We start from the raw sequence: 55309 nt of genomic DNA on the forward strand, positions 1-55309 counted from the left end.
GATTTTCACAGAAAAAAATCAGCAAATGCTTCCTTTAAGAAACATCTGCTGACCGCAAAACTTACAAACCGCTTAATTTCGGATCGTACGGTTGTTCATTTCCTTCAAGCGGCACATCCACTTTCTCATTCGGATCAAGGTATTCGTGCTCTCCGATCACCCCATTTGCCCGGTCTTGCTCTTCCAGCTCACGTGCTTTCGGTACGGACAGCCAGTAGGCAAGCGCGATAGCAATCACACCGCCCCCGATTTTACCCAGCATAATCGGCAGGATCATGGTCGGCTGAAAGTTGGCGGTAAAGGAAAGGTGATCGCCAAACAGGAACGCTGCACATACTGCAAAGGCAATATTGATAACTTTGTCCTTCGGCGGCATGGACTTTACCAAACGGAACATTGCCAGAATGTTCGCGACCGTAGCCAGCAAACCGGCGCTGCCAACTGCGCTCAACCCAAGTTTGCTACCCACGGCTTCCAGCGGTTTGCCCAGGTATTTACGGATAAGGTATACGAGCGGAAACGCCCCGGCCAGCATAATGCCGATATAACCGGCCACTTCCAGACCGCGCACCTGGTTTTCTTTATCCGCGATAATCGGATCAAAGCCCCAGCTGCCAAACAATGCACTGAACGCTCCGGTAAAATACTCAACAATGGAAAATACAAGAACAAGCTTAATAAATGCATCCATGATTCGGCCGAACCAGATAAAGCCCCGAATCATCATATCCGGCAGGAATCGCAAACCGACAGCAATTAAGACAACCAGAATCACAAGCGGTGTCAAATTCAGAAGAATACGCCCGAAACTAAAGGCAAGTGTGTACGTTGCCGCTCCATCCGTTGCAATCACTTCACGCACCTGCGTATTGGTGAGGAGAAGCAGTACGCTGGAAATGAACACGCCAATAGGTACGGTGAGAATACCGGACATGACGCCGAGCGCCATATATTTATGATCGCGCTTGTCAAGCATGGCCAGCCCCATTGGAATAGAAAACACGATGGTCGCCCCGGCCATGTAGCCTGTCACCATCGCCATAATCCAGCTTTCCTTTGTTTCCGCCAGCTTCTCCGCCAACTGATAACCACCCATATCGACTGCAATAATCGAGGTAGCAGCAATGGCCGGGTCCGCCCCCATCATATTGAACAAAGGTCCGAACACCGATTGAATCACCTGCGACAGATAGGGAATCGCCGCCATAATCCCGGCGGACGGAACGAAAATGTACCCGATGGAGTGTAAGCCTTCCATGAACTCGCGACCTAACCCTTTTTCACTGTCGCGAATCGCTGCAATAGCGCCGATCACCGCCGCCGCCATCAGGATGTAAATCACATATGTTCCGATTTGTGCCACACACAGCCCTCCTTATTTTAGATAACGGGATGTAAGAGATTGGAGACTCTATACATCCAACCTCTTGCGCCCAATAATGACTAATTATTTCGACTATTCTTCTTTCTCATATAACCTACACCGCTGGATTTATACTGAATGATGTCCTGAATCAAGTCTGCTAGATACGCACCTGCTTCCACCGGCGGAAATCCGCCTTTGTGAATGTTCGAAATGACTGTCCGGTCGGCCTCTACGGTATGTTTGCCCGGCCGGTACACCATATAAGCACTTAAGCTTTCCGATGTGGCAAGACCGGGACGTTCACCGATTAAAGAGATAACGACATCGCAGTCCACAATAGCCGCTACCTCATCCTGCACCCACACGCGGGCACGCTTCACGAACAGCGGACGGCCAACGCTAAGATTTTTTAGTTTCAACCCCTGCATGAGCGAAGGCAGCAAATCGCGGACATTCGCCTCCACGGCAGAAGAGCTGAGCCCGTCGCAGACAAGAATCTGCACGTTCTTCTTTTTGTCTCCGTGTTCCTTAAGCCAGCGGACCGATTCTTCAGAAAGTGTACGGCCTTTGTCCAAATTCATCAAATATGTTTCCATATCTTCCGCCTGGGTCGTTAGTATGGGCAGGTTGAGTGATTCGAGGAAGGAGTTGGAGACATCTTTCATTACCGCATCCTGCGCCGCTGCATGATCAATGCGGAACTGCAGGTAGCTGCGCGTCCGCATACGTGTACCCGCACGTCCGATGCCGATACGTGCCGGTGTAACCTGCTGCGCCCGCTCAATTACCTGCCGGTTATGCGGATGAACGACTCCGATCTCTTTTTCTTCTGAAAAGCGAATGGTCTCACCCGCTTCAGGTATGCTCGCCTTCTCCGTCTGGGACGCTTCAGAACGCGATGCTTCCAGTTTCCGGGTTATCTCGCGCAGCACCTGTTCCACTACTCGCTCGATTTTCTCCTGGTTCACATTATCACCTCGCCTAATCAAAGATTGACAGGTCGCCCGCACGTTCGGTCAGCCGCCCGTTTTCCATAATGCCCATCTTCTCCAGCCACTTCTCAAACTCCCGCAGCGGACGCAGACCAAGCATTTCACGCAAACTGGCATCGTCATGATAGCTCGTATCCTGGTAATTAAGCATCACATCATCGCCGGCCGGTACGCCCATATAGAAATTCGCGCCCGCCAGTGCGGTCAGCATACCGGCGATTTCCTGATCATTCTGGTCAGCATGCATGTGATTCGTATACGTCGGCGCGATGCCCATCGGCAAACCGTGGAGCTTGCCCATAAATAAGTCTTCCAGATCGGCACGAATCATCTGACGTCCGTCATAGAGCGTCTCAGGTCCAATAAAACCGGAGACATTATTGACCATGAACGGCTGCCAGTGACGCGCAAAACCGTACGTACGCGCCTCGAGTGTCTGCATATCCACACCGTGCGCTGCATCAAGCGACACTTCCGATCCCTGCCCGGTCTCGAAATACATCACATTGGGCCCTGCCGACGTTCCCTGGCGCCGCATCATAGCCAACGCCTCATCTAGCATTTCACGATTGACTCCGAAGGCGTCATTCGCCTTCTGCGTTCCCGCCAGACTCTGGAACATCAATGCGATCGGCGCTCCCCCCTCCAGCGCTTTCATTTGGGTTGTAATGTGCGCAAGCACACAGTTCTGCGTCGGAATCTTCCATTTCGTTATAAATTCATGCGACATGTGCAGAAGACGCGAGACCGACTCAACGGTGTCTACGTTCGGATTGATCCCGATGACCGCGTCTCCTGATCCGTACGACAGTCCTTCTTTAATCGAATATAAAATACCTTCCGGATCATCCGTCGGGTGGTTGGGCTGGCAGCGGAACGCAAGCCGGCCTGCTTCGCCGATCAGCGTGTTGCAGTGCGCGGTCGGACGAATCTTCTGCGAGGCCATGACCAAGTCAATGCTCGACATCAGTTTGGCCACCGCGGCAATCATTTCGCTGGTTAGTCCGCGGCTTATCCGGATGAGTTCATGTGTACCAGTTCCATGAGACAAAATATACTCCCGCAGCTCTCCGACACATAAGCTTTTTATCTCATTATAAATAGAAAGATTAAGTCCGTCATAGATAACCCGGGTCACTTCGTCCTCTTCATACGGAATGACCGGGTTCTCATATAAATCTTGTAGCGTTAGTTCGCTCAGCACCACTTTCGCCGCCATGCGCTCAAGCGAAGATTCAGCCGCGACGTGTGCCATCCGGTCGCCCGACTTTTCTTCACTCGCTTTTGCCAGCACGTCTTTCACTGACGTAAACGAATAGGTGCTGCCTTTCAGCACGCATGAAAGTTTCATCGTTTATCCCCCTTGGTTCACGGTGCCGGTTTACCGTTTGCGGCGTTTGTCCGTGCTCTGGTCTCCGTCCGACTCGCTATCGCCCTTATTTCCGCTCTCCGCTTCATCCGTGTCGATCTGCGGTGTGTCGTATGCCTGCTCCGCCAGCGGAACCTGCGTTTCCTTTGCTTCTTTCCGACGTTTGGTCTGGGTACCGGTACCTGCCTTCGCCTCGCCTGCGACAGGAGAAGACGAGACAGCCGGATCAGGCTTTTTTAATACGTTACGCACCTCGTCGTCCGGACGGGGAATAAAATGCCAGGAGACAAGCTCTCCGACGCGCTCGGCGGCTGCCCTTCCTGCCTCCAGCGCCGCCTGTACCGCACCTACATCCCCCTCAATAAAAACACTTACGAGTGCAGCGTCTACCTTTTCCTGTGAGAGCAGCCGGACATCGGCCGCTTTGACCATCGCGTCGGCCGCTTCGATAGAACCGATTAACCCTCTCGTTTCGATCATGCCAAGTGCTTGTGCCATGGTTGGTTCACCTGCTTTCCACATCGATTGAGTCTACTATGCCAATCACGATTGCATCTACCGGTACATCCCGCTCCGGGATGGCGAACCGGGCCGCGCTGCCCAGCGTCACCATTACGGTATCGCCTATGCCTGCGCCAATGCGATCGGCAGCAATCAGCGGTGCGCCGATCGGCGCACCGCTTGTATCTTCCAATTGCACAAAGAGAAATTTAAGGCCCGTAAGCCCGTCTTCTTTGCGTGTTGCCCATACGTTTCCGACTACCGTTCCGATGCGCATAGCGCGCTCACCTCTCGTCTATCAGAATGGTTACGCCGTTCGTGCGCGCCGCATCCCGTGCCAGCGGGGTAATGACGGTTGACGGAGAAACATAGAGCGTACACCCCCTCGCCTGCTGTACGTCGCTTTGCGTCAGCACCTTGCCCTCAAATACAGTGCTGCGTTCCCGGCGTACGACCGTTCCGTCTGCCGCCGTCTCTTCAGGCGAGCTTTCCGCTTCCCCATCAGCCAATGCCAGCACATCAGCCATGGACCCAAGAGAAGCGCCGAAGCTGGCCAGTTCCACCGCATGTGTGCGGATATGCTGCCGATAGCGCCTGGCCGCCGGAGGCAGCACCGCTTCTCCTGTTTTTGCATCCAGCAGCCACTTCAACTGCGGACACGGGACAAGCAGAGCCGGAATTCCTTTCATAAGTCCTTCTGCCAGCAGCTGACTCGCGACCGTGCCGGTCAAACCGAGCGCGCCGCGCATCAGCAAATCCTGATCCGCCTGTAGAAACACAAGCCGCTTTACATCGCCGCTAAGCGACACACTGTCCATCTCGTCCACCCGCGCATGGTACACCTTCCATCCTGCCTGCAATTCTTTTTCGACGACGGCTACCGCCTGCGCCTCAAATTCGCCGGGATAGACGAGCAAAAGACCGGGCCGGGCCGGGCTTCGCTCTGCCTGAGGCGTAAGCCGGCCAAGCACTTCCGCTACGATGCGCTCAATGAAGGCTGTATCGTACGACATTATTGCTGCGGTTCAAGCTTCGGCAGGATGCTCTCAAGCTCATTGTGTGGACGCGGGATGACATGCACGGAGAGAAGCTCTCCTACCCGCTGCGCCGCAGCTGCACCGGCATCGGTTGCCGCTTTTACCGCACCAACATCCCCGCGCACAAGCACGGTCACCAGTCCGCCACCGACATGCACTTTGCCCACGAGATGCACGTTCGCCGCCTTTACCATCGCATCGGCCGCCTCAACGGAAGCGACCAATCCTTTTGTTTCAATCATACCTAATGCCGTTAATTCTCTTGCCATTTTTTATTCCTCCTTAAAGTATTTGGATATAAGAGTAAAGAGAAAGCGGTTGGATGTAAGATTTGAAGAAAAAGACAATCGTCCATCCGCATTGATTCTAAGCAAATCCGCTGCGAAGAGCCTGCATTTAGATCTGTGCCAGCACTTCATCAACCAGCGCCGCAACCGTTTGTTTGTCCAGCCGTCCCACCGCACCGGCCCTGGCCAATACCTGGGCGACGACCTCTTGAATCTGTTCCTCTTCGGATTTCACCTGTGGTTTCGAATAGGATGGGTTCGGCGTTCCGCTGCCCGGTTTCGGTACAGTGACTTCCTTTGTTCCATAAGCAAGGCGTTTCATATTCATCAGGTGATGCGCAGTCAGATTGTCCGATGTGATATTGCCGCCGAACGTGCCGCAACCAAGCGTCATCGATGCGGCAAGACCTGTAGTTGCCCCGACCGCACCAAGCGAAGACGGCGTATTGACAAGGATGCGCGATACCGGGAGGCGAAGCGCCATCGTGCGGGCCACTTCTTCATCCTCCGTATGCAGCGACAGCGTATGGCCGCGTCCGCCAAGCGCCAGCAGACGTTCACACAGATCGCTTGCTTCCCGCCAGCCATTCACCGTATAGAAAGCGAGAATCGGCGACAGCTTCTCAATCGAGAACGGCGTCTCTTTGCTGACCTCCGTCTCTTCCGCCATCAAAAGCCTTGTTTCTTTCGGCACACGAATGCCGGCCATTTCGGCGATAACGGTCGCTTTCTTGCCGACAATCGCGGAGTTAAGCTTGCCGCGAACCGGTGAGATGACGTCCTCAACTTTCTTCTTCTCTTCCGCATTTAATAGATAAGTCCCACCCAGGCGGAATGCGCGCAGCACCTGCTCCCGCACGTTTCGGTCGACAATGACCGCCTGCTCGGATGCGCATATCGTGCCATTGTCAAACGTTTTGCTATCAATAATACGTTGTACGGCCTGTGCGACGGAAGCTGTTTTCTCGATATAGACGGGTACGTTGCCGGGACCAACCCCATAGGCCGGTTTGCCTGAACTGTACGCGGCACGTACAAGTCCGCTGCCGCCCGTCGATAGAATCAGGTTCACATCCTCGTGCTTCATCAACCCTTCAGTCGCTTCCATTGTCGGCTCTTCGATCCAGCCGATGATGCCCGTCGGCGCCCCGGCTTTTACCGCGGCATCATGACAGATGCGGGCTGCTTCCACCGTGCAGCGCGCCGCGGACGGATGCGGGCTGAATACGATGGCATTGCGTGCTTTCAAAGCGATCAAACTTTTGAAAATGGCAGTGGACGTCGGATTGGTTACCGGTACAATCCCGGCAATCACGCCGAACGGCGAGGCGATTTCCACCACTTTTTCTTCTGGAATCTCTCTTACGATTCCTACCGTCTTTACATCAGCGATTGATTGATAGACATCTCTTGAACCAACTTGATTTTTGATCGTTTTATGTTCCACGACGCCGAGCCCGGTTTCTTCGACCGCAAGCACGGCTAATTCGTGTGCTTTTTCATACGCTGCGTCGGCCATGGCCCTGACGATGCGATCCACCTGCTCCTGGGAATAACCCTTGAACTCTTGCTGGGCTTCTTTAGCGCGGCGTACCGCATGCCGCATCGCCTGCAGCGATTGCAAATCCCGATCCAGTTGCATCATCATTCACTCCTCTCCGCTTCGCCTACCAGGTGAGGGGCTGGCGGGCCACTCGGATAATACTATCGCGAAACGCGGCTGCCGCTGCCTGACAGGCGGATTGCGAACCTGTTAAAAGTCCGCCGCCGAAATTCGTCTCCGAAGGCGGCCCGTAAAATGCGGCCAGCCTTACATCCGCGGCTTTCAATGCCGCATCAAGCCCGTACATCGCTTCCAGCGGCGGGGCAATCAGATAAGCAAGCGGCTCCCCTTCGCCGATACCCGCAACCTTGGACAGATAACTGCCTGTTCGCGCAACGACGTGCGCATACAGGGCATGTGTTCCTTCCTCGTTCAATGCTTCAAAATAGGCATCATGCTCAATCGTATTCTGTGCGGCTTCAATTCCGCTCTCCACTTCATCCGGATTGGGTCCTGCGATAATGCCAATAAATTCTCCGGATAGCGGGCCGGATGCGTGTGCGGCTCCCGCGTAAAACGAACGTGCGTAGACAACGTCCACCTCCGCCCGTTTCGTCGCCTCATCCAGCGCCGTATAGCCGACATCGTCGATGGTTGTTGTAATCAGGCCGAGACTCCTATGTCCGGGTTTAAGCTGAAACTGCTCCGCCAGCGCCGCGTCCACATTGGGAATCATCCGCACCGCCAGCACTTTCGCTTTGATTGGATGAAGTTCCACCCCTCATCCCTCCTTCGCTATTGTTCTTTTTGGACAAGCGAGACTCCACTCGCCTCATATTTCAGAATTTTTTGAATTACGCTGCCCAAATACGCACCGGCTTCCACCGGGGGAATGCCGCCCGCATGAATGTTGGAGATGACCATCCGGTCGGCCTCCACCGTTCCCCGGCGCGGTTTGTAGCACAGGTATGCGCTGAGCGATTCGGCACTGACCAGTCCGGGGCGCTCACCGATGAGCAGAACGACGACATCGGGTTCCAGCACTTCTCCGATATCATCCATCACGGCGACACGTCCCCGCTCCACAAAGAACGGTGTGCCTGTCTCAATGCCAAGCGTTTTTAGCGATTGCACAAGTGCCAGATACGTATCTTCCGCATTTGCCTCTACCGCCTGTGAACTCAAGCCGTCGGATACGACAATCTGGACCTTCGGCTTACTTTTGCACCGCTCACGCAGTATTTGTTTGGATTTCTCGCTCAGGCGCCGCCCCAAATCCGGCCTGAGAATGTATTCTTCTTTGTTGTCCACCTGCGTGGTCACGCTGAACAAATTCATCCTTTTCAACACTTCTTCGTCCACCGTGCCATACACGGCATCCACCGCAGCCGCATGGTCAAAACGGAAAGTAAGCCATGCATCCGTCTTCGGACGAAGTCCGGCGCGGCCGGTTCCGATGCGGGCAGGCGTCTGCTTCATCAGGGTCGCCAATTGTTCCTTGTTTTTCGGCTTGGCGATGCCGGACTTTTTGCCCTCTGTCTCTCCTTTTACCGGTTGTGCGGCTGGTTTCGACACCGGCGCCGCCTGGGCACCTGCTGCTTCCCGCGGTGCAGTCGTCCGCTCCGCTGTCGGCTTCTGTTCTTCCACGACATGATTCCATACTTTCACGGAGCCATATTTTCTTGTCTCCTGTTTTGGCTTGGACCCGGCGGCAGGGGGCGTCTGTCCGTCTTCCGCGGCTTTCAGCTTCTCGATGACAAGCCGGGTCACGGTTTCAATTAACTGCTGATCCACGTGCACTCCTCCTATTCCGCAAAGATTGTCGGGTCGCCGGCCCGCTCCGTCAACCTGCCGTCTTCCGTAATGCCCATATGCTCGAGCCAGGCGGCAAACTTCGGCGCCGGCTTCCGATCCATTGTCTGACGCAGCGTTGCGATATCATGGTAGCTCATCGATTGGTAGTTCAGCATACAATCGTCGCCCATCGGTGTGGCGATAATGAAATTCACGCCGGCCGCGGTAAGCAGCACACCGAGCTCTTCCATATCGTTCTGGTCGGCTCGGATATGGTTGGTATAGCAAATGTCTACACCCATCGGGATGCCATGCATTTTGCCCATGAAATGATCTTCGAGTCCTGCCCGGATCACCTGTTTGTTGTCATACAAATACTCCGGACCGATAAAACCGACAACCGTGTTAAGAATATAGGGGTCGAATTTCCGAGCGAACCCGTAATTTCGCGCTTCGAGCGTCATCTGGTCAATGCCATGATGCGCTTCCGCCGATAACTCCGAGCCCTGTCCGGTTTCGAAATACAAACGCTGCGGGCCACAGCTCGTCCCTTTCTCCATAATCATCTGCTTCGCCTCTTCCAAAAGCGATGCGGTGATGCCGAAGGAACGATTGGCCGCCTCGGTTCCGGCAATGCTTTGGAACACCATGGCAGCAGGCGCTCCCTGCTCTATCGCTTTCATCTGAGTGGTCACATGCGCCAGCACACAGTTCTGCGTAGGAATGTTCCACATCTCGATGAAATCATGTGTAGCATGCAAAAGGCGTTTCACGCTTTCTACGGAATCATCCACCGGATTGATGCCAATGACCGCGTCGCCCACGCCGTACGACAGTCCTTCTTTCAGTGAAGCGAGAATGCCGTCTACGCTGTCGGTCGGATGATTTGGCTGTAGCCTAGAAGCCAGCGTTCCTTTCTGTCCGATCGCAATATTGCAGCGGGAGATAATCTCGATTTTGTTCGCCGCATGTATCAGATCCAAATTGGACATCAGCTTGGCCGTAGCTGCGATCATCTCGCTTGTCAGTCCCCGGCTGAGCCGCTTCAATTCCCGGTCGCCCACCCGGTCATCGAGGATGTATTCGCGAAGCTTGGCGACCGTCCATCCTTTGATGTCCGCAAAAATGGTGTCATTCACCTGCTCTTCAATGATGCGGGACACTTCATCTTCCTCCGGCGGAAGCAGCGGATGATTGCGGATATCTTCCAGGGTTAACCCGGCCAGCACCTGTTTCGCCGCAATCCGCTCCTGTACCGTCTCGGCGGCCAGTCCCGCCAACCGGTCGCCGGATTTTTCTTCGTTCGCTTTCGCAAATAGTTCTTTGAGGTCTTTGAATTCGTATGTTCGGCTTTGCAGCGTTGTTTTCAGCCTCATTCCCTACCCCTTCCTTTCTTACGAGTGAAACGCGAGCGTTTTAATAACCACCGGTACCACTCCGCTCGCAAGAACGCGACCGATGTCCAGGTAATCGCCGTTCTCGATTCGAATCTGGTCGATGCAGAGGACACCCCGTGCGGCTCCTCTAGCCTGCAGCGATTGACCGAGCACTTTGGCGATATCGTTCTCCGCCGCCACGACGATCGGCTGGCCTTGATCCGCCTGCTGATGCAGCGCTTCCAGGATCGAGGACGCAATCTGCTGTACGTCATGAAAACGAAGGTGCGGCACATCGGACAGATACAAGGCGAAGTTGCGTCCTTCGCGGTTCGGGTCGTACAATGCAAGCGCCTGCTCTACTCCTCGGAAAATTTTGTCCTGCACATCCACCGTCTCATGTCCGAGCGATAGCCGGTACACAGGCAAATTTTTCAGCGGCAGTGCCTCTCGCTCAACCTGGATGGTGGCTCCGCTGATCTCTGTCGTCTGCGTGCCTGCCCCAAGCACAGTAGCCCGCACAGTTTCATTGGGTTTTATCCAGTTCCAGCGCGCAAGCGACGGATGAGTGCGCAGCGTCTCCGCCAGCTGCATTCCCATATCATCGTAGACTGCCCCTCCATCCGCACCGGCCTCGTCTTGATTTAAGCCATATATGCATTCGCTTACGCCGCCGGAAAATATCACGTCCTCCACGGCCACATCCCAGTTTGGCGGATGGCCGAGCAGGAGCGGTGCATCCTCCGGTCCAGCGTACCCGGAAAGAATACGGCCCAGCGTCTCCGCCATCGCGTCTGTCACCTTCCCGACAACCTGACTATCTACTCTGTCACCGGGCGCAAGGTGCCATCCGCGCAGTGCGAGCAGTTCTTGTACCGGGCGGGAGATTTTCTTGACACGTCCGCCTTCGTATTCAATGAGCCGGCCTCCGATATGCAGCGTACATGTACCTTTGAACTGACCTGCCTGATACACCGCAATGTTGGCGGTACCGCCTCCGATGTCGATATTAGCGACGGTCCGCCCGGTCTTTTTCGAACGGTCGTACGCTCCGGACCCTTTGGCGGCAATCATACCTTCTAGATCTGGACCCGCAGTGGCGACAAGAAATTCGCCGCCCTCATCGGACAAACGGCGGACCATTTCTTCCGCATTTCGCTTCGTCGCCGTCTCGCCAGTAATAATAACCGCCCCGGTCTGAATCTCTTCTTCCCGGATGCCGGCTTTCTCGTATTCTCGTCGTACGAGCGCAAACACGGCCGGTATATCGATAGTTTCGCCGTCGGCAAGCGGCGTACGGTAGATCGGACTTTTATACAAAATTTCTGTATCAATGATTTCAATGCGCGGGACATGGCTGGCGCCCGCCGTATTCATTAGGGAAAACCGGCTTACGACCAGCTTGGTCGTGCTCGTTCCGATATCAATGCCCGCACTAATGATGTGTTCCATTTCACGGTCCACCCGGCGCATCCTCTTTCCTCCTTTCTCCCACACAAAAAGCGCCTTACATGATGAGAACACGTTGTATCCTCTCATCACATAAGGCGCCTTTGCCCCGGTTGTATTCTTTTTTTAAAAAGTCGTATGCATGCTTACATCAGCGACTGCATCCAGTTTGCGATTTTTAAGAATATCCTCGGCCACTTCACCCATCGTCTTGCGCTTATTCATGCAATAGGCGCGCATCATCTGATAGGCGCGTTCTTCATTCAACTTATACACATCCATTAGAATACCTTTTGCCCGCTCCACTCGCTTGCGCATTTCCATCTTTTGTTCCATTTCTTTGATGCTTCCTATCAGCGATTTAACGCGCTTGGCCTGACCAAGAGCGACTTCCACCGCCGGAATTAAATCTTTTTCGGTAATCGGCTTGACCAGATAGCCGAAGATGTACGCCTCTCTCGCCTCGGCGATAAGCTCTTCCTCTGTGTAAGCGGTCAGAAGCAGGGTCGGAATGTCAAACGAACGGTTGATGATGCGCGCCGCTTTCATGCCGTTCATCTTCGGCATCTTCACGTCCATAACAATTAGGTCAGGAATGTGCTTGGCCGCCAGTTCAATGGCGGTTTCTCCGTTATTTGCTTCCGCCACAACATCATAGCCGGCTTCCTGCAGCATTTCCTTGATGTCCATGCGCAGAATCGACTCATCGTCTACTACCATAATTCTGCCTTTGCTCACCGCATCATTCCCCCTGCTCTGCCGGAAAAGAAACGCAGGCGCGCGTCCCTCCTCCTTCGTTCTGCATAATCTCGAACGTACCTTCTAAGTCAAAGTGCGTTAAATTGCGGACGATTTCAAGCCCTAACTGGTCGGCGGCGGACTGTGCCTCAAAGCCTTTTCCGTCATCCTCCACACATAGGTAGATCTCGGTTCCGTCCATGCGGAACACAATGTCGATACGGCCGGACGTTCGTCCGGTAAAACCGTGCTTTAAGCTATTCTGAACCAGCTCGGTCAGAATCAGCGCCAGCGACACCGCCTGCTTAGACTGCAGCGCAATCTCTTCAATGCTCATCGTAACATCAACTTTGCATTCTTCGGATGCCATATTGTAAATTAACATGCGTGCAATTTTCTCTATGACCTGGTTCATGGCGACCCGCTCGATGCCATTGTATGATAGCACTTCATGAACGGTTGCAATGCTGACAATCCGGTTTAAACATTCCTGGTAAAGCCCTTTTGCATCGTCCGGAACCCCCCGTCTCATCTGCAGGCGTAAAAGGCCCGCAACCGTCTGCAAATTGTTCTTGACCCGGTGGTGAATCTCCTGGATGACCGCTGATTTAACCATTAGCTGGCGCTCCTTGTCTCTCAAATCGGTAATGTCCTGCAAATATACGAGCAGGCGCCGCTTCTTATCCTTCTGCTGCAGACAAATGCTGCGCAGAATGTAGACCGCCCCCTGAGCATGGACCTCCCGCTGGATCACTCCATCGTGCAAATAATCGGCTTCCTCTATAAACGGGAAAATACTGTCCACCTTCTCGTTCATATAATTCTCCCGCGTCCGTTCACCACGGGATTCGATTAGTCCGATGGCAGAATTGTTCGCATAAAGAATCGTTCCGTCTTCCCGCAGCAGTAGCAACGCTTCTTCAATCACGTCAGGAATTGATTGCTCCTTTGCGATCAAATCCCAGAATGTCCGACTGAACTCCTGCGTCGTCTCCGATAAGAGGGCCAATTCTTTTTCATGTTTAACCTGCAAGGTAATGTCCTGCTCAAGAATCAGCATGCCGATCGTTTGCTGTTTGTCATTCTTAATCGGTACAACGTTCTGTTTAACATGTTGTCCCTCCTGCGTGAGCGCCCGGTTCATCAGCGCAGGCCTTCCCGTGCGGTAGGCGCGAAATACCCCGGGCTCGTACGACTCGAAGACCTCCTTGCCTACTACGCTTTCTTTATATAGAGAATGCGTAGTTGTGGGGGCCGCTTCGGCGACGACGATAACAGCTTTGCTGTTCTTGGCCGGGCAGTCGATAAACACGTTCGCCTGGGACACATCTGCAATCATTTGCAGCGTTTTGCTTTTGTCCACGATAATCTGAATATCTTCTTCGCTAAGAGGAGTGTATTGCTGACATCGTTGATAGATAGAGTAGGTATCAAGAGCATCGATCATGTGAAAGACTCCTTTTGAACAAAAAAGGCTCCTTCAACATGCACACTTCCTCATTGTTGATAGGCGCCTTTGCCTGTTTGATATTCATTTTACCATTATCATACTAAAAAAAAGATTAAGAGTAAAGGTTTACATTGCAGAAATATTTTCTGATTTAGAACTTATCAAATATTCTTTTATTTTTTCGCGTGATGCGCATTCGACTAACTCGCGAATTTCATTTAAGCCTTCTTTTTTGTATGCTGAAACGTAGACAATCGGCCCTTCCGGCATGGCCCGTCTCAGCTGTCTGGCCGCTCGCTCGCGGTCTTCCCCCGGCGCATCCGTCTTGGTTACCACCCCAATCGAAAGCTTCGGAATCCCGGTGGTAAATCCCGGCGGGAAAATTGTCTTCGGATTTGTGGCATCCTGAATAAGCAGGACATGCGTTACTTCCAACACTGTAGCCATAATATTCTTGTAAAACAGTGGATTTTCCGTGTACTCGCCCGGTGTATCGACAATCCAATCGCGGTAGACAAGCGACTGGGTTTTCACCGCCGGTACATCGCGGCCAAGCAGCGCATTCGTCAATGTCGACTTGCCCGCTCCAATGGCGCCAATAAGCATGGCGCGGTGCTGTTTCGTCATTTCGTTCTCTCCTTCCATTATGATCGCGTGATACGAGAAGACGTGTAGCCAAGATTCCGCTCAAGGAACTCGTTAATGTGCTGCATGGCCGTCTCCACCTCGGACACGCTGCCCACCAGCACAAGACTGCCGGTAAACCTATCGAGAAACCCGATCGAAACATGAGCCGCTTTTGTCGCCAGATCTCCTGCAATGATCACGGTTTCGCTCGGCGTCAGCGTAAGAATGCCGATCGCGCCGCCGCGGGGAATCCCCAGCTTATCGAACATGTCTTCGTCCGGATTGGCAATGAGATGACTGAGCGTAATCTGCTTGCCCGGAACAAACTCTTGAATAAAACGCTTTTTTTCCTCCGCCATGCATTTTCCTCCTCTTAATAACGCACAAAAGCCCCTGTCTTCTCTAACAGGGGCTTCGTTGCCGCGCAATTTTTTATTTAGTATAGCATAGAAACGGACGGTACGCATCCGTCTTTTATTTTTTCTCTTCATCGAACGTGAGACCGATAATTTTTGTCTGGCCCCAGGGCGCCACTTTCACGCTGACCGTCGCCTGCTCGCGCCTCTCTTCCAGTTCCTTTCCCGTATTCTCTTCCACATAGTAGCGCTCAAAACCGTATACAAGGTTAAGCTGCTCCGGCTGACCCCAGCTGCGCACACGGGCCTGGAGTACGGTCTCTCCTTCCTTCTCCTCCGGCTTCTCAGGATAAACGGCAACGGCCGCATCATGCGACCCGCTGCGGCGCAGGACCACATAAACAGTCTCTTTCTTATCCGGGCGTGCCCCGCCTTTCCATAAGGTCCATGGCAACGAGCTAATTTCGTAGGCAAGCTCGACATAGTCACCGTAGAAAAGGTCGCGCGGGTCAACCGGCGCGGTTTTCAAACGCAGCTCCTTTCCCACCGCGTCCACCGCATAATACGATGCGGCCATTCCACCAAGAAACAGCGCTTGAAGCAGCAAAAGAACAAAAAACACCCGGGCTTTCCTTTGTCTCATGTACGGCCACCTCCTCTGCCGTTACCTTCAAGCAGCTTACGGCGCTGACGCTGCAAAAACCAATTCAGCGCAAACAGTAGAAGTCCCCCGACAAGGAAGAACAGCGATTTGGGCAGGAAATCCCAGGCTACTTGAATATAGCCGATAAATGTGCTCAATAAAAACAGCAGCGTTCCTGCATTAACCCTGCCGCTCCCCTCTTCCCGGTACCCTATCCATAGCAGGTATCCGGAGAACACGAACAAAACGAGCAGATACATGACATCTCCAGCGCTTTCCCAATAGAAAAACGGCAGGAAAATGAACCATTCCAAAAGCGCAACCGTCTCCTTATGCTTTCGTTTTCCGAAAAACGAAAGCGCAAACGTAAAAGCAAACAATACAAGAAACACTGCCGGATTCGGTACCGGCTCACGATCCATCTCTCCGAGCAGAAAGATGAAGAAGACGGCCAGGAAAAAGGCGGAAACAAGCGCCGCTAACTGCCCGGCCATGCGCGTCCGCCTGTTCGGGAGCCAATCGAGCGCCGCATAGAGAGCGGCGGCGATGAGCGCCAGCCAGCCGATGGCCTGGCTTTCTGTGATCAAATACAGTAAACTGTGCAGAAGAATGCTGGACACAAGCGAAGCAAAAACAGCACGCCCGCTGTGACGGAGCGTATAACCGCCTGTCCCCAGAAGAAGCAGCACCAGCAAAAGCCAGCTCACCTGCTGAAACGAAATGGCGCTGTACACCTGCCCGGCGTCCACAATGAACAGCGCCAGAAAATACAGCCAGCGGCTTCGGTACATCCAGACCAGCGCAATGGCAGGAAGCGACCAGATGATAAATGCACGCGCATCATAGGCGACGAGATGAAACATCTGTCCGATCAGGAAAATTCCGGCCCCAAACGTGATAATGCCAAGCGCGATAAGCGACAGACCCAACGCCTGTGCCCCCCGCTTTTCTTTCCGGTACCCGAACCAGTAAAATCCCCCCATCGCAAAAAGGATCATCAGCAGTCGAATCAACTGCGGAATGGCCGACCAATTGGATGCGATAAATGTCAGGATGCCGGCTCCGACCAGAATGGCGGCAAAGATGGGAAGCCGCTCGCTGACGATTTTTTTATGCGGATACAGCGCCACAATCTGTCCGTACTGCTCCTCGCTGATAATCCCCCGGTCAACCCAGTGGCGACCCTCTTCTTCCACCCACTTTCGCGACATGCACTCACCCCGCTTCTTAAAATTAATGGCTGGCAAAGCGATTACGAGTCAGACTCCGCTTTCGTCTTTAGCTGCTCAAGTTTAGCAAACGGATTTTTCGGTTTGATTGGTTTCATTTTATGCTTGCGGCCGCATGATTCGCATAGGAATCCAGCCACACCTTCATCCCCGTCTTTTTTACCCGCAGTGACGGTATGGTAAATCGCATAAACCTGCTGAACTACCTGTTTGCCGCAGGCCATACATTTCTCTTCTGATGGTTTCACCGAATTCCCCCTTACTTCCACAATTCGTCTTCATTCTCCTCTTTTTCTTTTTACAATGCAAGAAAAAAGGCAAGGAACATGTTCCTTACCCTCTATCCTTACGCTCTTACTCTCAATGCCCACTCTTCCACGTTCCAAACGCGTGTGACCCAATCCTCGTAAAACTCCGGCTCATGGCATACAAGAAGAATCGTACCTTTGTATTCTTTCAGCGCCCGTTTCAGCTCTTCCTTGGCCACCACGTCAAGGTGGTTGGTCGGCTCGTCGAACAGCAGCCAGTTGCTTTCGTCCATTAACAGCTTGCACAGGCGCACCTTCGCCTGCTCACCCCCGCTGAGCATATTGAGCGGACGGTTAATGTGTTCATTTTTCAGGCCGCAGCGCGCCAGCGCCCCCCGCACCTCGTGCTGATTCATGCTCGGAAACGCATTCCACACATCATCGAGCGCAGTTACGCCTCCTGCTTTCACTTCCTGCTCAAAATAGGCCGGGTACAAAAAGTCTCCCCGGTACACGGAGCCCGCGTACGGTTTGATCTTTCCGAGAATCGTCTTTAAGAGCGTCGACTTTCCGACACCGTTGCAGCCGACAATCGCAATCTTTTCCCCGCGTTCGACAGTCATGTTCATCTGCGGCAGAAGCGGACGATCATAACCGATGACCAGATCCCGTGCCTCAAATACGGTTTTTCCGCTCGCCCGCGATTCCTTGAATATAAACGTCGGCTTCAGCGCCGTTTCCGGCCGTTCGATACGCTCCATCCTATCCAGCTGCTTCTGCCGACTCTTTGCGCGCCCGCTGGTGGAGTAGCGCGCTTTATTGCGCTGGATAAAGTCTTCCGTCTTCTTAATGTGCTCCTGCTGGCGCTCATAAGCGCTGATGTGCTGTCTTTTGTTCATATCGGCCATCTCAAGAAACTTCTCGTACGTCGCGCTGTAGCGCGTCAGCTTTGAAAATTCGAGATGGTAGATGACATTTACCACATCGTTCATAAACTCCGTGTCATGCGAGATTAAAATGAACGCGAATGGATACTCTTTTAAATACGTTTTCAGCCACTCGATATGCTCAACGTCCAGATAGTTCGTCGGCTCGTCGAGCAAAAGCACCGTAGGCTTCTCGAGCAAAAGCTTCGCCAGCAGCACCTTCGTCCGTTGCCCGCCGCTCAGCGCCGCTACGTCACGGTCAAGACCGATCGCGCTTAACCCCAGACCGTTGGCCATCTCTTCCACTTTTACGTCAATGAGATAGAAGCCGCTCGCATCAAGTTGCTCTTGAATGTCCCCCATCTCTTCCAGCAGCTTCTCCAGCTCTTCCGGCGTAGCATCCGCCATCTTCTCGGAGATAACCATGAGTTCTTTCTCCAATTCAAACAACGGCAGGAATGCGTCTTTCAGCACATCCCGCACCGTTTTGCCCGGTGTCAGCACCGTATGCTGATCGAGGTATCCATAACGGACACGAGGCGTCCATTCCACCTTACCGGTATCACGTACCAAGTGTCCGGTCAATAAATTCATCAGTGTGGATTTGCCCACGCCGTTTGCGCCGACAAGTCCTACATGCTCGCCCGGCAGCAGACGGAACGACACATCCTTAAACAGAATGCGGTCCCCGAACGTATGACTTAACCCTTCAACAGTTAACAGACTCATAGAATCAATAAATCCCCCTATAGCGGTATGAAGAAGCGGCTCATACACCGCACATCTTCTCCATCATACCCGATCAGGGGGAAGAAATGAATCAGTTATACATGGAAAGCAGCAATTTTTCCATTTGTTCTTCCGGTACCGGTCGGCCCAGCAAATAGCCCTGCACTTCATCGCAGGCATGAGCGCGCAGATAACTTAACTGTTCCTCCGTTTCCACGCCTTCCGCCACCACCCGTAAATTCAGTTTTTTCGCCATATCAATCACCGTCTGCAGGATGACACCGTCCGCTTCGGAAACCGTAACATTTTCTAAGAACGAGCGATCGATTTTCAGCGTATCAAATGGGAATTTCTTCAAGTAATGCAGCGCGGAATAACCCGTGCCGAAATCATCAATGGCAATGCGGACACCCAGCGCTTTTAGCTGCCGGATTGCTTCCAGCGCCACTTCCGGATCTTCGACAAACACACTCTCTGTCAATTCTATTTCCAGGCATTCAGGAGCAAGACCTGTCTTACGCAGCGTATTCATAATCATCTGCACGCAGCCAAGCTCTTTAAAATGGAGATACGATAGGTTCACCGATACGAGGGCACAAATGTTTCCTAAGTCCTTCCATTTCTTCATTCTCGCGCACGCCGCTTCCAGTACCCAGCGATCAATTTCAAGAATTAACCCTGTTTTTTCTGCCAGTTCAATAAACTTTCCCGGAAACAGCACGCCGCTCTCCGGGTGCAGCCAGCGGACAAGCGCCTCCATGCCGACCAGCTTCTTGCTTCTGACCGCATAACGAGGCTGGTAATGCAAGAACAATTCCCCCCGCTGCACCGCGTTGCGAAGCTCGCTGCGCAATACCCATTGCTCACCAATGCGCGTCATTTCATGCGAATAAAAACAATAACAATTGCCCCCCCGTTCTTTGGCACGGTACATGGCCGTTTCCGCTTTTTTCAAAACTTCCTCCGGACTGTCTCCGTCCGCCGGATAGATGCTGATACCGATGCTTGCCGTGACATGAATTTCCGTATCGCTTGTTTGAATCGGGGATGTGATGAGCGAGATAATCTCAACTGCTTTCAGCCTGGCTTCTTCGCAGTCCATCCCTTGGATTAAGATGGCAAAGTTGTCTTTGCTAAGACGGGCCAGCACCGTTCCTTCTTCAAAGACCAGCGAGAGCTTCTCCGCTACATGTGCAAGCACGGCCTCACTCGGAGTACGGCCGATGGCGGCGTGCATCATTTTGAACTTATCAATGTCAACAATCATCAGTGTGAATGGGCTACCCGAAACATTTCCCGCTTCCACCGCCTGATACAAATATTCGTCAAATGCAAGCTGATTCGGCAGGCCGGTTAGTGCATCGTATCTTTGCATATGCTCAATCTTTTGTTTTGCCTGCCTGCACAGCGTCAAATCCAGCGAGCAACCGATAAGCTCCTTTCTTCCTTCTTCATCCTGCGACTGAAGCAGGGAAACGTAATACGTTTCGTCTCCGCACGTAAATTCATGAATAACACTTTCTCCCCGCCAGGCCTTTTTATACTGCGCCTGAAGATAAGCGGCAAACCTGGGCGCAAACAAATCCTGCGGCGTCTTCCCCCGCACCGCTTCGGTCGTCAGCCCCTGCTGCTTCGCTACTCGTCCTTCGAACATTGTATAGATGAATTCTGCGTCTGTTTCCGCTTGGCAGCGCACTTTGTATACGACATTATGGAGTTTTTCCAATAGTCTCCGATAGTGCTTCTCCGTTTGCTGTAGCGAAGTTACCGCCTCATTTTGCATGGCCCTCCCTCACCTCAATATCTCTGAATGTGATTAAGCAAATGAAAACATAGTTCTATAGTCATAAATTATTTTATAAAAAATTGAAAAAAATGTCTATATTAACATATAATTTACGATAAAAATAATACAAGCCTTCCGATAGTACATATAACCTAAATCAAAAGACTTGATATTTTTTTAGATATTATGTTAAAGCAATTCCAGCAGTCGCTTTGCCGCTGCAATCCCTGACAGCACCGCGCTTTCGACCCGGGCGTGCTGCGCCTCATCCTTCGGGGAGATAAACGAATCACCCGCTACTAAGAGCGGCGCGTTATGCGCAACTTCAGCAAATCGGCCCGGGTAGACGGTCTCCGCCAGAGAAAAACGCCAGCGCTTCAACTGCGCATCCACAATAGCAGACCCGCCCCGCCACACTTGGGCCTCCTGCAGGAGCTGTCTTAAAATATCCTCATCGGCCTGAGCGAAATGAGCGCGTGACCATTTCCCGCATGCATATACGGTAAGCGCCGGTTTGGCTGAGATGCCTTTCTGGTAATTGTCTACGACCAACTGCACCGGCTCATCGGGGTCCTTGGCCCGTATGTATCCGGGTGCCGGCACGGCGGAGGGGCCGTCTAATGTCAACAGCGCTGCCAGACATGGGAGGTAGCTGACCGCCCGAAGTTTGCTCGCCTGTTCTTCATCAACCTGGACACCGCCCTGCTTCAGCAGGTAGAGTGCCTGAGGCGGAGGAGCCGTCACAATCAGCGCCCGTGCGCGTATATTAGCCTTATTGCCGGGATCATAAATATCTTCCGGCATTACTTCATCGTATGTCTGCGGCACGTACTCCTGCTCTTCCGATACCCAGTGCAGAAGCCATCCGTTCGGCTCGGCCTCCACACTGGTCACACGCACACGTACACAAATATCCAGCGGCTCCGCCAGGTGGCGGGTAAGCCGGTTCATCCCACCGTCAGCCCGATACCTGACATGCGGGGCGCCGAACCATTCCGTTACCCATCCGTTTTTCTTCCATTCCTCAACGTATGCCATAAACTCAGACGTGCGGACCGTGAAATATTGCGCGCCGTGATCGAAGGCCACATCTCCGATTCTGCGAGTCGCAAGTCTTCCTCCGCCGCTTCGCCCTTTATCAAGCACCACTACCTGCTCTTCCCCCGCTTCTACCAGCGTGCGGGCCGCCATCAAACCGCTTATGCCTCCGCCGATAATCACGATCGGCTGCTTTGGAACTCCTGGCATTCTATCCCTCTTTTCTGTGAAAATCATGAGAAAAGAAATCGGTATTTTGTTACTATTATACAGGGTGAGAAAGAGACGGAAAACAAAAGATCCGGTGAACATTGGCAACTAAAAAACCGAAGAACGACTGATAATCCGTTCTCCGGTTCTTTAGTTTAACGGGAAATAAAGCGTGTATAGTCCTTTTCATACAAGGTTTTGAAAAGCTGCGCTGCTTCCGCGCGGGCAAGCGGCGCATCCGGGGCATACGAAGCGTACGTCCGAGTGCCCGCCTCTCGTCCACTTACGATTTCTTTCTCCAGCAGCCATTCGACTGCCTGTTTTTCACTGTAATCGTAGCCGATTGCTTTTGTAATCATGCGGGCGACCAGCCCTCGACGAACGGGACCATCCTTGTACGCACCGCCCTGTACAGGCACATGCAGCTCGGCTGCGCTCTGGTAGTATGAATCTGCCCAATATTTCTGCTCGGCACTTCTGTCAGGAATACTGTCCATATTAAAGAAATAATGCATATACATCACAAGAAACTCGGCCTCGGTCACCTGGCGCGAAGGTTTAAATGTACCGTCCTCATAGCCGGTTACGATTCCCTGCCTCGAGGCCCACTCTACACTCGCATACGCCCAGTGTGTGGATGGCATGTCGCTGAAGTGGGCGGCGGACACCGGAGATGCAGTCAGTACCATCATCCCTGCTATCCACATGGCAACAATATGTTTTTTTGGTTTTTTCCACCGCAATGCCCATCCCCCTATTTCTTTTCCGGGAAAGAAAACGCAAGCTTCCCGTTTTTCGGCCCATCATCTACTTGATAAACTCTATTTTCCAACTAAAATACTCATTGTCGGGGTTTTTTTCATATCTTAGATTCGCATCAAACTTATTACCTTTTTTACTCGTTAATCCTTTTACCGTAACAACCCCATTTTTAAGCAGCGTCTTTACCATTGTTTTCGTTGGCTTCTTCTTCATCGTCGATAGAAATTTGTCGTTTTTCCATATAACGAATTTGCATCCGCTTTTCCAGTTGCTGCATCCAAACCCTTTTTGTCCTTCAATAATTCCATGTCCACATATTGGACATTTGCCCAGCACTTCCATTTGTTTCTTCTCAGTTGTTATCTGATTTATGGTAACTTCTTTTTCATTTTTTATTTTAGCGACAGAGTTTGCGGTAAAATCAAAAATGAACCTCATAAATGCGTCTTTCGTAAACTTTTGCTTTTCTATATCTAATAACGTTTTTTCCAATCTTCCGGTAAACTCTAAATCAAACAGTTCTTTAATTGGAAATGTCTCTACCAGTCTTTTTCCTAATTCTGTGCACAATAAGCTTTTATTTTGTGTGGTAATATAACCGACATCTTTTAGCTTTTTAATCGTTTCGGCTCTTGTAGCAGGTGTCCCTATACTAAAGCCGCTTAGGATCGCGTCCATCATTTCTTCGCTCTCTTCATCATCATAACGCTTTCCGCATGTTTCCATCACCCGCAGCAGCGTCTTTTCTGTATGATGTTTTGGCGGCTTAGTTACATGAGAAGAAATCGTATGCTCTACTATACTTACGATTTCATTTACATTAACAAATGGTAAGATCATATCTTTGGACTCAATCTGCTCTACTTTCTTCCATCCTTCAACAAGTTGAACCTTCCCTTTAGAAATGAATACGCCGGTGATTTCACTGCTATCTACTTTCGTCGTTATTTTCGTTTCTTCATATTCCGCAACAGGCATGAATTGCATAATAAACCGGTTTTTAATTGCCGTATATACCATTTCTTCGTCTCTTGTTAGAGATTTTGGAATCAAATATGTCGGTACAATGGCACTGTGGCTCTCTACTTTCGAGTTATCAAACACCCTTTTTAATTTACTGAACTTGATCTCATTTTCGTAAGGCAGCCCCTTTTTTAAGGTCTCAAGTACCTTTGCCGCTCTTCCAACCAGGCTTTCTTCCAATACAACGCTTGCGGTTCTTGGATACGTAATAAACTTCTTCTCGTATAAAGATTGTGCTACTTTTAGTACCTTATCAGAGGTCCAACCTTTGTATTTGCTTGTAATATACCCTTGTAAATTCGAAAGGTTAAATAAATACGGGGGATACTCCCGTTTTTGCTCAACTTGTTTATCAATAACGGTAGCTGTTTTATCCTGTAAAGCTTGTTCAATGTCCTCTAGCATTTCTTTATTTTTAAATTTGTCTTCTTCATTTTCGAAGTACGTTCCTTCGTATTCATCATTATTTTTCGTTTTAAATGTTGCTGTTAATTTAAAGTACGTTTCCGGAACAAAGCTCTCTATTTCTTTATCACGGTCATAAATAATCTTTAATGTTGGCAACAGTACCCTGCCAATATTAAGTGCCTGTCCCCGGCCTTTCTGATACTTCAGCGTTGCCACAGAAGTTAAATTAATACCGATCACCCAATCCGCCCATTGTCTGCTAATGCCGGCATCCTGAAGCGGCTTCATTTCTGTATTGGGCTTGATATTTTGAAGTCCTCTACGCACCTCATCAGGCGTCCATTCGTTAAGCAATAAGCGATAGACATCCTTTTTTGTTTTAAGATTATAAATAATGGTATCACCTATGATTTGACCTTCCCGATCAAAGTCACAAGCGGATATGACCATATCAACATCGTTTCGTCTTAATAAACTGTAGATGATTTTTAATTGCTTTTCAGCGCCTTTATCCGGCTTTTCTTTATTCTTTGGATCAACTTTAACTTTATATCGAAAAGCAGAAGGGATAAAAGGAAAATTATCCATATTCCACTTAGACATCTTTGCATCATAATCTTTAGCATCATAAAGTTGCAGTAAATGTCCAAAAGCCCATGTGACAATATAGTCCTTCCCCTCAAAGTATCCATCCCGTCTGGTCTTGATGTTTAACGCATCTGCTATATTTTTGGCAACAGATGGCTTTTCTGTGATGATTACTTTAGGCACATACTCACCCCGGTTTCCATATTACAAATAAGATATCGTATATTTCACTTTAGCAACATCCACTAATAATCCCCCCAATAAATTGTCGGGTATCACTGAAAATGAGAAAAACAAAACCCCGTTCCTGGACGTTATTCGACGTTACATGACGTTACAAAAACCCAATAAAATAAAGGGAATGTGAGTGTGTGAGTGTGTCCAGTATGGATCGAGGACGACCTGACGGAGTGAGACGAAATTCCGTCAGGTCGTCCTCTTTTTTGCACTTTTGCCGGACGAGTAACGCATCGACGCGCGGATGTTAGCAAAATCGTTAGAACCCGCGTTACTACGGCGTTATCGGCGTTTACGACCGCGCGGCAACGGCCAATTTTCAGCCCGAAACGGCCTCCTGATTGCGGAACTTGATTGCGGAACTCGCAATGATTGCGGAACTTCCGCGAAAACCCGCGCCGTTACTGGATTATTGGGTATTTTTCGGCAGCGCCGCGTGCCGCCGATTGCGGAACCGCAAATGATATAAAAATCTATCAAGAAGGCCAAAAAATTAAGCCAACTTACTTTTTGCGGCGGCCTCTTCGCGTTCGTAACCATTCGTCGATCTGGACGACGCTCCCGTCCTGCCTTGCGGGTTGCTGTCCTGGCTAATGAGCAAACCTTCGACGATCCCTTCGACTTTGATCCTGTTTTCCTTCGTCAGCTGTTTAACCTTCGCAAAGAACTCAATATCCTGCGGTGAAAGATCAATGTCGGAGTAACCACTCGCCTTTCGTTCTGGCGAAGCCGGTTCAATCGCAAACCTTTCCTCCCCTGTTAATATCCAATCGATCGAAACCTCCAATTCTCGGCTTAACGAGATTAGTGCGGCAGCGGACGGCATAGACTTGTCGTTTTCGATGTCGCTTAAATTGCCGCTCGATATGCCGGTCGCTTTTTGAATGTCAATCTGCGTCAAACCCTTGCGCTTCCTCGCTTCTTTCAACCTCGAACCAATTGTTTTCATAGAAACACCCCATTCTCGGATAATAGTAAAAAAATCTCGGAATAACGATATTAACGCTTGATAATCTCGGAAATCCGAGATATAATCGGTTTAGATAGAAAACACCATCACAGCGATTCTATCACACCTAAGAAGTCGCAAACAGTCGATCCTTGAAAACTGAATACGAGAATCCGAGATTTTCATGTCTCAAATGGGAAGAAGGTGAGACAAAATGAACAAAGCACTAGCGGATCAACGCGAGGCATCGGCAGCGATCGCCCGCGAGATTCTCGGCGACATCAAGCTGAATGTGACGGACGGCGAATTTACCGCATCCTTCGCACAGCAGGAGGCGCTGGAATCCTACGCGGAGCTGCTCGAAAGACAGGAGCAGGAGCTGGTCGCCGAGTTGCATCGCACGGTGCTCCATTTGAGCGCCAAGATCGCCGCGCCGCGCAACCTGCGCAACATGGCTATCCGCGAGGCTTACAAGCAGCAAGGCATGCGGATGGCAGAAGACAGCAAGGAAAGGGGTGAATCAGCATGAGGAAGCGCCAGCTGTCGCCGCTCGGTGTAATTGTGAAAAAGCGCCTGATTGAGGTGGGGAAAACGCAAGTCGAGCTCGCAAGAGAGATCGGCACCAGCGGCAAATACCTCCACCTGATCCTGATCGGCGAACGGTCCGGGAAAACCTTCATCCCCAAGATCGCCCAGGCGCTGGGGATGAACCCGGACAAGCTGAATAAGATCGCGTAAGAGTGAAGCAGCTTCCTTCCTGAAGGCGCTGGAGCTTAATGGTTTGCCGGTAGGTGACGCTACCGGAGAATCAAATGGCTACTTTGGCTGTGGTAGCCGCCGACAATTACTTCTTACCGTCAGCAGGCTTCTTACCGTCCAGTTTGACAGAGCCGTCAAGTTTGACGGAACCGTCCATCTTAACGACGTTCGCCATAGGCGTTCCCTCCTTTCCGTCTCCAGCGCCGTCAGGAGGGAAGCTGCCGCTCTTACGAATCTACGAATCTATCGTACATCATGCCCGACTAGCGTTCTATCCAAAGTAGTTTGGGAATTTGCTTACATTAAATACTTCAAAGCCGCAAGAGAGGAGGGAACACATGCAGCCAAAACTTACCGTGACCGAAGCCGCTGGTTTATTCGGGATCACAGAACGCGCGATCCGCAAGCAAATTCAAGACGGAAAGCTCCAGGCAGAAGAAGTCAGCAACGCCCGAGGCGGTCGATCAGGTAAAAGCTACGTGATTCCAGTGTCCTCCCTCCCGGTCGATGTCCAGCGCAAGTTCTGGACGATGAGCGAAGTGGCCGCCGCATCCGATGTCGGCACCGCCGAACCGGACAAGCCGGAAACGACCGGAATCCCGTACACGCTGGCGGAGCTGGAACACGCCGTCGGCAAGGAGAAATTCCGGGAGATGATGGCCGAGGCCGAATACAAGATGGAGATCATTGAGCAGGCGATGAACCCGCCGCAAGGCGTCGAGCGAACGATCTGGATCAATCGCCTGGCGAAGAAGTACGGCAAGAGCGCGGCCACCTTGTACCGGGACATCGAAAAATTTCAGGAATGGGGGGTTTTGGGACTGATGCGCAAATCGCGCCTACTGACACAGGGGCCGCAGCGCACGAGCATCGACGCCGAAGTGGAGAAATTCATCCGGGCGAAGTATCTGGACCGGCGCAAGCCGAAACCGGCGCACGTTTACCGCGAAACCGTCCGGTTTTGTGAGACAAACGGTCACAAAGCACCGTCTCGTGCGAGCGTGTTCCGGTATATCAGCGACATGGAAGACTTTGAGCCGGACCTTTGCTGCCTGGCACGCGAAGGCGAGGAAGCGTACTGGAAGCGATTCGCCGAGAAGGCGACCCGCAAGGAACCGGAGTTCGTCAACCAGGTCTGGATGGGCGACCATCACAAGCTGGATATGTTCATCAGCTATCGCGGACGCGCGATCCGACCGTGGCTGACCGTCTGGTTCGACGTTTGCAGCCGCGTCGTGGTCGGATGGTGCTTGTCCGATCAGGCAAATGGGCGCACGATCGCCCTGGCGCTTAGGCACGCGCTGCTGCCGAAGAAGATCGTGCACGACAACGGCACGGAAGACGTACTGGAGCTCGGCGGCATCCCCGGCATGCTCTACATAGACAACGGCGAGGACTACAAGGCGCAGGTGCGGGCCGGGAAAAAACATGAGGATTGGGAAATGTCGCGGGAAACGCGCGGCATCTGCAAGACGCTGGACATCAAGGTCCAGCTCGCGACGCCCTATCATCCGTGGGCCAAGGCACATGTCGAGCGCTGGTTCGGCACCTTCACCGATCAATTCACTCGCTACCAGCCCGGCTGGTGCGGACCGAACAACGAAGACCGGCCCGAAGGGTTCGACGAGAAGGAAGCACACGAGAAGGGCTTGCTGCTCACCTTGGAAGAGCTGTCGGAGCGCATCGAGGCGTTCCTGTACGACTATCACACGACGGTGCACCGGTCGCTCGGCATGGCACCGATGCAAAAGCACTTCTCCACGCCGAAAATCCGCGAAGGCTTCGCCGACGAACGCGCCCTGGACATCTGTCTCATGGATGTGGAACGCGCGGCGGTGCAAACGCAAGGGATCGAGAAGTTCGGCACGCGGGGCCGTCCGCGCTGGTACTGGCACCCGGAACTGCCCGCATACGCCGGACAGAAAGTCATCATCCGCTACGACCCGAACCGGATCGGCGAGCTGCTCGTCTTCCATCCGAAGACCGGCAAGTATCTGTTCACGGCCACCAACAAGGAGCTGCTGGACTTCAACGCCACGAAGGACGACGTGCAGGAATTTCTCAAACGCCGCGCCGCCCGCCGCAAGCAAGTCAAGCAGCTGCTGCGCGAATCGCATGCGACGCTGGAACAGGTTGTCGCCGAACGCGACGGAGCCGGTGCCCGCATGAAGACCGGCGAGGTCGGCAGCGCGAAAAGCAACGTCCGGGCGATGCTCGGCACCGAGCAGGTCGTCAAGCAGCGTGAGGAGCAAGGGAAACCGGCAAGATCGAAACGGCAGACCAAGACGGTCAGCGCGCTAGATGAGTACATCCTGCGTGAGGGCACGGAAGGATAATCAATCGAAGGAGGTAATGCCAGATGGCAGTAGCACATTTGGTTCAACGCGACGAAGGAGAGGCGATCAGCATGGAGGGGTGGTCCAAAGAAAGAACCCTCCTCGCGAAACTGGTTCAGGAGGAGGGCGCAAAGATCACAGATGTTGCTCGGGAACTAGGCAAATCTCGGAGCACCATCTCCCTCTATGTTAACGGAAAATATCCCGAAAGTGAAGAGCTTCGGGAGACGGTCAGAAATTACCTGCGGAGCATCGGCACCTGGGAGGACGAACAGGACGAGGCGGGACAAGCTCCCGCCGTCGATTACATCACCAGCGCGGACGAACTCCCCTTCATCGAGACGAACGATGTCAAACGCATGCGTTACGTGCTGAAGAAGGCGGCGACGAAGCACAAGTTCGGCATCGTGGCCGGTGATCCGGGCCTCGGCAAGACCGAGACGCTGAAGAAGTACCTGCTGACCAATCCCGGCAGCGCGATCTACATCCGCTGCAAGAGCACGCATACGGTCAAAAGTCTGCTTCAGGAGTTGGCCGATGCGCTCGGCCTGCCGGACACCGGATCGGCCAACCAGCTGACGCGCCGGATCGTGAAGCAACTGAAGCGCACGCCGTACTTCCTCATCTTCGACGAGGCCGATCTCTTGAAGTCGGCGGACAAATACGAGGCGCTGCGCGACATCTACGACGAGGCCGGGAACATCGGCGTCGCCCTGGTCGGCAACCTCGCCCTGGCGGAAATGTTCCTTGACTTCGCGGACATGCGCCCGGAACTAAAGCGTCTGGCCGACCGCGCCCCGTTCCACCAGCGCCTGCAAGGACCGTCCCGCGAGGAGGTCGAGCAGCTGCTCGAACGGGTGAACCTGACGAGCGCAGCGCGAAAGGTCATGATTCAGATCGCCCTGAACCCGCGCAAGGGCGGCCTGCGCAACTGTGTCGAGATTCTCGACGTGCTGCTCGATATGACGAAAGGCGAGCCGATCACCGAGGAAATGGTCCTCCACATCGGCCAGATCAACCTGACCGCTAATGCGTGAGCCCATCACACCGCCGCAGCTGTCGCCGGAAATCAAGCAATTTTTCGAGCGATTCATCCAAGTTGTGACCGCCACCGTCCGCGCCATCGTGCAGGCGGTGGCGAAGCACTATCCGGCGCTGCGGGTGATCGTCGAGCGGGAGATCGCCAGGCGGAAACGGATCGCGCAGCTGTCTTACCGGAAGAAGAAAAGCCAGGCCAAAAACTGGCGCAAATGGCGCAAGCGAGGGAGGCGAACAGGCCGATGAAGGACAAGCGAAACATTCGCCCCAAGTCCGCCCCGCCTCCGCAGATCAAGCCGTCGCGCCGGGCAAAACATGCCGAATGGGTTCGATCCTGGCGAAGGCGGATCGCGGCAGCAAAGGAACGCGGGCGGGAACGTCGCCGCCTGTATTGGGGAAAACCTCTCCGCATTTACGATGTCGCATTTGAACCGCCAGAAGGCGGCATCCGCATCGTTTGCGTGGAAGGTGTGATCGATGAGGCCGGTGCTGTCTCCTATGTGCTGGAGCGCTACGCTGCGAAAGACATCGTGAGAGTGGTTCACACCGGCTATATAAACCCACCGCCGGAGAGATCGGCGACGATGCCGGACGGCAGGCCGAAACTCGAAATCAAATTGAACGAATTGTGGTGATGACCGTGCCATCAACAAGAGGCCATACGGGAACGCCGATTCCGAAAAGGGAGGTCGAGCTGCGGGCCACCTGGTCGAGCGAGTGCGTCACCCGGCCCATGACCGAAGAGGAGCGGATTAAGTACGGGGTCGCGACCCCGCCGAAAATCACGAACGCCGACGGCGTTCAGGAAAGGAGGCCGATCCAATTGCCGCCGCGCAAATACAATCACGTCACGAAGGAGCTCGTGCTTGCCGAGTTCGCCAAGGGCAAGACAATCCACCAGATCGAGCAAGAGCAAGGCATGAAAAAGAACACGCTGCAAGCAAAGATGCGAGCCTGGGGCATCCGCAGCCCGCGCTCTCCGTTCAAATCCGAGGACGAAACGGTGAAGCGCCAGCCCTCCCCGGCTCCGGCCAGTCGATCGGACAGCCGGATCGAGGACATCATCTGCGACGTGCAGCTGGAGCTGCGCCGGGCGATGGGAAAATTTCCACCCTTCCACTCGGCGCATGAAGGCTACGCCGTACTGAAGGAAGAGCTCGAAGAAGCCTGGGCGGCGATCAAGGCGAACGACCCGATCCACGCCCGGATCGAGATGATGCAGGTCGCGGCGATGGCGATCCGCTTCCTGCACGACATCCAGATACCGAAGGAGGCGTTCCGATGACCACAACAACGAAACCGACGAAGCGGAGCTCCTCCCCTTCCCTGAAGCGCCGCAAGCGCAAGAAAGAACGAAAGCCGACGAGGGCGGAGCTTCGCCGCATCCTTGGCATCAAGCCGATGCCTCCGAAGCCGAAAATCAACCGGAAGAAGCTGGCGAGGGAGGTCGCGGAGCGCTGGCATCAATCGCATATCACGCACATCGAGCTCTCCCACTATTTCGGGCTGGTCGGCGGCACGCTGCTCGCACAGATTAAAGCGAAGGCGGCGATGAAGCCTTCGATCTTCGACGATCACCGAATCACGGACGAGGAAGTCGGCTTCTTGAAGTTCATGAAAGCGATCTGCGACTTCCACGACAACCGGCGTGAAGTCAAAACCTATGACGACATCATCGCGATCGCCGAAGGGCGGTTCGTTCCGGGGCAAAAAGGCGGTGAAAGCAATGGCGAAACCGAAGGCCAAGCAAGCGCCGACGGAACGGATCAAGATGGCGATCCCGCCTGATCCGAACCGCTGCTTCGTCCTCTTCTCCCACATCCTGACCGCCGGAACGGCTGCGGTCAGCCTGCACAGCTTACTGCGGCAGGTCGAAAAGCAACCGTCGGACCGCCAGATCGAGGCGATCCGGTTCGACCCGGACAAGCTGGTCATGGAAGTGCTGTTCGTGCCGCTGGAAGGAGGCGAGGCGCATGCAGAGCATCAAGGAAGCGCTGGAAGGCAATGAATCATGGCAAGCGCGGTTTGCTGAAGTGATGAATCGGTACACGCCGGAATATTTTCGCGAGCGGCTGCCGGAACTGGCGGAGCTCGGCGCAACTGATGAACAGATTCGCAGGGCGACGGTGCAGCTCATGGATCGGGCGAAGCAGGTCGAGGAATGCCGGGGATGCACAGGCTATACATCCTGCCGCCGCCCTGCGGGTCAAGAAGGCACACAGATTCACCTTGACATCCAAGGCGGTCATATTAACAGTCTGCACCGCATGTGCGATCCGTTCCTGGAATACCACCGGGAGCTGCGCTGGCAGCGGCTGCTCTCCCTCTCCGGGAAGGCGGCCAGCGACAAGGACTTCACCTTTGAAAACTTCCCGGACGCGCAGAAACGGCGTCACAAGAAGCTGTGCGCGTACATCCACCGGTTCGCCCAGGAGTTCACGCCCGGCGCAAGCGATAAGGGTGTTTATATATACGGACCGCCGGGAACGGGAAAGACGCATCTCGTCCTCTCGATGGTCAACCGGCTGGAAGAACGCCGCGTGCCGGTGCTATTCATCCGTACCGACGCGATCTTCCGCAACATGCGCGGCATGCTCTCAAAGAAGGAATCGCTCGACACCCTGATCGAGGCGTACTGCACGACGCCGGTGCTCGTCATCGACGAGTTCGGCCAAGAGGCCGGAACGGAGTTCACGGTCGATGTCATGTTCGAGATCGTGAACGCTCGGTTCACCGGCAACCTGCCGACGTTCGCGACCAGCAACTACGCGCCTGACCAGGTGTACGAGAAGGCCATGCGCAAGCACCGGCTGGAAGAGAAAGTCGAAGCGATACGCAGCCGCCTGAACCAGATGATGAAGCACGCGCACATGGACGGCGAAGACGGTCGCAAGAAAGACCGCGAAACCTTTTGAAAGGAGGCGAGGCCATGCTGCTGCAATTGCTAAACCAAGCCAGGCGACACCGGAACGACCCTCCCGCCCCATCCGCCAGCCACGAGCTTGAACGCGCCCGGAAAGAGCTGGCGATCGCCTGGCAGCATTTCGACCAAGCGGAACCGGCGTTCGTGGACGCCGCGATCCATCGCCTGGTCGCCGCCGAGCAAGCGTACTGCACGCTGCTCAAAGAACAAAAAATCTCAATGAGCGAAAGGAGACATTCCCTTGAAGTCGTTTAACAAGAAGATTAACAAAACCGGAGCCATCACCCTGCCGTCTGCCCTGCGCCGCGAGTTCGGCCTGACCGGCGGCGAACGGTTCAAGATTGAGGTCTGCGCCGAGGACGGCACCATCCTCCTCCAGCGCGTGAACGGGCAATGCCTATATGGGACGGTTCGTCTGCGCCAAGTGCGTCGAAAACATGGATGTGGATGTGTCCGAGCGCAAATTCGCGAACGCCTTCGTCGGGCAGGTGTCGCCGTCATGAACAAGGAACAGCTGGCCGCCCTGGTCGATGAAGCGATCCGCCTGGAACGCAGCATGAAAGAAGACAAGAAACGGCTCGACGCCATCAAGGCCGAGCTGACGACGGCAGCCTTCGCGGTAATGGACAACCGGAACCTGTCCTTCCTGCAAATCTTTGGCAGCGCCGGGCACTTCAACGCCGTTTACAAGGAGAAATTCGAGATCGACAACTACGACCGCCTTGTCTCCGTTCTCGGCGAGATCGCGAAATCGAAGATCGTCCGCAAAGAGGAAATCAAATACGACACGGAGGCGCGGTTCAAGGCGGCGCTGATCGCCTTGTTCAAAGGCGACTATGACAAGTCGGTCGTGATCGACGACGTGCTGCGCGGGCTCGGCCTCTCGCCCGACGCGATGAAGGCCGTCAAAAAGAAGCTCAAAGGCGACTATTTGAAGGACAAAAAGCTGCTGGAGACGGTCGGCGTGCAGGGCGACCTGGAAGAGGAACTCGACGCGATCCGCCTGGCGAAGAACGCCGAGCTGATCGAGCGGTTTTTCGGCGAGCTGACCGACGAGCAGATCGAAGACGTAAGAAAATCCGTTTTTGTCGAGGACAGCATCAGCGTGGGCCTCGAATATGCGAAGGAGGATGAAGACAATGGCAATGCCGCAGCAGAAGATTGAGGAACTGGCGCGGGTGGAGATGAGCCCGGACTTCGACAAGATGTTCGACGCCGATCTGAACGCCGTCACCGGCGGCATGTACCGACGCCAGATGACCGTCGAAGAGTGCGAGCGCCTGATCGGGAAGGAGTGATTCCCATGAAGATCACTCCCGAGCAGCGCCGCAAAATCTTCGGGCTTATGAAGCAGTACGGCATCGAGGAGGAAAACCTGCGGTCGGTCGTCGAGCAAGTCAGCGGCGACCGCAGTATCTCCGCCCTGACGAAGGAGCAGGCGATCAAGGTCATCGACCGGCTGTGCAAGCTCGTCGGCGAAGTGCCGAAGCCGCGCGAACACCGGGCGACGGACGCCATGCTCGGCAAAATCCGCCAGCTGGAGAAGGAGCTCGGATGGGCAGACGAGCCCAAGCGCCTCCAGGGATTCGTCAAAAAGCTCACCGGCGTGGACCGGCTCGGCTGGCTGACGAAGCAGCAAGGCATCAAGGTGATCGAGGCGCTGAAGAAGATGCGGGATCGCGGCTATCAGCGGGCCGCGCCCTAAAGGTCGGCGTCGTGAGCCGACGAAGCGCCTCGCGTTTCTTGGCGGCGACGTTCCTCATCTGCCCCGTCTGCCGCCACGTCTCCACCATTCAGCGGCGAAGAAGCAAGCTGAAGAAATCCGGCCACATCAAAACGCTGTGGTGCCCGTCCTGCCAGGCCGTCACCCAGCACGTCGAAGCCAAAGAATGGGAAATCGCGAGACAAAACGAGAACGATGCGATATAATGCCAGGAAGGAGGATGTCAATGGAGTTGACCGAGGAGCTGATCGCCGAAGTCAACTGCGAGGAACTGCCTCATCCTTACAGGAAGATGGCCGAGCTGATCGGCGTGGCTGCTACGCTAGAGCTCGCCAAGCACTTCGGCGGCACCTATGAGTATATGCCGAAGTTTGACAAGGCCATCGGCCCGGCTCGGGACCGCATCATCTGCAAGGAGTTCGACGGGACCAACTACAAAGACCTTGCCCGCAAGTATAACCTGTCGGAAACGTACATTCGCAGCCTGACCCGACCGAAGGAAGAAGGCGAGCAGTTGGAGATCGAAATTTAATAGTTTTCCTATAAGTAGTTTATCGCGCGAAAAAACTAGAGGGGTTTGATCGAATCCGATCAGACCCCTTTGTTATGCTCACAATAGACCAAAATCTGTTGTGAGCTTTTTTCGTTTAGGAGGGAACTAGCATTGGATCAACTGCCAACCGGCGCACTTGTGACAATCATCACCGTCATGGGCTCGATTCTGCTGACGCTTGCCAGCATCATCGGTTATTTCCTCAAAGACATTCGTGCCAGCGTGAAAGAAAATCAGTCCGCCCTGGACAAAAACCTTCAGGAGATCGAGAAGGACTTCTCGGACTTCAAGGCCGAGCTGCCGCAGAAGTACGTCCTGAAAGACGACTTCAACCGCGCCCTGAAGGAGCTGAAAGACGACCAGACGCGGGCGATCGCGGGGCTCGAACATAAAGTCGATACGCTCACCCGCGACGTGCGGGAAATGCTCCAGAGCGTGAGTAAATTGACGGGAGCAGGAGGGAAAAACGAATGAACAACAAGGAAGCAAAAGAAATCCGGGGATTCATCCTGACGATCCTCAAAGTCCAATATCCGAGCCCGGCCAGCGACCGGCTGATCTCGTTGACGCTGAACGACAGCCAGATGGACGGCTCGCTGCCGCAAATCCGCAGGCATCTGCACTATCTCGAAGAGAAAGGGTACGTCCGCACCGAGGAGGGCAACGAACTCGGCATCCAGCGCACGATGGCCACCCTGACCGCCAAAGGCATCGACCTGCTGGACGGTAACATCCCGGACGATCCCGGCGTGTTGGTGATCCGCTGATGTCAAGCCGCCGAAAGCATAGCAAAGTGCTTCAATTGCCGCCGGAAATCGTCGAGGCGGTCAACAAAAAACTGACGACCGGCGCAACGTACCGTGAGATCGCCGACTGGATCAACCAGATGGCCGACAAGACCGGCGTCGAGGTCAGCCACATGGCGGTGCAGCGGTACGGCAAAGACTTCCTGTCGCGGCTGGAGAAGCTGCGGATCGCCCGCGAGCAGGCCAAGGCGATCATCGAAGACAGCAAAGACCGACCGGCAACGGAAATGACCGAGGCGGCGTCGAATCTGGCCGTGCAGCTCATCCAGGAAACGCTGATGGCCGCCCAGGACGAGGGCGGCGTGATCGACAAGGGTTTGATCGAGACAATGAAGGCGCTCGCTCAATTGGAACGCAGTTCGGTCCAGCGCGAGAAGTTGAAGCTGGAGTTCCGCCAGAAAGCCGAAAAGGCCGTCAAAGCGATCGAGGAAACCGGGCGACAAAAGGGGCTTGACGCGGAAACGCTGGCCTACATCAAAGAGCAAGTGTACGGCATCCTATGACGCAGCCCGCGATCCAGCTCACCGAATACCAGCGCAAATGGGTCGAGGACAAGAGCCGGTTCAAAATCTCCCTGAAAGCCCGGCAGACCGGCTTTTCGTTCGCGGTTTCGCTGGAAGTCGTGCTCGACTGTCTCGATCACCGGACGACGTGGGTGCTCCTCTCACGCGGGGAACGGCAAAGCAAGGAGCTCATGGAAAAGGTCGCCACGCACACCCGCGCGATCGGCGTCGCCTGCGAGGAGCTGGAGACAACCTTTAAGATTGACGACCAGGCGATCAAGCAGCTGGAGGTCCGTTTCCCGAACGGCAGCAAGATCATCGGCCTTCCAGCCAACCCTGACACCGCGCGGGGCTTCTCCGGCAACGTCGTGCTGGACGAGTTCGCGTTCCACGCGGACAGCCGGAAAATCTGGACGGCGCTGTATCCGACGATCACGCGGGGCTACAAACTGCGCGTCATCTCGACGCCGAACGGCAAGTCGGGCAAGTTTTACGACCTGTGGATGGACAACACCGGCACCTGGTCGAAGCACTTCGTGGACATCTACATGGCGAAGGAGCAAGGGCTCGACATCGACATCGACGAGCTGCGCAAGGGTTGCGAATCGGAAGACGACTGGCTGCAAGAGTTTTGCTGCGAGTTCATCGACGAGGCCGGATCGCTCCTCCCTTACGAACTCATCACCCCTTGCGAGACGGACGAAGCGACGTTCATGCTGCCGGAGGACTTTTCCCCGGTCGGCGATCTGACGCTCGGCGTGGACATCGGACGCAAGCGCGACCTGACCGTCATGTGGATTCTCGAATATACCGGCACGCTGTACTGGACGCGAGCGATCCACGTTCTGGAGAAACAAAAGTTCAGCGTCCAGCGCGAGCAGTTGTTCACCTACCTGTCCATGCCGCGCATGCGCCGGGCCTGCATCGACGCCACCGGCATCGGCATGCAGCTCGCCGAGGAGGCGGTCGAGGCGTTCGGCAGCAAGGCCGAAGCGGTTGAATTTACCGGGCCGGTCAAGCAGGAGCTTGCGATCACCCAGCGCCGGGCGTTCGAGGATCGCGTCGTGCGCATCCCGATCGACCGGGTGCTGCGAAACGATCTGCACTCGGTCCAGAAAATCACGACGGCAGCCGGGAACATCCGGTACGCCGCCGAACGCAGCGAGAACGGCCACGCGGACCGGTTCTGGGCGCTCGCCCTCTCGCTGCACGCTGCAATCAATAACCCGTATGTGTCGCTGGATGTGACGGTCGCCCGGCGGAGCGTCGTGCGGAGGATGATGGAGGGATACGGATGATTCTCGGTCCAGACGGAAGACCAATCAAAAAACCGGATACGAGCGAAATCGCCCGCGTCCTGAACACGTTCGGCGCATTCATGAAGTCGTTGCCGAACCCGGACATCATCCTGAAGAAAACCGGCAAGTCGGCGGAAATTTTCGAGGAGATGAAAACCGACGCGCATGTGTGGGCGGAGCTCACCAAGCGCAAAAGTGGCGTTCTCTCAAAAGATTGGGACGTGCTCCCCGCCTCTGACGACCGGCGCGATCTGGAGATCGCCGCCTTCGTCAAGGAGACGTTCGAGCGGCTCAACTTCGACCAGGACATGCGGCAAATGCTCGACGCTGTGTTCGCAGGTCGGAACATTCACGAGCTGATCTGGACGGAACGGGAAGGCCGCTGGACGATCGCCAACATGAAAGACCGCCCGATCGAATATTTCACCTTCGACATCGACGGGAACCTGCGCTTTTTGCGCAGTCTGGCCGACATCGAGGGCGAGCCGGTGCCGCCGGGCAAGTTCCTGACCGTCGTCCACGAATCGGGCGACGATCACAACCCTTACGGCGTGGCGCTGGCGACGAAGTGCTTCTGGGCGTGGCAGTTCAAGAAGCACGGGTTCAAGTTCTGGGCGATCTTCATGGAAAAGTACGGCATGCCGACGGCCATCGGAAAGTACCAGCCGGGCGCGTCGCAAGCCGATCAGGACCGGCTGCTCGATGCGCTCGTCTCGCTCGTCCAGGACGCGGCGGTCGCGATCCCGGCCAACTCGTCCGTGGAGTTCAAGGAGGCCGGAGACGCGAAAGGAGACGCGCATGAGGCGTTCCTCCGGTTCTGCAACGCGGAAATCTCGAAGGCGATCCTCGGCCAGACGCTCACGACCGAGCTGCCGAGCGGCGGTTCGTTTGCCGCCAGCAAGACACATGAAGGCGTCAAGGACGAGATCATCGAGGCGGACGCAAAAATGCTCATGAGCGCGATCAATACGGACCTGATCCCCTACCTGGTCGCCTTCAACTTCGGCGAGGTCGATTCGTATCCGTATTTCCATATCGACTTTGAGCCAGAGGAAGTTCACAAGGAATGGGTTGAACGAGACGAAAAGCTGGTCAACATGGGTGTGCCGATCTCGGTGGATTACTTTTATGAGAAGTACAACATCCCCCGCCCCGGCAAGAACGACGTGCTGGTGAAGAAGGCGGAAGTCGCCCCTTCCCCGCTCTTTTCGGAACAAAACGTCTCACGAAAAGCGCGAAAAACGCACGATCATGACCGCGAGCTGCACGTCGTTCAATTCACCGCTGAGGAGGATGACCAGCAGGAACGGGCCGATCAACTTCAGCTGCTATTCGCTCGGTCCGTGGATGAAAGTCTTCTGATCGTCCGGCGGATGTGGAATCACCTGGTCGATCAGGTGCGCCGGTGGAAAGACTTCGGCGCTGCCGATGTCAGCCGCTTGCAGCCGGATCAGGAGGCGATCGCCGACCTTGCCGATCTCATGAACCGGACAAGCATCGTCGCCTACGCGATGGGCGAATACGCTGCGCATCTCGACTTCCTGAAGGCCGAACGCGAAGGAAACGCCTCTTTCGCGAGCGAGGACGAGGAACTCGCGTACAAGGTTGTCGCCAAGCCGGTCAAGTTTGAGGAGGCGATCCGCTACTTTTCGCAGCTGATGCCGATCAACATGGAGCAGTACCGGAAGCTGAACGACGAGCTTCGCACCAAGCATTTCACGCTGGCGGGCGTGCAAAGCCAGGATATGGTCCGGGCGATCCACGAGGCGCTGCTCGCCTCCCTGGAACAGGGCACGACCTTCGAGGACTTCCTGAAGGCCGTGGATGCGAAGGCGGCGGCGCTCGGCATCAGCGAGCTGGACCCGTGGCACCTGGAGACGGTGTTTCGCAACCAGATTCAGACGGCTTACGAAACCGGCCAGTATGAAAAGCTCCAGCAGCCGGAAATGGCGGATATGTTCCCTTATTACCGCTATTCCGCCGTGTTGGATTCGGGCACGCGGGCCAGCCACCGGGCGATGAACGGTTTTGTGGCAAGTCGCGACGATCCGATCTGGAATGAATGGTGGCCGCCGAACGGCCACCGCTGCCGGTGCGGCGTGATTGCCATCAACAAGTACCGCGCCGCCCGCGAGGGTATCACCCCGGCCAACTTCAGGCCGGACGTTTCACCCGATCCGGGCTGGTCCAAGCCCCCAAGCGTCTCGCTGCGGGAAGTGCCCGAATCGGTCAAAGACCGTGAGGAATAAGGAGGAAAACACGCGATGAAATGGTACGAAGTGTTCCGCGCCGGAAAGTATGAGCCGCAAGGCGAGTTCACCGAAGACGACATTCAGCAGATCGTGGACAACTACGACCCGAACAAATTCGAGGCGCCGATCGTCATCGGGCATCCGAAACAGGACGATCCGGCCTTCGGCTGGGTGTCCGCCCTGAAGCGCGAGGGCGACAAGTTGCTGGCGTCGTTCCACCAGGTGGTGCCCGAATTTTCGGAGGCGGTCAACGCCGGGCGCTACAAGAAAGTGTCCGTCCGCCTGCGCAAGACGGACAACGGCTGGACGCTGCGGCACGTTGGATTCCTCGGCGCAGCCGCCCCTGCCGTGGAAGGATTGAAGCCCATCGAGTTCTCCCAGGAGGACCGTGAAGGCATACAAATCGACCTGGATTTTTCAGGCGAAAACAAGGAGGCCAAGAAGATGCCGGACAACATGGACGACATCAAAAACCAAGTGCGGGCCGAGCTCGAAAAAGAGTTCGCCGCCGAGCGCGAGAAGCTCAAAAAGCAAATGGAGGCCGAGTTCGCCGCCGAGCGCGAACGGTCCCGCAAGCAATTGGAGCGCGAGCGCGACATCCACGCCCTGATCGACGAGCACAAGACGAAGCTCCCCCCGGCGCTGCGGACCGGCCTGGTCGAATTCATGCAGCAGCTGCCCGACGAGGAGACGGTCGAGTTCTCGGCGGATGGCAAAGCGGTGAAACAATCGCCGTATCAGTTCTTCAAGTCGTTTGTCAGCAATCTGCCCGACAAGGACGCGCTGTTCACCGAGTTCGCAAAGAACCGGGAGAACGGCAGCAAGACCGCCGACTTTGCGGTCGGCCCGAACGAGCTGGTCGATGAAGATCGGCTGGAGCTCGACAAGAAAGCCCGCGACTTCGCGGAGAAAAACAAAGTGAGCTACGAAGAAGCGGTCATCGCCGTTTCTCGGGCGTAAGGAGGGCAAGCGGCCATGAACACGCAGTACAATCCCGGTCACACGATCACCCGCATCGCGTCCGCGCCGGTCGGTGAATACCGCTTCGTCACGGCAGCCGGAGCGCAAGCCGGTGCCGGAGCCGCCGCGATCGGCGTCTCGCTGACCGCCGCAGCGGCTGCCGGTGCATCCCTGACGGTCGTCACCGGAGGCACAGCCCCGGTTATCGCCGGAGGTGCGATCAACGCCGGAGATCCCGTCACCAGCGACGCAGAAGGCCGCGCGGTTCCGGCAGCGACAGGCAATGTCATCAACGGCGTCGCCCTGGAAGCCGCCGCGCTGGGCGAGCCGGTCGAAGTGCTGATCGGCGCACCGGCGGCCAAGGCATAACCAACAAAAGGAGGCTAAATCAATGCCAGGACTGGAGAAAACGAGGATCGTGGACCCGATCCTCACGAACGTCGCCATCGGCTACAAAAACGCCGAATACATCGGCGAAAACCTGTTCCCGGTCGTGCCGGTGGACAAGGAGCAAGGCAAAATCCCGAAATGGGGCGCAGAGGCGTTCCGCATTTACAACACCCGCCGCGCGATTCGCAGCAAGACGAACCGCATCGAGATGGACGCGACGACGGTCCCCTACTCCCTGGAGGAGGAAGCGCTCGAAGCGCCGATCGATGACCGCGAGCTGGAGGAAGCAGCGGAAGTGCTGAAGCTCGAAATGAGCCGCACCAAGATGCTGACCGACAACATCCGGCTGAAGATGGAGAAAGACCAGGCGGACGCCGCGCAAAACCCGGCGAATTATTCCGCCGATCATGTCGAAGCCCTTTCGGGCACGGACGTGTTCACCGACCCGGCCAGCAAGCCGATCGACGTGATCGGTGACGCCCGCGCCACCGTCCGCAGCAAGATCGGCCTGTACCCGAACGTGCTGGAGATCGGCGCTTCGGTGTACGAAGTGCTGAAGAATCACCCGCAGATCATCGACAAGATCAAGTATTCGCAGAAAGGCATCGCGACGGCGGACATCCTGGCCGAAATCTTCGACGTGAAGAAGGTCGTCGTCGGCAAAGCGGTGTACGCGGATCGCGACGGCACGATGAAGGACGTATGGGGCAACAACCTCGTCCTGGCGTATGTGCCCGAGAACTCCGCTGACCTGTGGGTGCCGAGCTACGGCTACACGATGCGCAAGAAGGGCCGTCCGCAAACGTCGAAATACCGCGACGAGACGGTCAAGTCGAACATCATCCACGTTGCCGACGTGTACGGTGTGGAGCTCACCGCCAAGGACGCGGGCTTCCTCATCACCGGCGCGGTGTAAGGAGGGTTGACCCGATGAGTGAACAAAGCAAAGAAAAGCAAACGACGGCGGAATATACCGTCTTGCGCCGCCTGCGGCACAACGGCGATAAGCTCGCACCTGGAAAGACGGTTCAGCTGACCGAAGAGGAAGCCGACCGGCTGATCGCCCTCGGCATCGTCAAAGCGGCGGAAAAGCCGGTCGAAAAGACGAAATCCGGCGGCAAAAACCAAGGCGCGGGCGACCCGCCGAAAGAATAGCCTCCAGACGCTCTATTTTCCGTTCTGACGGCTTGGGGGTATAAAACTACTCACCAAGCCGGACAGGGGCGTTATCACGCGTTATAACGCGGTTTCCGAACGTGCTGGAAGGTTGAAGGGAGTGAGCGCTGCAATGTATTGCACAATCGACGATCTGCTCGGCCAGATCGACAAGTCCAAACTGATCGAACTGACGAACGACCGGGAAAACCCAGCGGTCGATGAAAACGGTCAGGAAATCATTCATGAGGGTAACGCGAACAGCGCGATCGACGCGGCGACGGCGGTTGTGAATACGTACATCGCGATGCGCTATCCCGTTCCCCTCTCCCCTGTGCCGAAGATCGTGAACAAGCTGACGGCGGACATCGCGATCTACAACCTGTTCACCCGCCACTACAACGATGAGGACAACGTGTTTACGCGCCGGTATCGGGACGCGATCAAGCTGCTGGAGAAGATCGCGGCGGATGAGGTCAAGCTCTCGGCGAACGAAAGCGCCATTCGCGCCTACGCCCGGCCCAAGGTGTACGGCGAGGATTTTCGGAGGATGTACGACTGATGGCCGCCGAAGGCGTCCGCGTCGAAGGCGACTGGTCCCGGCTATTTGAGACGCTCCGCGACCTCAACCTTTCCAAAAGCGAGCTGCGGATGCTGAACGCGCAAATCGCGCAGATTGTCGCCGAAGGCTCAAAGGAACGGTTCGAGACGGAGCGATCCCCGGAAGGCGAGCCCTGGGAACCGCTCTCCCCCGCCACGCTCATCGCCCGCGCTAGGCGCAGGACCAGACGAAAGGACGGTTCCAGCGGATACCGGACGAAACGCGGCAAGGTATCGAAGCGAGCTGAGCGGATCGTCGCAAACGGCAAGCCGCTGAAGGATACCGGACGGCTGATGCGCTCGATCGCCACGAAGGCGACCAGCGAAGGCGCGGCGATCGGCACGAACCTCGTGCAAGCGGCGATCCAGCAGCTCGGCGGCAAGGCCGGGCGCGGGAAAAAGGTCGAAATTCCGGCCCGTCCCTTCCTCGGTGTTTCCAGCAGCGAAGAAGCCGACATTATGGAACTCATCCAGGAGTTCATTCGGGAGCGTGTCCAATGATTCACACGGCAAAAAATCTCATCGAAACGATCTTGCGGACCGGCGGCATCAAGCAGACATTCCGGGACGAGGACGCCTTCGACCGGGTGCGGACTTCCCCTTCGGCGATCATCCTGACCGCCCGCGAGAAGCTGGAGCCCGATCATCGGAAGGCGGCTAAGTTCGAGAACGCCGGTCGCCGCTATCTCCGAACGAAGCGGTTTCGGCGGATCACGCCGATCGAGGTCACGATCTTCGACCGCGACGAGGAAAAAGTCGATGACTGGATTCGGCTGCTGCTTGCCGAGCTGCCGGACGGGATCGACGACGGCCAGGGCAACTATACGCCGCTTAGGCCGAAGGAAATCGAATGGATTCCCGACCAAAAGGACCGCGCGGCGGCCACGGTGTTCATTGAATTTGAATGGGGCATCTACACCGACCGCGAGCTCGGCAAGATCGAGCAGGTTCAGGTCAACAACATTACGGTGGAGGAGACAAGCCCATGAGTGAAAAAACGAAACCGGCCTCCGACCCGAAACCGGCAGCGGAGCAAAAGCCGATCGAAGCGTGGCGGGATGCCCTGGGCACCAGCAAGACGCTGTTCGTCGGACTCCTCGCCGCCAACGGCTGGGCAGAAGGCTACGAATGCACGCAAAAAGAGTATGAAAAGGCCGTCGAGAGCTTCTTGAAGAAGCCGGTGCGGCCCGCTAAGAAAGGACGGTGAACGGGATGCCGACAGGACTTCCTGACGCGAAAGTCGTCATCCAGGACGGCGGCCTCGGCGCATCGAGCGACGCGGCTGGCGGCGTCCATCTCAAAATCGGCGTTTGCACGAAAGGCACGCCGAACCAGATTTACCGGGTTTCCGACCCGAGCAAGATCACATCCACATTCGGCACCGGCGAGCTCGTCCGTGCGCTGATGGATTCCATGCAGCTCGGCGCTCGCGACATCATCGTCGTTCCGGCGGCGGCCAGCGTCGCGGGCACGATCGGCGATGTGGCGCATACCGGCACCGGCGGCAGAGTGCTGGAAGTAACCGGCACGCCGAACAACCGATACAACGTGATCGTGAAAATCACCAAGTCGGGCGGGGTCAACGAAGCACAATATCAGCTTTCGCTGGACGGCAGCACGTTCGGGCCGGTTCGGACGATTCCAACAAACGGCACGATCAACTTGCAAGAGGCCGGACTGACGCTGACCTTTACGTCGCCGACGCCGCCGACGACCGACAACTTCGTCGAGGGCGACGAGTACCGGTTCGAGACGACCGCGCCGCAAATGAGCAACGCCGATTTTCTGGCCGCGATGAACGTGGTCAAGAACAACTCGCTGGATTATGAGTTCATCCACGTTGTCGGCGAAAGCGACAGCTCTTTGTGGGCGATGTGCGCATCGGACGCGGAGACGCTGGAAGAAAGCCACAAGCCGATTCACTTCATCTGTGAAGCGAAGCGCCCGGCGGAGGCTGAAACGATCGACCAATGGGTGCAAGACCTGCTCACGGCCCGCCAGAGTTTCGTCAGCGACCGTGTGTCCGTTGTCGCCCCGCTCGTTCGGGTGGCGGCGCTGGACGGCAGCGTCCGCTGGACGAATCTCGCCGGAGTGTACGCCGGGATTCTCGCCCGCGCCCGCGTCAGCGAATCGCCGGGCAAGGTGATGAGCTTCCCGCTCTCGAACGTCACGGCGCTTATGGAAGGCATGGACAACAGCCACATCCAGGCACTTGACGAGGCCGGATACATCACCGCCCGCACGTTCGAGGGGCTGCCCGGCTTTTATATCACAAATGGCCGGATGATGGCACCTGCCGGTTCCGACTTCGAGTTCGTCGAAGTGCGCCGGACCGTGGACAAAGCCGCAAGGCTCGTCCGCCAGGCCAGCGTCCGGTTCGTGCAGAGCGAAGCGGACGAAGACGGCCTGGACAACCTGATCGCCAATCTCGCCGCGCCGCTCAACGGTCAAATGATGTCCGCGACAGCGCCGGAGATCAGCGATTTTACCCTTTCCATCCCGGAAGGGCAGGACATTTTCTCGACGCGCAGCCTGGAAGTCGATCTGGCCGTCGTGCCGATCCCGATCATGAAGTGGATCACGGTTCGGCTGAAGCTGCAAAACCCGAATCTAAGCTAAAGGAGGAAGCCGCATGATTAACGGCAAGGTGTACGATTGGGAATCGATTACCATCGGCCTGCCTTACGGCGTGGCGATCGCCGTCTCCGGCATCGATTACGACGACGAGCTGTCCGCCGAGCTGGCGTATGGCAAAGGCGCGGCTCCGATCGGTTACGGCAATGGCAACTACACGGCCAGCGCGAAGATCACCCTGCTGCGCGACGAGTTCAACAAGCTGCTGGATTACGCCCGCAGTCAAGGAAAGCCGCTGTACCGGCTGCCGCTCTTCCCGATCACCGTTTCATATGCCAACGACGGCGAGCGCACGCGGACGGACGAAATCCGGGGCTGTAAGTTCACGAAAACGTCTCACAAAGGGGCGCAGGGCGACACGAAGCTCGAAGTCGAGCTCGAAATCCTTGTGACCGGTCAAATCATCCGCGACGGCGTTCGCGCTATTTAGGAGGACTAGCCGATGAACCCGCAGATCGAAAACAACTTTAAGTATCACGGCCCGAAGCCGGGACAGCCGGAGAAGTACACGGCCATCCGCGAGAAGGCGAAAGAACTGGCCGTCCTGATCGACGAAACGACACCCAAGTCGCGGGAGCAATCGCTCGCACTCACGAAGCTCGAAGAGGCGGTCATGTGGGCGAACGCCTCTATCGCGCGAAATGAATAGGAGGAATCTTTTCCATGAGCAAAGCCAAAGCAGCGGTCAACACCGAAGAGCTGAAGCAGAAATACGGGCGCGTGTATGAAATCCGCATCGAAGGTCTGGAATACGAAAACGGTGACGAGGCCGAGTTCGTCTTCTACTTCACTCGCCCGAAGTCGAGCGACATTTCCCGGTTTACGAAGGAACTCAACTCGAAGCCGGACATGGCGATGAAAAATCTCACGTTCTCCTGCATCGTGCCCGAGCAGGAAGAAGAGCTGCGCCAGGCAGCCGACGAGTTTCCGGGGCTGCCGTTTAACACGGCCAGCCGCCTGATGGAGCTTGTCGGGGCAAGCGCGGCCACCAGCTTAAAAAAGTTATAGAAGCGGTGTCCGTCCGTTTCGAGGAGATCGATCAGAACTTCCTCGAAGCCGGGCACCTGCTGATCCGCAAATACTTCCCGGAAGCGCCTGACAATCTGGAGCTGGAAGACTTCTCCGAATACTACGCAAAGGCGTTATGGTATGAGGACCGGGAAATCAAGATTAACGCCGCCGCGATCGCTATGGCCTTCGGCGGCGGCAAGAACGGCAAGAAATGACGGCGCGAAAGGAGGCGTAACGGATGGGTAGTTTAAGCTCGCTATTCAAGCTGTCGGTCATCATGTCTATGGTCGATCGCGTCACACCGGAAGCCATGAAGGCCGGTCGGTCGATGACCGAATTGCAGGACAACATGGGCAGGCTAGAACGCTCTTCCGGCGCATTCCTGAAGCGTGCCGGAATGTGGGCTGGTGCGGCGGTGACGGCGATCACCGTTGCGATCGGGTCGATCGGCGGCGCTGCGGCCTCTATGGCGAATGAGGTTGAACAGGCGACCGGCAGGCTGCAAGCTCAAACGGGCATCACGCGCCAAGCTGCCGAAGAAATGATGAACACGGTCAAAGACATCTATGCCAGCGGTCGAGGGGATTCGATCGCCGGCATTAGCGAAGACTTAGCTGTTGTCCGACAGAACTTGTCCAACTTGAGCAAAGAAGCTGCTGGCGACTTCCTATCCGGCAGTTACGTCATCCGCGATGCATTTAATGCGGAAATCACCGAGACATCCAAAGTCGTCCGCACGTTGACGGCAAACTTCAAGGATTTAAGCGCATCCGATGCGCTCGACCTGATCACGGTCGGCTTCCAGCGAGGCGGTAACTACGCCGACGATCTGCTGGATACAGTCAACGAGTATGCGGTCCACTTCGCCGGACTCGGGATGAGTGCCGAGCAGATGTTCGCGACGCTGATCGCGGGCAGTAAAGAGGGCGCGTTCAACCTGGATAAGGTCGGTGACAGTGTTAAAGAAGCATTCATTCGCATGCAAGACTTGTCCCAGACGAGCCTGGACGCCTTCAAAGCCCTTGGGATGAATGGACAGGAAATGGCAGCCAAAATCGCTGCTGGTGGCGAGAGTGCGAATCAAGCATTTCAGGCAACACTGCTCGCGCTGGGAAATATGGACGATGCGCTGAAGCGCAACCAGATCGGCGTCGCCCTTTTTGGTACACAGTGGGAGGACATGGAGGATCGGGTTATTCTCGCGATGCGGGAAGGCCAGAAAGGTCTGGGCGACTTCCGGGGAGCGACCGAACGCGCAGGTGAAGCTTTATATGACAATGTAAGCAACAAGTTCAGCCGATTGTGGCGAAGCATCACGGTCGAGCTAGCAAACGCCGGAGGGCCGCTGGCTGGAATTTTGTCTGAAATTTTGGATCGGGCGCTGGCTATGGTGCCGCAGGTGTCCGCGGCTATTCAGATGGCCTCGAAAGTGGTCGCAAGCGTCCTCTCTTCGATTATGAGCGCAGGTAAGTCGATCGGCGATTTTTTGAAACCGATCGCCCCATTCATCGGTGGCACCATCTCCGCCTTCGCCATTTTCGCGGTCGTGATGGGTACAGCAAAAGCGGCGGTGCTCGGGTTCAACATCGTAATGCAGACCATGCGCGTGCTCATGCTGACGAACCCAATTGGCTGGGTGTTGATCTTGATCGGTCTTCTGATCGGCGCGTTCGTCAAGCTAAACGGCGGTATCGAGGGAACGAAAAAGGTTCTGCTCGGTTGGTTCGACGCCTTGAAATCCTGGTGGCAATCCGACGGGACGCAAGCCTGGGTTAGCCGAGCGGTGGCCGCCTTGCGACAGTTCGCCGATCAGGCGATGCAGGCATTCGGATGGATCAGGCAGCAAGCGCTCACGTACTGGCCAGTGATCCGGGACGCGATTGTCGAAGCCTTCGCCTACGTCCAGACGAACGTGCTACCCGTTGTTATGAACATTTTTCGGGACGTTAGCGGCATGATGGCGCGGATATGGGAAGTTGCAAGGCCGATCCTGACGCAGCTGCTCGCAACCGGCGTCAAGGCGTTCCGCGACATCTGGGCGGCGGTGCAGCCGCTGGCCGTCACGCTCGGTCGGCTGTTTCAGAAGGTGTTTCCGGTCGTGCTTGCGGCTGTGGCCGCAATTTACCGGGCGGTGACGACCTTTTTGCCGCCGGTGCTCGCTTTCGTCGGCGAAATCTTCCTGGCGATTTATCAGGCGGTCGTGCCAATCATCACAAACGTGGTGACAAGCGTCGTCCAGGCGTTCAACGCGGTGCTGACGTGGGCGATGGCGATCTGGCCGTATGTGCAGCAGATTATCGCGAGGGTGTTCCAGTACATTCAGTTCGTCTGGGCCTGGGTTGGACCGTTCGTCATGGCGGCGCTCGAAATCCTGAAGTCCATCATCATCAACGGATTCAACTTCATCGCTGCGACGGTTCAGTTCATCTGGAATACGATCAAGAGCATCATTCAGATCGCCTGGGCGGTCATCTCCGGCATCATCAAAACGGCGCTGGCGATCTTCACCGGCGACTGGCAAGGAGCCTGGGAAGGTGTGAAGGGCATTCTCGAAGGCGTCTGGGAAGGCATCAAGACTTTCATCGGTGGCTTCGGATCGTGGCTCTTTGAAAGCGGCAAAGCGATTATCAACACGCTGGTGGACGGCATCAAGTCGGTGGCGACGGCACCGGTCGAAGCGGTGAAAAACATCTTCGGCAAGGTCCGCGAGCTGCTGCCGTTCTCCGATGCGAAAACAGGCCCCCTCTCCGATCTGACGTATTCGGGCTCGAAAATACCGGGCACGATCGCGGAAGGAGTGGACAAGGGCGCGGGTCAGCTGCGTGCCGCAGCGTATCGGATGATGGACGGATTGGAGCTCGAACGCACCTATCCCGTCCGCTTCATGGCGGAAACCGTACCGATCGACATACAGGAGCCGGATGTCACGGCGAACTTTACGCAAACGCTAAAAGCTCAATTTGCCGACCTGCCGAGCTTGATCATCTCGGGCTTCCGCCGGGGGGCTGAATGGCTGCAAGCGGCAGCTGGATCGCTCGTATTCGGTATCCAACCAGTTCCGGTTCCCGCGTTTCCAGGCGGAGGCGGTGCGCCCGGAGGTTTTCCACCGCCGCCGTTTCCGGGCTTTCCCGACCCGGATGATGCGCCGTTTCCGGCGGCTCCATCGCCGGGGATGCGTCCGAGCCGGGTGGACGTGAAGGAAGTGTTCCGCGAAAGCACGACCGTTCGTGAGACAATTCGTGAGAAAAACGGACAAAGAGGGCCGACGATCGAACTGCACTATCACGGCGGCAGCGAACGCGAACGCCGCAGTTTCTTCGACGATCTGAAGCGATTTATCGAACAGTACAGGGAGTGAGCGTATGGATATTCGATTGGAAGATGAACAAATCAAAGTCGGCGACACGCTCCTCCCTGGCGTTTATGATGGCATGGAAATCACGGGCGACATTCGTACCGACGAAGAGGAACTCGAAGGCGGCAAAAAGGTTGTTAATTACAGCTACAACCCGGCCACGATCCGGCTCAACCTGAAGCTGCTGAACGACGGCGACGGGACGGCGGAAGCAAAGCTCGCCACGATTCAAAAGGTGTTCCGTGCTTCTCCGTCCCAGAAAAAGCCGCAGACGTACAAGTTTGTGTCCAGTCACGCCAAGGCGCGAGGCATCGGTCAGGTCATGCTGATCCGCCTCCGCAGTCAGGATACGAGCATGAACGACATTATCTCGGTCAGCCTGGAGTTCCAGGCGACCGAATCGACGACCGTCTCGGTCCAGAAGGTGGCCGCGAACACCGGAGACGGCCAGCAGTACATCGTCAAAAAAGGCGACACGCTGTCGGCTCTTGCCCGGAAGTTCGGCACGACGGTCGATGCGATCGCGAAGGCGAACAACATCGCCAACGTCAACCTGATCTATATCGGCCAGCGGCTCACGATCCCGGCGGCCAGCAGCAGCCCGACAAGGCATGCAACTTCGACCGCAGCGGTGGATGACGCCGACGCGCCGAAAGTGAGGTGACGGCATGTTCCAACAAATTCGTATCGGGAACGTGATCGTCTCAAGCGGCCTGAAGGAGCTTGATGTGTGGCGGTCACGCAAAGACCCGGCGGGGTATGCCTCCTTCCTCTTCAAGGACGAAGTGGAGATCGACACGCCGCAAGGGGCCATCGTCGAAATCGACCTCGGATATGACGAATCGAACGCCGCGAGGGTGTTCACCGGCAACGTCAGCCGCCCGGATCAGGAAAGGATCATCGCCAAGGACAGCATGACGAAGCTCTTGCAAACGAAGGTCACGCAATCGTTTTTGCAAGCGACGCCGCAGGACATGATCCGATTCGGGCTGAAACTGGCCGGAATCGAGACGTATTCGATCGCTTCGCAGGCGTTCAGCCCGAAGGATCAGGTCGTCGCGAACTTGAACGTGCACGACATGATCAGGCAGCGCATCAACCCGTACTGGAACATCGACTTCGCGCCCTACTTCGACGCGAGAGACATTTTTGTGTGGCAGCCGCTCGCAAGACCCAAAGAGATGTTTTTGTTCCAATACGGAGAGAACATCCTTGAAATGCTGGCCGACGGCGAGATCGGGATGTTCCGAACGGTGTTCGTTCCGGGCTTGGATCACTCGCAGTACATCACGATCTCGCATCCTCGGGCCAACGGGATCGCGCTGGTGGAGACGGTGCATCACTTCATCCAGGACGACAAGCTGCGCTCTGAAATCTATTACAAGTTGGAAAGCGAGTGATCATCCATGCCTGACGAATTGGACACGTTCAAAGAAGCGGTCAAAATCATCATCGAAAAAGAGTTTCCCGAACTTTTAAGCCCGGCACGGCACATGATGCGGGCGGTCGTGATTGGTGTCAAGCCGACCGCTTGCGATCTTCAGGTGCTGGCGGCAGACGGCTCCCCTCACCCGTCCTTTCCGCCGCTGCCGAACGTGCCGGTGCCGATCGGGACGACTGTCCAGGTCGGAGGCAAGGTTCGCGTCGGTTTTTACTATGCCGACCCTGCCCTGCCCTATATCGACGAGGTATTGAACGATGCTTGACGAATGGGCGGACATCTACCTGGACGATGAGGGGAATTTCAAGGCATCAGCTGACGGCGACGTGCAGCTGGTGACGGGAAAGGCGGCGTATTTGCAGGATGTGAAGCACGAGCTGGAGACGGTCCTCGGATCGTATCCGTTCGACGAGACATACGGCACCCGCTTGATCATGTACCTGCAACGGGAAAACACCGAACTGTCCAGGCAAGAGCTCATCCAGGACGTGGAGGAAATCGTGCAACGGCACTCCTTCGTCGTTCCGGGCAGCGTGGACGTTCGGGCAAATTCGTGGACGCTGCGGGAAATCGAATTTAGCGTATCGTTCAGCGTTCAGACGCCGGACGGAATCGAATCGGCGGAGCTGACGGTGCAGATCACCGTGGACGGTGTTCGCGTGGTAAGGAGTGAATGAACGTGGATGAAGACTTGATTCAAGCCAAAACCGAAGACGAGCTCTTGGAGGAAGCGAAACAGCAGCTTCGCGATCAGCAATTCCCAGCGCGTTTGTTGCGCAAGGGCGGCGTGTTCTACACGCTGCTGGCGCTGTTCTTCCGGGCGCTCGCTGCCCTGTACGGCTTGTTGCCGGTCATCGTCCAGCAAATGTTCGTGCACTCGGCAACCGGAAAATGGCTCGATGTCGCGGCGCGGGAATATGGCGTCTTCCGGAAGCAGGCCACCAAGACGACCGGCAAAATCACGTTCACGCGCACCGATACGAGCCAGCGCATCACCATCCCGGCAGGGTCAATCTTTTCGACTGATCCTGATCTCGAAGGAAACGAGCGGCGGTACTACCTGACAGAGAACGTCGTGATGGCCGTCGGCGTCGCGGAGGCGGAAGGGCCGATCGAGGCCGAAAACGCCGGGGCCGCATACAACGCCGCCAGCGGCACGATCCGCAATCTGCTGACGTTCATCCCTTATGTGAGCGTCGAGAACCGGGACGACTGGCTCGAACGCGAAGGGACGGACGAAGAAACGGACGAAGACTTGCGGGCGCGAACGCTGAACCGCTGGGAACAACTGTCCACAGGCGGTATCCGCGATTATTACCGCTCGCTGGTGGAATCGATCAACGGTGTCGTGGCCGTGCACATCGAGGACGACCATCCGAGGGGTGAAGGCACGGCGGACATCATCATCTCCAGCGTCGCCGGTGTGCCGTCGGATTCGATCGTCCAGGAAGCGCAGCAGCTGATCGACGAAAAGGGGTCGATCATCGGCGATATTCGCGCATTTGCCGCTGAACCGGTTGAGATCGATGTCCATGTCGTGCTGTATTACGACCCAGAATACACCACGCCCGAGGCGGTCGAGGCAGAAGCAACTCTCCGCATCCAAGAGACGTTCCGCTATGGGGCAAGCAACCTGAACGATGGCATTCTGCGCGTCGATCCGCGCTATCCGTTCGACAGCTCGATGCTCTATTCCAATCTGCGCAATGCGTCGAATGTCGTCCGGGTGGACGTTCTTCAGCCGGTCGGATCGGTGACGATCACTCGGAGGCAGGTGGCTGTGCTGGGAACGGTACAGATTGACGTTCAGGAGGCGGATCGGATATGAGCAAATTCGCCGACGATCTGTTTGCCTGGGCGCACGGAATATTCAAGAAGCTGCCGCGAAAAGCGGATATGGACATCACGAAGCTCACCGGCGTCATCGGCGGCATGCTCGACGACGCCAAGCGGGCGGCCTTCCACGTGCGGGAACTGAAGTTCATCATGACCTCGCAAGGCCGGGCACTCGATCTGCATGGCATCGATCGCAAAATGCCGAGGCTGGCCGGAGAAAGCGATGAGAGTTATCGCAAGCGCCTGCTGGCCGCTTACGATCTGTACCGCGAAGGCGGAACGCAGCCTGGCATGAAGCGCGTCCTGGAATCGCTCGGATACCCGGCAGCCGAAATTTATCCGCTGTACCGCGAGAAGTACAAGTTCCATTTTCACGACGGACAGCTGCTCATGGACGGCACTCAAACGATGACAGCAAAGGAAGACGGCGCGAACGTCGATTACTTGTCCAAGTGGTCGCAGTTCATCGTTTATTTGAACGCCAGCGACGAGGCGCTCTTGCAGCGCGATCGGGACCGGCTGCTCCATATGATCAACAAGGCGAAGCCGATCGAATCGAAGCTCTATGCGTTCGTGTTCTCTTTCGCCGCCTTGGCGGATTACACCCTGCGCAGTTCGGGGGAAAGTTTCGTCTTCTCCCCTGCATACCTGCTCAACCGGCCCCAAGGGTATCGGATGAACGACCGTCGGGTGATGGACGGCTCGATCGATATGCGGAACGCCTTCGCCAAGAGCTGGGACAGTATATCGACTTCCGCCGAGAACAACCGCCAGGTGTTTGTCCTGCACGATCGGAAGCACCGCATGAACGGCCAGCTTACGATGTCGGCGCAGCCGCACATCCTTCATTCAGCTTCGGCTGCGGTCGGTTCGAGCGCGGACAGCGAAATCAACCTGGTGCACCAGCAGCAAGTCTCCGCTTTCCGATCGAACATAAATGAACCGTATCACGCACCACGCATGAACGGCGGGCTGGATATGGACGGCACCAAGGCGGATATGCGGGCGGACGGCCTCGCGCACAAGGTACGCAGCGCGTTTGCAAGCGCGACGAGCGGCGGCGCAGCCGGGCGCATGGGCGACGGCATCCTGTTCATGAACGGCCAGCATCTGCGCTTTATGGACGGCCAGAACAAGATGTCCAACGATCAGCTGATGAACGGCGCTCTGCTCATGAACGGCGCATCTCGTATGCGTCCGATCGCGACGCATCTCGCCTATACCGAAACGATGGACGGTCGTCGCCTGATGGGCGGCAGCTGGCGCATGGACGGGTCGGCAAAGATGCGGCTCTCGGTCGTAAGGCACGGCAAAGTCTCGCTAATTGTGAGACGAAACGATTATGTCATCGAAAGGAGGGCCATCTGAATGAGCTATCAGGTCACAACGCTGCAAGCGAGGAAGGACATGGCAAAAGCCCGGATCGGGCAGATCGCGCTGCCGAGGATCACACATATCGCTTTCGGCACCGGCGGCCACGCTCCGGGGGATGTTCTGACACCGGTAAAGCCTTCGGAAACGGCGACCGCCCTGGAACAAGAGGTCGCGCGGTATCCGATCGCTTCGGCCACGCTGATCAACGACACAACGGTTCAATACAAAGTCGTGATCCCGAAAGGGACGCTGAACGGCGTGGTGCTGACCGAGCAGGCGCTTATTGATCAAAACGGCAAGGTCGTCGCGATCAAGACGTTCGGAGCCAAGAAGAAAGAGCCCGAGGATGAATTTACCTTCACTTGGGACGAAGACTTTTAAGGAGGGAATACCCGATGCCACTCAATGGTCAAAACACGTTCAGCCCTACCGTGACCGAGTACGACGCGCAGACGCCTGTCGTCTATACGGTTTACAACGAAGTGCACCAGGTGCTGCTGAACAACACGGTTTTTCTCAAAACGCTGGCCGATGCGATCAACGCGGAAGTGCAGGCAGCCCGCGAGGGCAAGGCTTCGCTGTTGGCAAATCTTCAATCGATTCGCCTGGCGCTCCAGTCCGGCTCGGCAAACTTCGGAGGCACAACCGGCACGACGATCACCCACAACCTCGGCACGACGAACTTCCGCGTCTCGATTACG

Annotated in this window: 66 protein-coding genes and 2 pseudogenes (1 of these 68 cut by a window edge); 42 read left to right on the top strand and 26 right to left on the bottom strand. The window is 55.6% G+C overall.

Features of this window, described 5'->3' with window-relative positions:
* Positions 1-61: 61 nt before the first annotated feature.
* The 25 genes and pseudogenes from eutH to ADA01nite_RS06460 form a co-directional block, all read right to left on the bottom strand.
* On the bottom strand, positions 62-1363 hold the full coding sequence (gene eutH / locus ADA01nite_RS06340; protein WP_146809121.1) for an ethanolamine utilization protein EutH: 1302 nt from the start codon (positions 1361-1363) through the stop codon (positions 62-64).
* Positions 1364-1443: 80 nt separating this feature from the next.
* Positions 1444-2334: an ethanolamine ammonia-lyase subunit EutC gene (eutC, locus tag ADA01nite_RS06345; protein ID WP_146809122.1), complete on the bottom strand. Its 891-nt coding sequence runs from the start codon at positions 2332-2334 to the stop codon at positions 1444-1446.
* Positions 2335-2347: 13 nt separating this feature from the next.
* Positions 2348-3709, bottom strand: coding sequence for an ethanolamine ammonia-lyase subunit EutB (locus tag ADA01nite_RS06350; protein WP_146809123.1), 1362 nt, complete (start codon positions 3707-3709; stop codon positions 2348-2350).
* 263 nt (positions 3710-3972) lie between these two features.
* Positions 3973-4225 (bottom strand): annotated as a pseudogene (locus ADA01nite_RS22580) (BMC domain-containing protein); the annotation flags it as partial.
* 7 nt (positions 4226-4232) lie between these two features.
* On the bottom strand, positions 4233-4505 hold the full coding sequence (locus tag ADA01nite_RS06360) for a EutN/CcmL family microcompartment protein (protein WP_146809125.1): 273 nt from the start codon (positions 4503-4505) through the stop codon (positions 4233-4235).
* Positions 4506-4512: 7 nt separating this feature from the next.
* On the bottom strand, positions 4513-5241 hold the full coding sequence (locus ADA01nite_RS06365) for a hypothetical protein (RefSeq protein ID WP_146809126.1): 729 nt from the start codon (positions 5239-5241) through the stop codon (positions 4513-4515).
* Positions 5241-5534: an ethanolamine utilization microcompartment protein EutM gene (gene eutM / locus ADA01nite_RS06370; protein ID WP_021620662.1), complete on the bottom strand. Its 294-nt coding sequence runs from the start codon at positions 5532-5534 to the stop codon at positions 5241-5243. The genes ADA01nite_RS06365 and eutM overlap by 1 nt, the downstream gene beginning before the upstream one ends.
* A gap of 127 nt (positions 5535-5661) precedes the next feature.
* Entirely contained in the window at positions 5662-7194 is a 1533-nt protein-coding gene (locus ADA01nite_RS06375) for an acetaldehyde dehydrogenase (acetylating) (RefSeq protein ID WP_146809172.1), read from the bottom strand.
* Positions 7195-7219: 25 nt separating this feature from the next.
* Positions 7220-7873: an ethanolamine utilization microcompartment protein EutL gene (gene eutL / locus ADA01nite_RS06380; RefSeq protein ID WP_146809127.1), complete on the bottom strand. Its 654-nt coding sequence runs from the start codon at positions 7871-7873 to the stop codon at positions 7220-7222.
* A gap of 17 nt (positions 7874-7890) precedes the next feature.
* A complete protein-coding gene (gene eutC, locus ADA01nite_RS06385) occupies positions 7891-8889 on the bottom strand; it encodes an ethanolamine ammonia-lyase subunit EutC (RefSeq protein ID WP_146809128.1) in 999 nt (332 codons plus the stop codon).
* Between the two features lie 11 nt (positions 8890-8900).
* Complete coding sequence (locus ADA01nite_RS06390) at positions 8901-10265, bottom strand: ethanolamine ammonia-lyase subunit EutB (protein WP_146809129.1); 1365 nt, start codon at positions 10263-10265, stop codon at positions 8901-8903.
* 18 nt (positions 10266-10283) lie between these two features.
* Complete coding sequence (locus tag ADA01nite_RS06395; RefSeq protein ID WP_146809130.1) at positions 10284-11738, bottom strand: ethanolamine ammonia-lyase reactivating factor EutA; 1455 nt, start codon at positions 11736-11738, stop codon at positions 10284-10286.
* Between the two features lie 102 nt (positions 11739-11840).
* Positions 11841-12452: an ANTAR domain-containing response regulator gene (locus tag ADA01nite_RS06400; RefSeq protein WP_246147247.1), complete on the bottom strand. Its 612-nt coding sequence runs from the start codon at positions 12450-12452 to the stop codon at positions 11841-11843.
* A gap of 4 nt (positions 12453-12456) precedes the next feature.
* Positions 12457-13899: a GAF domain-containing sensor histidine kinase gene (locus ADA01nite_RS06405; protein WP_146809131.1), complete on the bottom strand. Its 1443-nt coding sequence runs from the start codon at positions 13897-13899 to the stop codon at positions 12457-12459.
* 129 nt (positions 13900-14028) lie between these two features.
* Positions 14029-14529, bottom strand: a complete 501-nt coding sequence (locus ADA01nite_RS06410; RefSeq protein ID WP_146809132.1) for a EutP/PduV family microcompartment system protein — start codon at positions 14527-14529, stop codon at positions 14029-14031.
* A 17-nt stretch (positions 14530-14546) separates the two neighbouring features.
* Entirely contained in the window at positions 14547-14888 is a 342-nt protein-coding gene (eutS, locus tag ADA01nite_RS06415; protein ID WP_146809133.1) for an ethanolamine utilization microcompartment protein EutS, read from the bottom strand.
* A gap of 115 nt (positions 14889-15003) precedes the next feature.
* Positions 15004-15528: a GDYXXLXY domain-containing protein gene (locus tag ADA01nite_RS06420; protein WP_146809134.1), complete on the bottom strand. Its 525-nt coding sequence runs from the start codon at positions 15526-15528 to the stop codon at positions 15004-15006.
* Positions 15525-16739: a DUF2157 domain-containing protein gene (locus ADA01nite_RS06425; protein ID WP_146809135.1), complete on the bottom strand. Its 1215-nt coding sequence runs from the start codon at positions 16737-16739 to the stop codon at positions 15525-15527. The genes ADA01nite_RS06420 and ADA01nite_RS06425 overlap by 4 nt, the downstream gene beginning before the upstream one ends.
* A 41-nt stretch (positions 16740-16780) precedes the next feature.
* Positions 16781-17005, bottom strand: a complete 225-nt coding sequence (locus ADA01nite_RS06430) for a hypothetical protein (RefSeq protein ID WP_146809136.1) — start codon at positions 17003-17005, stop codon at positions 16781-16783.
* Between the two features lie 98 nt (positions 17006-17103).
* Positions 17104-18660 (bottom strand): ABC-F family ATP-binding cassette domain-containing protein, encoded by a 1557-nt coding sequence (locus ADA01nite_RS06435; protein WP_146809137.1) that lies wholly within the window; start codon positions 18658-18660, stop codon positions 17104-17106.
* A 91-nt stretch (positions 18661-18751) separates the two neighbouring features.
* Entirely contained in the window at positions 18752-20443 is a 1692-nt protein-coding gene (locus ADA01nite_RS06440) for a sensor domain-containing protein (protein WP_146809138.1), read from the bottom strand.
* A gap of 192 nt (positions 20444-20635) precedes the next feature.
* Complete coding sequence (locus tag ADA01nite_RS06445) at positions 20636-21694, bottom strand: NAD(P)/FAD-dependent oxidoreductase (RefSeq protein WP_170230169.1); 1059 nt, start codon at positions 21692-21694, stop codon at positions 20636-20638.
* A 155-nt stretch (positions 21695-21849) separates the two neighbouring features.
* Complete coding sequence (locus tag ADA01nite_RS06450; protein ID WP_146809140.1) at positions 21850-22437, bottom strand: S-layer homology domain-containing protein; 588 nt, start codon at positions 22435-22437, stop codon at positions 21850-21852.
* Between the two features lie 64 nt (positions 22438-22501).
* Entirely contained in the window at positions 22502-24658 is a 2157-nt protein-coding gene (locus ADA01nite_RS06455) for a type IA DNA topoisomerase (protein ID WP_146809141.1), read from the bottom strand.
* Between the two features lie 547 nt (positions 24659-25205).
* Complete coding sequence (locus tag ADA01nite_RS06460) at positions 25206-25661, bottom strand: helix-turn-helix domain-containing protein (protein WP_127488427.1); 456 nt, start codon at positions 25659-25661, stop codon at positions 25206-25208.
* A 214-nt stretch (positions 25662-25875) separates the two neighbouring features.
* Here ADA01nite_RS06460 and ADA01nite_RS06465 point away from each other — a divergent pair, with 214 nt between their 5' ends.
* The 14 genes from ADA01nite_RS06465 (at position 25876) to ADA01nite_RS06530 (ending at position 34422) form a co-directional block, all read left to right on the top strand.
* The gene (locus ADA01nite_RS06465) at positions 25876-26190 is read left to right on the top strand and encodes a hypothetical protein (RefSeq protein WP_146809142.1); all 315 of its coding nucleotides are present in this window, start codon (positions 25876-25878) and stop codon (positions 26188-26190) included.
* Complete coding sequence (locus tag ADA01nite_RS06470; protein WP_127488429.1) at positions 26187-26399, top strand: helix-turn-helix domain-containing protein; 213 nt, start codon at positions 26187-26189, stop codon at positions 26397-26399. Before ADA01nite_RS06465 ends, ADA01nite_RS06470 begins: the two co-directional genes overlap by 4 nt.
* A gap of 359 nt (positions 26400-26758) precedes the next feature.
* Positions 26759-28756 carry a TnsB C-terminal domain-containing protein gene (locus tag ADA01nite_RS06475; RefSeq protein ID WP_146809143.1) on the top strand — a complete coding sequence of 666 codons (1998 nt, stop codon included), beginning with the start codon at positions 26759-26761 and terminating at the stop codon, positions 28754-28756.
* 23 nt (positions 28757-28779) lie between these two features.
* The gene (locus tag ADA01nite_RS06480; RefSeq protein ID WP_146809144.1) at positions 28780-29793 is read left to right on the top strand and encodes an AAA family ATPase; all 1014 of its coding nucleotides are present in this window, start codon (positions 28780-28782) and stop codon (positions 29791-29793) included.
* Positions 29786-30040, top strand: a complete 255-nt coding sequence (locus ADA01nite_RS06485) for a hypothetical protein (protein WP_146809145.1) — start codon at positions 29786-29788, stop codon at positions 30038-30040. The genes ADA01nite_RS06480 and ADA01nite_RS06485 overlap by 8 nt, the downstream gene beginning before the upstream one ends.
* Positions 30037-30429 (top strand): hypothetical protein, encoded by a 393-nt coding sequence (locus ADA01nite_RS06490; protein ID WP_146809146.1) that lies wholly within the window; start codon positions 30037-30039, stop codon positions 30427-30429. Before ADA01nite_RS06485 ends, ADA01nite_RS06490 begins: the two co-directional genes overlap by 4 nt.
* 5 nt (positions 30430-30434) lie before the next feature.
* Positions 30435-31079, top strand: a complete 645-nt coding sequence (locus tag ADA01nite_RS06495) for a hypothetical protein (protein WP_146809147.1) — start codon at positions 30435-30437, stop codon at positions 31077-31079.
* The gene (locus ADA01nite_RS06500; protein ID WP_146809148.1) at positions 31076-31582 is read left to right on the top strand and encodes a hypothetical protein; all 507 of its coding nucleotides are present in this window, start codon (positions 31076-31078) and stop codon (positions 31580-31582) included. Before ADA01nite_RS06495 ends, ADA01nite_RS06500 begins: the two co-directional genes overlap by 4 nt.
* Positions 31521-31802 (top strand): hypothetical protein, encoded by a 282-nt coding sequence (locus ADA01nite_RS06505; protein WP_146809149.1) that lies wholly within the window; start codon positions 31521-31523, stop codon positions 31800-31802. Before ADA01nite_RS06500 ends, ADA01nite_RS06505 begins: the two co-directional genes overlap by 62 nt.
* Complete coding sequence (gene zapE, locus ADA01nite_RS06510; RefSeq protein ID WP_146809150.1) at positions 31768-32709, top strand: AFG1/ZapE family ATPase; 942 nt, start codon at positions 31768-31770, stop codon at positions 32707-32709. Before ADA01nite_RS06505 ends, zapE begins: the two co-directional genes overlap by 35 nt.
* A 14-nt stretch (positions 32710-32723) precedes the next feature.
* Positions 32724-32972: a hypothetical protein gene (locus ADA01nite_RS06515; protein ID WP_146809151.1), complete on the top strand. Its 249-nt coding sequence runs from the start codon at positions 32724-32726 to the stop codon at positions 32970-32972.
* Entirely contained in the window at positions 32959-33882 is a 924-nt protein-coding gene (locus tag ADA01nite_RS06525; protein ID WP_246147248.1) for an AbrB/MazE/SpoVT family DNA-binding domain-containing protein, read from the top strand. The genes ADA01nite_RS06515 and ADA01nite_RS06525 overlap by 14 nt, the downstream gene beginning before the upstream one ends.
* Positions 33857-34015 (top strand): hypothetical protein, encoded by a 159-nt coding sequence (locus ADA01nite_RS21945; RefSeq protein WP_164828012.1) that lies wholly within the window; start codon positions 33857-33859, stop codon positions 34013-34015. Before ADA01nite_RS06525 ends, ADA01nite_RS21945 begins: the two co-directional genes overlap by 26 nt.
* A 5-nt stretch (positions 34016-34020) precedes the next feature.
* Positions 34021-34422, top strand: coding sequence for a regulatory protein GemA (locus ADA01nite_RS06530; RefSeq protein WP_146809153.1), 402 nt, complete (start codon positions 34021-34023; stop codon positions 34420-34422).
* Here the strand turns inward: ADA01nite_RS06530 and ADA01nite_RS06535 are convergent.
* Positions 34419-34667: a hypothetical protein gene (locus tag ADA01nite_RS06535; protein ID WP_170230170.1), complete on the bottom strand. Its 249-nt coding sequence runs from the start codon at positions 34665-34667 to the stop codon at positions 34419-34421. The genes ADA01nite_RS06530 and ADA01nite_RS06535 overlap by 4 nt on opposite strands.
* Here ADA01nite_RS06535 and ADA01nite_RS06540 point away from each other — a divergent pair.
* The 28 genes and pseudogenes from ADA01nite_RS06540 to ADA01nite_RS06675 form a co-directional block, all read left to right on the top strand.
* Positions 34667-34972 (top strand): Mor transcription activator family protein, encoded by a 306-nt coding sequence (locus ADA01nite_RS06540; RefSeq protein WP_170230171.1) that lies wholly within the window; start codon positions 34667-34669, stop codon positions 34970-34972. The two genes, ADA01nite_RS06535 and ADA01nite_RS06540, sit on opposite strands and share 1 nt — an antisense overlap.
* 132 nt (positions 34973-35104) lie before the next feature.
* On the top strand, positions 35105-35467 hold the full coding sequence (locus tag ADA01nite_RS06545) for a type 2 periplasmic-binding domain-containing protein (RefSeq protein ID WP_146809156.1): 363 nt from the start codon (positions 35105-35107) through the stop codon (positions 35465-35467).
* Positions 35464-35760, top strand: coding sequence for a winged-helix domain-containing protein (locus tag ADA01nite_RS06550; protein ID WP_127488453.1), 297 nt, complete (start codon positions 35464-35466; stop codon positions 35758-35760). The genes ADA01nite_RS06545 and ADA01nite_RS06550 overlap by 4 nt, the downstream gene beginning before the upstream one ends.
* Positions 35760-36302, top strand: a complete 543-nt coding sequence (locus ADA01nite_RS06555) for a phage protein Gp27 family protein (RefSeq protein WP_111154023.1) — start codon at positions 35760-35762, stop codon at positions 36300-36302. Before ADA01nite_RS06550 ends, ADA01nite_RS06555 begins: the two co-directional genes overlap by 1 nt.
* Positions 36299-37600, top strand: a complete 1302-nt coding sequence (locus ADA01nite_RS06560) for a terminase large subunit domain-containing protein (RefSeq protein ID WP_111154024.1) — start codon at positions 36299-36301, stop codon at positions 37598-37600. Before ADA01nite_RS06555 ends, ADA01nite_RS06560 begins: the two co-directional genes overlap by 4 nt.
* Positions 37597-39849: a phage portal protein family protein gene (locus ADA01nite_RS06565; protein ID WP_146809157.1), complete on the top strand. Its 2253-nt coding sequence runs from the start codon at positions 37597-37599 to the stop codon at positions 39847-39849. Before ADA01nite_RS06560 ends, ADA01nite_RS06565 begins: the two co-directional genes overlap by 4 nt.
* Positions 39850-39864: 15 nt before the next feature.
* Positions 39865-40812 (top strand): ATP synthase subunit B family protein, encoded by a 948-nt coding sequence (locus ADA01nite_RS06570; protein WP_146809158.1) that lies wholly within the window; start codon positions 39865-39867, stop codon positions 40810-40812.
* Between the two features lie 15 nt (positions 40813-40827).
* Positions 40828-41181 (top strand): capsid cement protein, encoded by a 354-nt coding sequence (locus tag ADA01nite_RS06575; protein WP_146809159.1) that lies wholly within the window; start codon positions 40828-40830, stop codon positions 41179-41181.
* A gap of 22 nt (positions 41182-41203) precedes the next feature.
* Positions 41204-42118, top strand: coding sequence for a major capsid protein (locus ADA01nite_RS06580; RefSeq protein ID WP_111154028.1), 915 nt, complete (start codon positions 41204-41206; stop codon positions 42116-42118).
* A 14-nt stretch (positions 42119-42132) separates the two neighbouring features.
* Positions 42133-42357, top strand: a complete 225-nt coding sequence (locus tag ADA01nite_RS06585) for a DUF7210 family protein (RefSeq protein ID WP_146809160.1) — start codon at positions 42133-42135, stop codon at positions 42355-42357.
* Positions 42358-42478: 121 nt separating this feature from the next.
* Positions 42479-42919 carry a DUF1320 domain-containing protein gene (locus ADA01nite_RS06590; RefSeq protein ID WP_246147249.1) on the top strand — a complete coding sequence of 147 codons (441 nt, stop codon included), beginning with the start codon at positions 42479-42481 and terminating at the stop codon, positions 42917-42919.
* Entirely contained in the window at positions 42919-43458 is a 540-nt protein-coding gene (locus ADA01nite_RS06595) for a phage virion morphogenesis protein (protein ID WP_111154031.1), read from the top strand. Before ADA01nite_RS06590 ends, ADA01nite_RS06595 begins: the two co-directional genes overlap by 1 nt.
* A complete protein-coding gene (locus ADA01nite_RS06600; protein ID WP_111154032.1) occupies positions 43455-43946 on the top strand; it encodes a hypothetical protein in 492 nt (163 codons plus the stop codon). Before ADA01nite_RS06595 ends, ADA01nite_RS06600 begins: the two co-directional genes overlap by 4 nt.
* Positions 43943-44164 carry a hypothetical protein gene (locus ADA01nite_RS06605; protein WP_111154033.1) on the top strand — a complete coding sequence of 74 codons (222 nt, stop codon included), beginning with the start codon at positions 43943-43945 and terminating at the stop codon, positions 44162-44164. The genes ADA01nite_RS06600 and ADA01nite_RS06605 overlap by 4 nt, the downstream gene beginning before the upstream one ends.
* 5 nt (positions 44165-44169) lie before the next feature.
* Positions 44170-45576, top strand: a complete 1407-nt coding sequence (locus ADA01nite_RS06610) for a DUF2586 domain-containing protein (RefSeq protein WP_146809161.1) — start codon at positions 44170-44172, stop codon at positions 45574-45576.
* 13 nt (positions 45577-45589) lie between these two features.
* Positions 45590-46021, top strand: a complete 432-nt coding sequence (locus tag ADA01nite_RS06615) for a hypothetical protein (RefSeq protein WP_146809162.1) — start codon at positions 45590-45592, stop codon at positions 46019-46021.
* A gap of 12 nt (positions 46022-46033) precedes the next feature.
* Positions 46034-46240: an Acb2/Tad1 domain-containing protein gene (locus tag ADA01nite_RS06620; protein WP_146809163.1), complete on the top strand. Its 207-nt coding sequence runs from the start codon at positions 46034-46036 to the stop codon at positions 46238-46240.
* Positions 46241-46254: 14 nt separating this feature from the next.
* The gene (locus ADA01nite_RS06625; protein WP_111154037.1) at positions 46255-46599 is read left to right on the top strand and encodes a DUF6848 family protein; all 345 of its coding nucleotides are present in this window, start codon (positions 46255-46257) and stop codon (positions 46597-46599) included.
* A gap of 5 nt (positions 46600-46604) precedes the next feature.
* Complete coding sequence (locus ADA01nite_RS06630; protein WP_146809164.1) at positions 46605-46817, top strand: hypothetical protein; 213 nt, start codon at positions 46605-46607, stop codon at positions 46815-46817.
* Between the two features lie 23 nt (positions 46818-46840).
* Positions 46841-49960, top strand: coding sequence for a phage tail tape measure protein (locus ADA01nite_RS06635; RefSeq protein ID WP_146809165.1), 3120 nt, complete (start codon positions 46841-46843; stop codon positions 49958-49960).
* Positions 49961-50405: 445 nt separating this feature from the next.
* A pseudogene (locus tag ADA01nite_RS23020) lies at positions 50406-50621 on the top strand (LysM peptidoglycan-binding domain-containing protein); the annotation flags it as partial.
* A gap of 4 nt (positions 50622-50625) precedes the next feature.
* Positions 50626-51357: a hypothetical protein gene (locus ADA01nite_RS06645; protein ID WP_111154040.1), complete on the top strand. Its 732-nt coding sequence runs from the start codon at positions 50626-50628 to the stop codon at positions 51355-51357.
* Positions 51358-51363: 6 nt separating this feature from the next.
* Positions 51364-51663, top strand: a complete 300-nt coding sequence (locus tag ADA01nite_RS06650; protein ID WP_111154041.1) for a hypothetical protein — start codon at positions 51364-51366, stop codon at positions 51661-51663.
* Positions 51656-52075, top strand: coding sequence for a contractile injection system sheath initiator (locus ADA01nite_RS06655; protein WP_111154042.1), 420 nt, complete (start codon positions 51656-51658; stop codon positions 52073-52075). Before ADA01nite_RS06650 ends, ADA01nite_RS06655 begins: the two co-directional genes overlap by 8 nt.
* Before the next feature lie 2 nt (positions 52076-52077).
* A complete protein-coding gene (locus ADA01nite_RS06660; RefSeq protein ID WP_170230172.1) occupies positions 52078-53226 on the top strand; it encodes a baseplate J/gp47 family protein in 1149 nt (382 codons plus the stop codon).
* Complete coding sequence (locus ADA01nite_RS06665) at positions 53223-54602, top strand: phage tail protein (RefSeq protein ID WP_146809166.1); 1380 nt, start codon at positions 53223-53225, stop codon at positions 54600-54602. The genes ADA01nite_RS06660 and ADA01nite_RS06665 overlap by 4 nt, the downstream gene beginning before the upstream one ends.
* The gene (locus ADA01nite_RS06670; RefSeq protein WP_111154045.1) at positions 54603-54989 is read left to right on the top strand and encodes a phage tail-collar fiber domain-containing protein; all 387 of its coding nucleotides are present in this window, start codon (positions 54603-54605) and stop codon (positions 54987-54989) included.
* Between the two features lie 14 nt (positions 54990-55003).
* A protein-coding gene (locus ADA01nite_RS06675; protein ID WP_111154046.1) for a hypothetical protein crosses the window boundary here: on the top strand, positions 55004-55309 show its 5' portion. It continues 123 nt past the right edge of the window; only the first 306 of its 429 coding nucleotides appear in the window; its start codon is at positions 55004-55006; the stop codon falls past the right edge of the window.

Origin of the sequence: Aneurinibacillus danicus, from assembly GCF_007991215.1 — a bacterium.
Lineage (GTDB): Bacteria > Bacillota > Bacilli > Aneurinibacillales > Aneurinibacillaceae > Aneurinibacillus > Aneurinibacillus danicus.

Coding starts and splice junctions, on each gene's coding strand:
- ADA01nite_RS06625 (WP_111154037.1), top strand. CDS start 46,255: ATGAGCAAAGCCAAAGCAGCGGTCAACACCGAAGAGCTGAAGCAGAAA.
- ADA01nite_RS06605 (WP_111154033.1), top strand. CDS start 43,943: ATGAGTGAAAAAACGAAACCGGCCTCCGACCCGAAACCGGCAGCGGAG.
- ADA01nite_RS06580 (WP_111154028.1), top strand. CDS start 41,204: ATGCCAGGACTGGAGAAAACGAGGATCGTGGACCCGATCCTCACGAAC.
- ADA01nite_RS06425 (WP_146809135.1), bottom strand. CDS start 16,739: ATGTCGCGAAAGTGGGTGGAAGAAGAGGGTCGCCACTGGGTTGACCGG.
- ADA01nite_RS06550 (WP_127488453.1), top strand. CDS start 35,464: ATGAACAACAAGGAAGCAAAAGAAATCCGGGGATTCATCCTGACGATC.
- ADA01nite_RS06475 (WP_146809143.1), top strand. CDS start 26,759: ATGCAGCCAAAACTTACCGTGACCGAAGCCGCTGGTTTATTCGGGATC.
- ADA01nite_RS06470 (WP_127488429.1), top strand. CDS start 26,187: ATGAGGAAGCGCCAGCTGTCGCCGCTCGGTGTAATTGTGAAAAAGCGC.
- ADA01nite_RS06405 (WP_146809131.1), bottom strand. CDS start 13,899: ATGATCGATGCTCTTGATACCTACTCTATCTATCAACGATGTCAGCAA.
- ADA01nite_RS06600 (WP_111154032.1), top strand. CDS start 43,455: ATGATTCACACGGCAAAAAATCTCATCGAAACGATCTTGCGGACCGGC.
- ADA01nite_RS06500 (WP_146809148.1), top strand. CDS start 31,076: ATGACCACAACAACGAAACCGACGAAGCGGAGCTCCTCCCCTTCCCTG.
- ADA01nite_RS21945 (WP_164828012.1), top strand. CDS start 33,857: ATGGCAATGCCGCAGCAGAAGATTGAGGAACTGGCGCGGGTGGAGATG.
- ADA01nite_RS06650 (WP_111154041.1), top strand. CDS start 51,364: ATGCCTGACGAATTGGACACGTTCAAAGAAGCGGTCAAAATCATCATC.
- ADA01nite_RS06570 (WP_146809158.1), top strand. CDS start 39,865: ATGAAATGGTACGAAGTGTTCCGCGCCGGAAAGTATGAGCCGCAAGGC.
- ADA01nite_RS06515 (WP_146809151.1), top strand. CDS start 32,724: ATGCTGCTGCAATTGCTAAACCAAGCCAGGCGACACCGGAACGACCCT.
- ADA01nite_RS06635 (WP_146809165.1), top strand. CDS start 46,841: ATGGGTAGTTTAAGCTCGCTATTCAAGCTGTCGGTCATCATGTCTATG.
- ADA01nite_RS06490 (WP_146809146.1), top strand. CDS start 30,037: ATGAAGGACAAGCGAAACATTCGCCCCAAGTCCGCCCCGCCTCCGCAG.
- ADA01nite_RS06595 (WP_111154031.1), top strand. CDS start 42,919: ATGGCCGCCGAAGGCGTCCGCGTCGAAGGCGACTGGTCCCGGCTATTT.
- ADA01nite_RS06560 (WP_111154024.1), top strand. CDS start 36,299: ATGACGCAGCCCGCGATCCAGCTCACCGAATACCAGCGCAAATGGGTC.
- ADA01nite_RS06655 (WP_111154042.1), top strand. CDS start 51,656: ATGCTTGACGAATGGGCGGACATCTACCTGGACGATGAGGGGAATTTC.
- ADA01nite_RS06435 (WP_146809137.1), bottom strand. CDS start 18,660: ATGAGTCTGTTAACTGTTGAAGGGTTAAGTCATACGTTCGGGGACCGC.
- ADA01nite_RS06565 (WP_146809157.1), top strand. CDS start 37,597: ATGATTCTCGGTCCAGACGGAAGACCAATCAAAAAACCGGATACGAGC.
- ADA01nite_RS06530 (WP_146809153.1), top strand. CDS start 34,021: ATGAAGATCACTCCCGAGCAGCGCCGCAAAATCTTCGGGCTTATGAAG.
- eutM (WP_021620662.1), bottom strand. CDS start 5,534: ATGGCAAGAGAATTAACGGCATTAGGTATGATTGAAACAAAAGGATTG.
- eutS (WP_146809133.1), bottom strand. CDS start 14,888: ATGGCGGAGGAAAAAAAGCGTTTTATTCAAGAGTTTGTTCCGGGCAAG.
- ADA01nite_RS06360 (WP_146809125.1), bottom strand. CDS start 4,505: ATGCGCATCGGAACGGTAGTCGGAAACGTATGGGCAACACGCAAAGAA.
- ADA01nite_RS06480 (WP_146809144.1), top strand. CDS start 28,780: ATGGCAGTAGCACATTTGGTTCAACGCGACGAAGGAGAGGCGATCAGC.
- ADA01nite_RS06365 (WP_146809126.1), bottom strand. CDS start 5,241: ATGTCGTACGATACAGCCTTCATTGAGCGCATCGTAGCGGAAGTGCTT.
- ADA01nite_RS06465 (WP_146809142.1), top strand. CDS start 25,876: ATGAACAAAGCACTAGCGGATCAACGCGAGGCATCGGCAGCGATCGCC.
- ADA01nite_RS06485 (WP_146809145.1), top strand. CDS start 29,786: ATGCGTGAGCCCATCACACCGCCGCAGCTGTCGCCGGAAATCAAGCAA.
- ADA01nite_RS06615 (WP_146809162.1), top strand. CDS start 45,590: ATGATTAACGGCAAGGTGTACGATTGGGAATCGATTACCATCGGCCTG.
- ADA01nite_RS06420 (WP_146809134.1), bottom strand. CDS start 15,528: ATGAGACAAAGGAAAGCCCGGGTGTTTTTTGTTCTTTTGCTGCTTCAA.
- ADA01nite_RS06350 (WP_146809123.1), bottom strand. CDS start 3,709: ATGAAACTTTCATGCGTGCTGAAAGGCAGCACCTATTCGTTTACGTCA.
- ADA01nite_RS06440 (WP_146809138.1), bottom strand. CDS start 20,443: ATGCAAAATGAGGCGGTAACTTCGCTACAGCAAACGGAGAAGCACTAT.
- zapE (WP_146809150.1), top strand. CDS start 31,768: ATGCAGAGCATCAAGGAAGCGCTGGAAGGCAATGAATCATGGCAAGCG.
- ADA01nite_RS06390 (WP_146809129.1), bottom strand. CDS start 10,265: ATGAGGCTGAAAACAACGCTGCAAAGCCGAACATACGAATTCAAAGAC.
- ADA01nite_RS06645 (WP_111154040.1), top strand. CDS start 50,626: ATGTTCCAACAAATTCGTATCGGGAACGTGATCGTCTCAAGCGGCCTG.
- ADA01nite_RS06410 (WP_146809132.1), bottom strand. CDS start 14,529: ATGACGAAACAGCACCGCGCCATGCTTATTGGCGCCATTGGAGCGGGC.
- ADA01nite_RS06460 (WP_127488427.1), bottom strand. CDS start 25,661: ATGAAAACAATTGGTTCGAGGTTGAAAGAAGCGAGGAAGCGCAAGGGT.
- ADA01nite_RS06395 (WP_146809130.1), bottom strand. CDS start 11,738: ATGCGCCGGGTGGACCGTGAAATGGAACACATCATTAGTGCGGGCATT.
- ADA01nite_RS06375 (WP_146809172.1), bottom strand. CDS start 7,194: ATGCAACTGGATCGGGATTTGCAATCGCTGCAGGCGATGCGGCATGCG.
- ADA01nite_RS06620 (WP_146809163.1), top strand. CDS start 46,034: ATGAACCCGCAGATCGAAAACAACTTTAAGTATCACGGCCCGAAGCCG.
- ADA01nite_RS06505 (WP_146809149.1), top strand. CDS start 31,521: ATGGCGAAACCGAAGGCCAAGCAAGCGCCGACGGAACGGATCAAGATG.
- ADA01nite_RS06555 (WP_111154023.1), top strand. CDS start 35,760: ATGTCAAGCCGCCGAAAGCATAGCAAAGTGCTTCAATTGCCGCCGGAA.
- ADA01nite_RS06665 (WP_146809166.1), top strand. CDS start 53,223: ATGAGCAAATTCGCCGACGATCTGTTTGCCTGGGCGCACGGAATATTC.
- ADA01nite_RS06540 (WP_170230171.1), top strand. CDS start 34,667: ATGGAGTTGACCGAGGAGCTGATCGCCGAAGTCAACTGCGAGGAACTG.
- ADA01nite_RS06575 (WP_146809159.1), top strand. CDS start 40,828: ATGAACACGCAGTACAATCCCGGTCACACGATCACCCGCATCGCGTCC.
- ADA01nite_RS06585 (WP_146809160.1), top strand. CDS start 42,133: ATGAGTGAACAAAGCAAAGAAAAGCAAACGACGGCGGAATATACCGTC.
- ADA01nite_RS06445 (WP_170230169.1), bottom strand. CDS start 21,694: ATGCCAGGAGTTCCAAAGCAGCCGATCGTGATTATCGGCGGAGGCATA.
- ADA01nite_RS06670 (WP_111154045.1), top strand. CDS start 54,603: ATGAGCTATCAGGTCACAACGCTGCAAGCGAGGAAGGACATGGCAAAA.
- ADA01nite_RS06610 (WP_146809161.1), top strand. CDS start 44,170: ATGCCGACAGGACTTCCTGACGCGAAAGTCGTCATCCAGGACGGCGGC.